Below are 44,882 nucleotides of genomic sequence, written 5' to 3'. Positions count from 1 at the left end.
CCGCCGGCACACACGTGCAGGTGGCGAGCGGTCAGAACACCGACGCGTAGTCGCCCAGCTCGACCTGCACCGACTTGATGCGGGTGTATTGCGCCAGGGAGCTGATGCCGTTCTCGCGGCCCACGCCCGACTGCTTGTAGCCGCCGACCGGCATTTCCGCCGCCGACTCGCCCCAGGCGTTGATCCAGCAGATGCCGGCTTCGAGCTGGTGGATGATGCGGTGCGCGCGGGTCAGGTCGTTGGTGCACACGCCTGCGGCCAGGCCGTAGTCGGTGTCGTTGGCGCGGCGGATCGCTTCTTCTTCGGTTTCGTAGCTGAGGATGCTCATGACCGGGCCGAAGATTTCTTCCTGGACGATGGTCATGTCGTCTCGGCAGTCGGTGAACACGGTCGGTGCCACAAAGGCGCCCTTGGCCAGGTCGCCGTCCTGCAGCCGCTCGCCGCCGCACAGCAGGCGTGCGCCTTGCTCTTTGCCCTTGGCGATGTAGCCCAGCACGCTTTCCATGTGGGCGAAGCTGACCAGCGGGCCGAAGTTGGTGTTCTCGTCTTCGGGGTTGCCGACGCGGATGCGCGCCACGCGCTCGAGGATCTTGGCTTCGAAGGCCTGCTTGAGCGAGGCCGGCACGAACACGCGGGTGCCGTTGGTGCACACCTGACCGGAGCTGTAGAAGTTGGCCATCATGGCGATGTCGGCGGCGCGGTCCAGGTCCGCGTCTTCGCAAACGATCAGCGGCGACTTGCCGCCCAGCTCCATGGTGACTTCCTTGAGCGAGGAGCTCGAGGCGCTGGCCATGACTTTCTTGCCGGTGGTGGTGCCGCCGGTGAAGGAGATCTTCTCGATGCCGGGGTGCTCGGTGAGCAGGCCGCCGACGTCGCGGCCGCTGCCGGTCAGCACGTTGAACACGCCAGCCGGCACGCCGGCTTCGGTGTAGATTTCGGCCAGTTTGAGGGTGGTCAGCGAGGTGACTTCGCTCGGCTTGAAGATCATCGCGTTGCCGGCTGCCAGTGCAGGTGCGGACTTCCACAGGGCGATCTGGATCGGGTAGTTCCACGCGCCGATGCCGGCGGTGACGCCCAGCGGCTCGCGGCGGGTATAGACGAAGGAGCTGTCGCGCAGCGGGATCTGCTCGCCTTCGATGGCCGGCACCAGGCCTGCGTAGTACTCGAGCACGTCGGCGCCGGTGACGATGTCGACGTAGCGGGTTTCGGAGTACGACTTGCCGGTGTCGAGGGTTTCCAGCATGGCCAGCTCGTCGTTGCGCTCGCGCAGGATGTCCACGGCGCGGCGCAGGATGCGCGAACGCTGCATGGCGGTCATCGCTGCCCAGACCTTCTGGCCGCGCGCGGCGCTTTCCACGGCTTTCTCGACGTCGGCTGCGTTGGCGCGCTGCACGTGGGCGATCACTTCGCCGTTCGCCGGGTTGACGGCTTCGAAGGTTTCACCGGAGCTGGCGTCCACGTAACCGCCGTCGATGTAGAGTTTTTGCGTTCCGAAACGGGCCATAGTGTCCTCGCAAGTGCAGTGTGAATGTGGCTATGCGCGTCGCACCTGTGCCGGTTGGGCAGTGGTCGTGCGCGCTTGTTCAGAAACTCGGGCGTCGTTGCCCGTGGGTCGCTGCTTAGCCAGTTGTAGATCCATGTATTCGTAGGCGATGCGTACCGCCTGGTCGGTGTCGAAGGCGTCGCCCGACAGCGCACCGCGCAACCACAAACCGTCGATCAACGCTGCCAGGCCGCGGGCGGCGCTGCGCGCCTGGTCGGCCGGCAGCGCGCGGCGGAACTGGTAGCACAGGTTGGAATACAGGCGGTGGTCGTTGATCCGCTGCAACCTGTGCAAAGACGGCTGGTGCATGCTGGAGGCCCAGAAGGCCAACCAGGTTTTCATTGCCGGGCCGGTGACCTGGCTGGCGTCGAAGTTGCCTTCGATGATCACCTGTAGCTGGGCACGGGGACTGGTGTCGGTCAGTGCCTGGCGCCGGGCGATCACGCCGTCGTTGAGCATGTTCATGATGTGTCGCATGGTCGCTGCGATCAGGCCGTTCTTGTCCCGAAAGTAGTGACTGATGATGCCGTTCGACACGCCGGCCAGGCGGGCAATCAGCGCAATGCTGGCATCTCCCAGGCCTACTTGATCGACCGCTTGCAGCGTGGCGTCGATCAACTGCTGACGGCGAATGGGTTGCATACCGACCTTGGGCATCGTGCGTTCTCCTCAGGCCTGGCGAGCGGACGAACAGCGTCCGACTCGGCGAAGGCCAGTCTATTTTGTTTTGATTGAACGTTCAATCAATAAAGAATAAGCTCTGCGACAATTTGTGCCATTGACAGCGTTTCAGCGGCTCTTGGCGGCGCAGATTGAATACCTCAGAAAATCGTGTGACCCCCGAAATACAAGGCGTTGACGGGTGAGAGCGATTGCAGGGACAGATTCCGCCCAGGGCTGCGACAGCCGTGCGGCAAGCCTTCGCAGTAGAGGCCGAACCTGTGTTTTTGCAACGATTCAAGCCGGGAACGCGATTTCCAAGGTGCTTTTATAACACCTGAAGCAGTAGGGCTATTGCACCAATTGCTCGGGAAAAGACTGATTAGCCTCCACTGCCGCACCCCCTGGAGCCTTCGTGCAATGAGTTCTGCTTCCCTTACCCAAGCCCCCGCCGAGAGGGTCCGGGTCAACCGCGTGGTGTTCTGCACCTCGGCGCTGTTGATTCTTGTCCTGACTGCCCTGCTGATCGCCGCGCCCGATGCCGCCGGCCACGTGTTGGGCGTCGCCCAGTCATGGCTGACCCGCACCTTCGGCTGGTACTACATGCTGGTCATCTGCAGTTACCTGGTGTTCGTCATCTACCTGGCGTTTTCCGATTTCGGCAAGCTCAAGCTCGGTGGCAAGGACGACACGCCCGATTTCAGCTACGGCGCCTGGGCCGGCATGCTGTTTTCCTCCGGCATCGGCATCTCGCTGCTGTACTTCGGTGCCTCCGAGCCGCTGGACCACTACTTCAACCCGCCCGAAGGCACCTCGGCCAGCCTGGCCGCCGCGCGCGAGGGCCTGCAACTGACCTTCCTGCACTGGGGCCTGCACGGCTGGGCGATCTACGCTCTGGTGGGCCTGGCCGTAGGTTACTTCGCCTATCGCCACAACCAGCCGCTGGCACTGCGCTCGGCGCTGTACCCGTTGGTCGGCGAGCGCTGGGTCAAGGGCGCCGGCGGCAACGCCGTGGACATCTTCGGCATGTTCGTCACCCTGCTCGGCCTGGTGACCAACCTGGGCATCGGTTCGATGCAGGTGGCCTCGGGCCTGGAATACCTGTTCGGCATGGACCACAGCAAGACCAACCTGCTGGTGGTCATCCTGACCATGGCCTCGGTCGCCACGGTGGCGGCCGTCTCGGGTGTGGAAAACGGCATCCGCCGCCTGTCCAACCTGAACATCTGCCTGTTCAGCGGCCTGCTGATCTTCGTCCTGCTGGGCGGCGAGACCCTGCACCTGCTCAACGGCTTCGTGCAGAACGTGGGCGACTACCTCAACGGTTTCGTGCTCAAGACCTTCGACCTCTACGTCTATGAAGGCGCCGGCGACAAATCCGAGCGCTGGCTGGGCCTGTGGACCGTGTTCTATTGGGCCTGGTGGATTTCCTGGGGACCGTTCGTGGGCATGTTCATCGCCCGCATCTCCAAGGGCCGCACCGTGCGCCAGCTGGTCTGCGGCGTGCTGCTGATCCCGCTGGGCTTCACCCTGGCGTGGCTGTCGATCTTCGGCAACACCGCGCTGGACCTGGTGATGAACCATGGCGCGGTGGAGCTGGGCAAGACCGCGGTCGAGCAACCGTCGATGGCGATCTACCAGCTGCTGGAATACTTCCCGGCGTCGAAGATCGTCATCGGTGTGGCCATCTTCGTCGGCTTCGTGCTGTTCCTCACCCCGGCCGACTCCGGCGCGGTGATGATGGCCAACCTGTCGTGCAAGGGCGGCAAGGTCGACGAGGACGCGCCGCACTGGATGGTGGTGTTCTGGTCGGCGGTGATCACCCTGGTGACCATCGGCCTGCTGCTGGCGGGCAACTTCGAAGCCATGCAGACCATGGTGGTGCTGGCCGGGCTGCCGTTCTCGGTGGTGCTGGTGCTGTTCATGTTCGGTCTGCACAAGGCCATGAAACAGGACATGGCCACTGAGCTAGAGCGTGCCGAACTGGCCGCCCGTGGCCGGCGCGGCTTCAGCGAACGGCTCACCCAGCTGGATCTGGAGCCGACCCAGGCCGTGGTGCAACGCTTCATGGACAGGAAGGTCAGCCCGGCGCTGCGCGAGGCGGCCGAGCTGCTGCGCGGGCAGGGCTTCGAGGTGGAAAGCCGTCTGGGCCAGTCGCGCGACATGATGGGCCTGCGTGTGCTGATGGAGGAGGGCAATCCCTTCGTCTACGAAGTGAGCCTGGACGGCTACTTGGCTGCGCCCAACGAAGCGCCGGTGGAGGGTGAGACCGACGTGCGCCAGCGTTTCTACCGCGCCGAGGTGTACCTGCACGACGGCAGCCAGGAATACGACCTGATGGGCTTCACGCCCGAGCAGATCGTGCGCGATGTGCTCGACCAGTTCGAAAGCCACCGCCAGGTATTGGCGCGCGTGTACAGCTGACAGTCGCCATGGCCCGCTCGTTCGAGCGGGCCATGGCGCGTGGGCCCGTCGATTCGCGCGTCTGATGGCGCGTGTCTTATGTACCGCTGACTGACCCAATGCGTTTCGTAGCCTGTGTCGCTTCTTTCGACGGAGCCGTACACATGCCCCTCCCAACGAACGCTGCATTCGATTACCGAAGCGCCGTGGCTGCCGAGTTCGCCGCCCGCCCCACCTTGCGCCGACTGCTGGCCCGCCAGACACTGAGCGTGCTCAGCCAAGCCCATGAAACCGTGGCGGCCGCCGCGATGCCTGACGCTGAGTCACTCATCCTGGTGATTCCCCAGCACCAGCACTGGGTACAGCGGCCTCTCGTCGAGTCGTTGTTCGAGGCGATGCGGCAAGGCACTTCCTTGCAGGCCCTGGGTATCGAGGGTGGTGAGTTCCTGGTTGCGGCGACGGCCGATTATCCGTTCAAGGACCCTCACGGCAATATGCTGGAAGAAGCCGTCGCCATCGGCCCGCAATTGCCGGCGATCGACGCCGTGCTGCAAGCGCTCATCGAAACTTTCGTCCAGGCGCAACTCGATTATTGGGCGGCACCCAGCAGCCTGGGCGAGAGCCGCGATCGCTGGTTGCAGCTGATGGTCAAGTCGGCGCTGCTGCAGAACCTGCCGCTGCAAGTGCTCGACGCTCAGCAGACGGCCTGCGTTCACAGCATGCTCAAGGGCGGCGCAAGGCGACCCAGCGTTTTTGCGGTCGAGGTCGAGCTTATGTGCGAGGGCGAAAGGCAGCGCGTACTTTCTCCCAAGCTGTTGCTCGAAGCCGAGTACGACGAACGCCTGATTCTGTTGTGGTGTGCTCCGTCCAGCCGGGTGCGTGCGTTCGATGGCTACGATGCCTTCGCGCAAGGGGTGCGTGACGAATTGGCCGAACGGTACCGTTTTGATGCACTGACCTTGCATCGCTATGAGCTCGAAGGCGATCCCTTCGCGCACCAGAGCGCGTTCGTGCTCGAAGGCCTCGTGCAGGCCATTCACTGTACGCAGGATTGGCGAACCGCCGATGCTGTGACCATTGACGCACTGTTCGCGCAACTGAGCGACCCTGCGGCCTTGTTCATCGAGGGGTACGCCGTCGCACCCGTTTCCACACTGGTCGTGCCGCCTGGTTTGCGCGCCGTCAAAGGAGCGGACGGCTTCGCGTGCCAGGAGGCCTTGTTCGCGCTGGCGCTGGCGCAGGCCGAGTCTGCGGGGCTCTCCTCACGCGATTCGGTCGAAAGCCTGCAGGACTATGCCCGTCAACGACTGCGCCAGGCATTGCTGGACGACCATCCGGACGATGCCAATTATTTCTCGGACGATCTTTTGTTGACCCTGCGACTCGTCCATGGGGTCCCGGGAGGGGGAGGCATAGGGCCGGGCGATGGTGTCATCGAGACGACTGAAATGACGTTGACCGAGTACGCCATCGGGCGCCTGGGCGCGTTTCAGCAGGCCTCGCTCAGCGCCATTCGCCATCGCGACGACCAGCTGATCATGCCGTGGTTGACGCTGGAGTATGTGCAGGATCTGGTCGAGCGGGTCGACATCGGCGGGCGATACCCGGCCCATGTGGCGCACGTCATGGAGGCACCCCACGGGAGGACCGAGCGCATTGCCTGCTTTGCACGCGAGTGGCGCAGTGCCTTGCTGTTCAGTGCGATCGAGGCGAGGTTGGCAGGCACCCTTGAGGCATCGGCCTTGCAATGTGTCATCGATTACTGCCGTGGCCAGGTCGATTCCGACGACCCGGCGATAACGCTCATGCCCCTGGCCTTCAAACCCGATCCGGAAAACGATGAGGTCGATGAGGTGCATGGCATGTACGTGCTGCTCTCGTCCGAGCCTGCCAGCGTGCTGTTGTATCGGCCTCTTTATGCGAAGGCGCCGTTGATGGCATTCGCCAGTCTGGAAGCGTTGAGGCTGGCAATCAGCGTGCCTGGTCCTTTGCAAACGAGCGTCTTGGATTGGCTTCCAGATCGGACACGACGCATCTACGACCATGGAGGCTTTCTCGAGCCGCATCGGTTGTCCCCAGTCTTAGATGATGCCGGGTTCCTCTTGCCCGTCAAACCGGTTGAGCTGCACGCCTCACCCTGGACGAGCGATGTGGACGGCCGGCTGTATACGGCCAATCGCGACCTGATATTGGCGCTGGCGAGCAGAGCGTCGGTTTCGACCGCACAAAGGCGCTGGTCCTCCTTGGTGCAAGGGGCCTGGTTGCTATTCGATGTGGTCAGCCTGACGCTGCGGGGGCCGGTTGCGACGATTGCCTGGCTGGTGCAGGGCATTGCAGCGTTGGACAGGGACCTGCCTGTTCTGACGCAAGGTACCGCTTTCGAGCGCTCGGCCGCAGTCGTTGATGTGCTCATCAACCTGAGCATGGGCATCGCCCACGCCAAGTTGCCTTCCGGTGCGCACGCCGAGCTGCCTGCCTTCGCGTCGTCGGCCCGTAGCGAACCTCTGGCCAGGCCGACGTTTGCATGGCCGTATAGTGAGGCGGTGCCAACGTCGGTGCCGGTCGAACCCTTGCAGGCGCTGGCGACAAGGCCGCAAACGTGTCTTGTATTCTCCTGGCGCGGCGCTCAGGGCTATAACGTGCTGACGGCCGCGCAGCGTGCTCAACTGGCGCGCCTGCGGGCCACCGTCGATCTACAGGGCGCAATTGGGCAGGGAGGTCTGTACCTGATCGAAGAGCGGTACTACGTGTCGATGCAGGGCCATAGCTACCTGGTGGAGGTGTCGGAGGAAGGCGTACGTATGGTCGGTGCGCAGGGTGAGAAGGGCCCCTGGCTGGAAAGGCGTTTCGGTGCCTGGCACCTCGACACTGCACTGCGCCTGCGTGGCGGCATGCCCAAAAGCCGGATCGAACTCAGACGCGAGGAGAATCGGGCGCGCCTGAGTGCGCTCAAGGAGCAGGAAGAGCGCCTCACCAGGCAGCACAACGAGCAGTCCCTGACGTTCGACAGGCGCCGTAAGTTCATGGCGGACAAGGAAGCCCAAATCATCGAGCTTGAGGCGCTCGAGCGTCCCGATGAACTGCAGCTGAGCGAGCTGAGCATGCTCAAGGCTCTGTGCAAGCGTATCAAGCAGACGCTCGTCTACGACTTGAAGGGACTGATCGATACAGGGCTGGCGCACGATCGGTTGATAACCCAGATACTCGACCTTCGACATGCCAATGCCAACATGGACGAAGCGCTCAAGATCCAGCGCCAGGCGCTTCGGCAAGATCTGATCGAATACTGCAGAACGTTCTATAACGAGATGGCGGCACTGATCAACGAGGAAAGCGCGCAGGAGCTGAGCGAAATGGTCGCTGTCCTGCCGGAGAGCGAGCAAGAGATCGAACAGTACAAGCGTCTGCGCGAGGCGCTGGAAAACGTCGTGAAATGGGAGGCCGATCTCATCGAAATAGCCCTGCACTTCGATCGGCTCCTGGAGTCCACGCTCGACGACCCGACCATCACCTTCCATGAGCCTGGCACCGGGGCCGTGATGGACAAAGTTGCCTACCTGAAGGAGATCGTCGAGAAGCGCAGGATCAATGCCGTCGATCTCGAGGCCCGTATGCTGCTGGACTTGGGCGAGCTGAGCATAGATCGCTTGGCGGGCGGCGACGAAGATACCCTCAAAACGATACGCTCTTATCTGGCCGGCGAGGCGCTGCAAAGCGCGGGGGTGGCCCACGGTGATCTGGCCGGCAGCGAGTTGAGCACGGACGAACGGATCAGCGTGTTGACCGGTGTACTGGAGGCCTATGAAGAAACGGCGGCGTCCGTGGACTACCTGATCAGCACGGCGCCGGTGAGCGTCCGACTCGACAAGCTGCAACAGTACGGCAAGGTGTTGGGCAGGCTCAAGTCACTGGCCGAGCAGACGTTGGAGCAGACGGTGCGCGAGCAAGAGCTGTCCGCGCCGCCTGCGCGCGCGCCCGTCGTCTATGCCAGCCGAGGCGGCAAGCGCCGAGTGGTCAAGACCCAGCGCGGGCGCAGCGTGGTCGGCACCGAAGTCGAGATCGACGGCGTGCCGGTGCTCCAGCAGCGCGACAGCCGCAACGACCAGGTGATCAAGACGTTCAAGCGACAAGGTTCGCAGTGGCTGGAGGACGTGAAAGGCAGTGAGCAGCCTGCGGAGCCTGTACAGAAGCCCGAAGCCTTGCGCCGAAGCGGACAGAAATTGCTCGACGAAGTCGAGTCGGTAGTCCGGCTGGCCCGTCAGTACGTGAGGTCGGACGAGCCTCAGGGGTTGTCTTCGATCATCGACCTGCATGTCGAAAAGCTCGTGGACGTTCAAGCCAAATTGCCTCGCACCGATCAGGACCAGGCGCTACATACAGCGCTGGCCGATGGCATCGAACGCCTGCAGGCCACCTGTCAGGATCTGCTGGTCGGCCTTTACCTGGCCACCAGTCATCCCACGGCGGCCAGCCTCAAGTTTCTGGTCGAGCATAACGCTGTGCGTGTCGAGCGTGCCGGGCCGCGAAAGCGGCTATCGGAGCATGACTACCTGGAGGTCTACGAGATTCGACGCGCACCCATTGCCGGCCAAGCGAAGGGCATCGGCTTGTGGGAGGCGCACTTCCATTATCCGGATGCGACGACGCCTGGTGCGGCCTTCAGCAAAGGGCATCTGAAACTGTGGTCTCAGCGCAAGCTGGGGCGTGAAGCGCAGTTGCGTGCGGCTGCCACGGGCCGTGACCTGCTGGCGATCTACAGAGGGGACGTGAAACCTGACGATGTCGCAGGTTTGATCCCATTCGAGTAAAGCGGTACCGCCAAGTCATCGACCTGGATAGACGCCATGCCGACCATGGGCCGGCATGGCCAGGTTGCTGCGCTGTCCGATCATCTGGTGGATATCGATCCACTCCACACCCTGGCGCTTGAGCAAGGGCAACGCACGCTCGAGCACTTCGAGGGTTTGCGGGTAGGGGTGGCCGATGACCACCACCGAGCCTTGCTTGCGCGCCAGTTCGACGGCTATTTGCAGTTGCCCGGCGATGGCCTCCGGGGTGCGCACATCGTCCAGGAACACATCGCGCGACACGTTGGCCAAGCCGATTTCCTGGGCCTTGGCCGCCGCCACCGTCGCCGCGCTGGTACGGCTATCGACGAAGAACAGGCCGCGCTGTTGCAGCTCGCCCATCAGCCAGGCCATGGGCGCGGGTTGGGCGGTCATGCGGCTGCCCATGTGGTTGTTCACCCCGGCGGCGAACGGCACTTTCAGCAGCGCGGCGTTCAGACGCTCGGCCAGGGTGGCGATGGGCAGTTCCGGATGCCAGGCGTAGGGGCCGGTGGCCGGGTCCATCGGCATGTGCAGGATCACGGTCTTGCCGGCTTTGTGCGCCTGGCGGGCGAAGTCGCTGGCATGGGGCGTGTCGGGCATGATCGCCAGGGTCACCGGGCCGGGCAGGGCCAGGGTGCGACTGTCGCGCTCGGTGTTCTGGCCGAGGTCGTCGATGATCAGGCTCAGGTAGGCTTTGGGCGGCTGGGCCGACGCCGTGGAAGCGACGCCGGCCAGCAGGCAGAACAGGGCGGTGGGCAGAAAACGCATGGGGCCGTCAGTTGCGCTTGGTGACGTTCAGCCCCTTGAGCAAGCTCAAGGCCTGGCTCAGTTGGAAGTCGCCGTCCTGCGGGCGCTCCTTGCTGGCCGTGCGCGGCGTGGCCACGGTCGGCCGGTCGGCGCCGCCGTTGCCGTTGCCCAGATGGCCCTTGAGGTCGGCTTCCTTGAGGCTCTCGCTGTCGTCGTCGGCGGTCAGCTTGCCCGAGCGCACCTCGATGTCCGGCACGATGCCCTGGGCCTGGATCGAACGGCCGTTGGGGGTGTAGTACAGCGCGGTGGTGAGCTTCAGCGCGCGGTCGTTGTTCAGCGGCAGCACGGTCTGCACCGAGCCCTTGCCGAAGCTGTCGGTGCCCATCAGCACACCGCGTTTCTGGTCTTGCAGGGCGCCGGCGACGATCTCCGAGGCCGAGGCGCTGCCGCCGTTGATCAGCACCACCAGCGGTACGCCTTCGCTGGCATCGGCCGGGTCGGCCGAGAAGCGCAGCTCGGAGTTGGCGATACGGCCCTTGGTGTAGACGATCAGGCCCTTGGTCAGGAAGTGGTCGGCCACTTCCACGGCCGATTGCAACACCCCGCCTGGGTTGTTGCGCAGGTCCAGCACCAGGCCCTGGAGTTTCTTGCCGTTGTCCTTGCGCAGCTTGGCCAGGGCCTTGGCGACCTCTTCGCCGGTCTTGACCTGGAACTGGGTGATGCGGATGTAGCCATAGCCGCTTTCCAGCAGTTGGCTCTTGACGCTTTTGACCTGGATCACGGCGCGCGCAAGGGTCACGTCGAAGGGATTGCTGCCGTCGCGGATCAGCGACAGCGTGATCTTCTGGCCGATCTTGCCGCGCATCTTGTCCACGGCTTCGGACATGCTCTGGCCGCGGGTCGGCGCACCGTTGATCTTGACGATCAGATCGCCCGCCTGGATGCCCGCCCGCGAGGCCGGGGTTTCGTCGATGGGCGACACCACCTTGAGGAAGCCGTCGTCCATGCCCACTTCGATGCCCAAGCCGCCGAACTCGCCGCTGGTGCTTTCCTGCAACTCCTGGAAGTCTTCCGGGCCCAGGTAGGCCGAGTGCGGATCGAGGTTGCTGAGCATGCCTTTGATGGCGTTTTCCAGCAGGGTCTTGTCATCCACAGGTTCGACGTAGGCGGCCTTGATGCGGTCCATCACCTCGGCGAACGTGCGCAGTTCGTCCAGCGGCAGCGGCGCGTTGGCGGTCACCTCCGTGGCCGGCACCGCAGTGCCTGGGGCAGGCTGCGCGGCCGAGGCCAAAGGGGCGCCGACGACCAAGGCGATGGTCAGGGCCAACTGGGTGAGGCGGGGCGAGTGCAGCATGTCGAACGAACTCCTGATCCTGGTCCTTGTGACGCTCCGCTGGGAGCCTCTGGGGCAGCCTGTGCAAGCGCCACGTCGTATAGACGCAAACGAGCTTAACCGCGACACCACTGCGACGGATCGGCAGGGCGACCTTGCTGGCGGATGGCGAAATACAGACCGGCGCTTTCCTGGCCGCCGCTGTCGCCAACCGTGGAAACGGCCTCACCGGCCTTGACGATGTCTCCGGCATGCTTCAACAGGCTCTGGTTATGGCCGTACAGGCTCAGGTAACCGTTGCCGTGGTCGAGAATGACCAGTAGCCCGGCACCGCGCAACCAGTCGGCGAACACCACGCGGCCACCATGCACCGCCCGCACCTGGGTACCGGGCGAGGCACCGATCAGCACTCCGTCCCACTTGGCGCGCGCATCGTTGCCGCGCGCGTCGCCGAAGCGTGCCAGTAGTCGACCATTGACCGGCCAAGGAAGTTTTCCGCGGGCCGCAGAAAAAGCCCCGCCATAACTGGCGCCGTCGCTCGACACCACCGGCCCCAGGGGTTGCCGTGGTCGGGCGGGAGCTTCTTCGACCGGCGCCGGTTCGCTGCGGGCAGCACCGCGGGCCTTCTCGGCCTCGGCCCGGGCCAGGGCTTCCTGCTGGCGGCGCTTCTGCGCCTCCTGCTCGGCCAGCAGCGCCCGCTGCCGCGCTTCTTCGGCCTCGCGGGCCTGACGGGCGAGGGTTTCCTCGATGGTCTTGAGCACCTGGTTGAGGTCGGCCTGATCCTGCTGGCGCGCCTGCAAGGCCTGGTTGCGCTGCTTGAGGTCGCCGTTGAGCTTGGCCAGCACTTGCTGGCGCTCGCTGCGCACCGCTTCGAGGTCGTGCTTGCGGCTGTCGAGGTTGCCGCGTTCGGCCAGCAACTGCGCCTGCTGGCGCGAGATGTCCTGCTCGACGCCGGCCAGCTGGCTCAAGGTCTGGTTGAAGGCGCGCAACTGCTCCAGGCGCGCCTTGCTCAGGTAGTCGTAGTAGGTGAGGGTGCGGGCGAACTTCTCGGGGTTCTGCTGGTTGAGCAGCAGCTTGAGGTATTCCTCGCGACCGCTCTGGTAGGCGGCACGGGCCTGGATGGCGATCAGCCGTTGCTGTTCAACGCGGGCGCTCTGGAGTTTTTTTTTCTCTTTATCGAGGCGCTCCAGCTCGCCTTCGGTCTTTTTTAGTTGCTGTTGCAGGGCCTCCACCTGCTTCTCCAGCGTACCGATTTGGGTTTCGGTGGTTTGCAGGTCTTTCTGCACACCGGCCTTTTCCGCCTGGACCTTGCCGAGCGCGTTCTGCAGCTCGGCGATGTCCTTGCGGGTGGCTTCCAGTTGTTGCTGGGTCTGCGCGCGCTCGTCGGCAAAGGCCGGACTGAGCAGGCACGACAAGGCGAGGGGAAGGAGTGCACGGAGCATGGGAGAGGCGTACCAGGTTGGAGAACGACCTAGTATGCCCGCCCATGCCAGCAAAAAAAACGCCCCGCCGAATCTACGGCGGGGCGTTGGTCTAGAAAGCCCGGCTTAGGGCTGCGCCAGGGTCAGGCGTCGATCAGGATCGAAGTGCCGGTCATTTCCGTGGGGATGTCCATGCCCAGCAAGGTCAGCATGGTCGGGGCCACGTCGGCCAGCACACCGCCCTCGCGCACCTTGAACGGCCGTTTGCCGATGTAGATGAACGGCACAGGCTCGGTGGTGTGCGCCGTGTGCGCCTGGCCGGTGGATTCGTCTTCCATCTGCTCGACGTTGCCGTGGTCGGCGGTCAGCAACGCTTCGCCGCCCACCTTCTCCAGCGCCTCGACCAGGCGGCCGACGCAGGTGTCCAGCGCTTCGACCGCTTTGACCGCCGCATCGAACACGCCGGTGTGGCCGACCATGTCGCCGTTGGCGTAGTTGACCACGATCACGTCGAAGCGCTGTTGCTCGATGGCTTCGACGATGCGGTCGGTCACTTCGGGCGCGTTCATCTCCGGCTGCAAGTCATAGGTGGCGACTTTGGGCGACGGGATGAGGATGCGCTCTTCGCCTTCGAACGGCTCTTCGCGCCCGCCGGAGAAGAAGAAGGTGACGTGCGCGTACTTTTCGGTCTCGGCGATGCGCAGCTGGGTCTTGCCGTGCTTGGCCAGGTACTCGCCCAGCACGTTGTTCAGGCTGGCGGGACCGAAGGCGGCGGGTGCCGGGATCTTCGCCGAGTATTGGGTCAGGCCGATGAAGGCCGCCACCTTGGGCATGCGGGCACGGGGGAATTCGTTGAAGTCCGGCTCGACGAACACCCGCGACAGCTCGCGGGCGCGGTCGGCGCGGAAGTTCATGAACACCACCGCGTCGCCGTCTTCGACCGTGACCGGCGCGCCGATGCGCGTGGCCTTGACGAATTCGTCGCTCTCGTCGCGGGCATAGGCTGCCTGCAAACCGGCCACGGCGCTGTCGGCGCTGTAGTCGGCGGTGCTGTCGACGATCAGGTTGTAGGCGGCGCTGACGCGGTCCCAGCGGTTGTCGCGGTCCATGGCGAAGTAGCGGCCGATGAGGCTGGCGATGCGGCCCTTGCCGAGTTTGGCGAAGGTGGCGTCGAGCAGTTCCAGGGAGGCCTGGGCGCTGCGCGGTGGGGTGTCGCGGCCGTCGAGGAAGGCGTGCAGGTAGATTTTCTCGGCGCCGCGCTGGGCGGCCAGCTCGGCCATGGCGACCAGGTGGTCCTGGTGGCTGTGCACGCCGCCGTCTGACAGCAAGCCGAGAATGTGCACGGCCTTGCCGGCGCCAACGGCCTTGTCCACCGCGCCGGTGAGCACCGGGTTGCTGAAGAACTCGCCGTCGCGAATGGCCTTGGTCACGCGGGTGAAGTCCTGGTACACCACGCGGCCGGCGCCGAGGTTCATGTGACCGACTTCGGAGTTGCCCATCTGCCCGTCGGGCAGGCCGACGTCCATGCCCGAACCTGAGATCAGGCCGTGCGGCTGGGTGGCGCGCAGGCGGTCGTAGACCGGCGTCTTGGCGGCGGCAATGGCGTTGTATTCAGGGCTTTCGCTATGACCGAAACCATCGAGGATGATCAGGACCAGGGGTTTGGGCGTGCTCGTCATCAATCCTACTCACGGTTGCTTGAAGGTGATAAAGACCCGCATTTTAGGGCAAATCTCCCACTGACTGCGAATAATCCTCCGGCTGGTCAGGCAGGCCGCCGACAGGCTGGTCGGCGAAGCGTGCCGCCGCCTGCCGGCCGGGCTGTGGCGGGTGCGGGGCGGTGTGTATACTGGCCGGCATTTTCACTCGCTTGGAACAGCCCTGATGGTTGAGAAACTGCTTCAATTTGCCTCAGAAAACCTTCTTTTGGTCACCGTCTTCGTTGTTCTGCTGGTGCTGCTGTTGCTCAACGAACTGCGCCGCGGCGGCAAGAGCCTGAGCACCGGCCAGCTGACCGCGCTGGTCAACGCCGACAAGGCCGTGGTGATCGACGTGCGCACCAACAAGGAATACGCCGGTGGCCACATCGTCGGCGCCGTGAACATCCCCCACGACAAACTGCTGGGCCGCACTGCGGAACTGGAGAAGCACAAGGGCAAGACCTTGATCCTGGTCGATGCCATGGGCCAGCAGGCCGGTACCCTGTGCCGCGAGCTGCTCAAGTCCGGCTTCGACGCCGCCCGCCTGAGCGGCGGTGTGTCCAGCTGGAAAGCCGACAACCTGCCATTGGTGAAATGACCATGAAGAGCGTCATCGTCTACTCCAGCGACTACTGCCCCTACTGCATGCGGGCCAAGCACCTGCTGCAAAGCAAGGGTGTGGCCTTCGAGGAGATCCGCGTCGACGGCAAACCGCAGCTGCGCGCCGAAATGAGCCAGAAGGCCGGCCGCACTTCGGTCCCGCAGATCTGGATCGGCGCCACGCACGTGGGCGGTTGCGATGAGCTGCATGCCCTGGAACGCGCCGGCAAGCTCGACGCCTTGCTGCAATCCTGACTTCACGTCTCGTTCAATTTCACTGGAAAAAAGGACCCGTCATGACCGAACAACAGAACACCGGCGCTGCCGCCGAAGACACCTCCCCGCAGTTCTCCATGCAGCGCATCTACGTGCGTGACCTGTCGTTCGAGGCCCCGAAAAGCCCGGCGATCTTCCGTCAGCAGTGGGAGCCGAGCGTCGGCCTGGACTTGAACACCAAGCAGAAAGCCCTGGACGGCGACTTCCATGAAGTCGTGCTGACCCTGTCGGTCACCGTCAAGAACGGCGAAGAAGTGGCGTTCATCGCCGAAGTGCAGCAGGCCGGTATCTTCCTGATCAAGAACCTCGACGCCGCTTCCATGAGCCACACCTTGGGTGCGTTCTGCCCGAACATCCTGTTCCCGTACGCCCGCGAAACCCTGGACAGCCTGGTCACCCGTGGCTCGTTCCCGGCCCTGATGCTCTCGCCGGTGAACTTCGACGCGCTGTACGCGCAAGAAATGCAGCGCATGCAGGAAGCTGGCGAAGCGCCTTCGCTGCAATAAGCGACAGCGGGTCCGCCCGAGTAGGAGCGCCGTTCCGGCTGCTCCTACCTCCCTTCCTCAGGCAAAACCCTGTTGCCGCCACGCCTCGTAGACCGTCACCGCCACCGTATTGGACAGGTTCAAGCTGCGACAGCCCGGACGCATGGGCAGGCGCAAGCGCTGTTCGGGCGGCAGGCTGTCCAGTACCTCGGCCGGCAGCCCACGGCTTTCCGGGCCGAATACGAAGGCATCGCCCGGCTGGTACGCCACCTCGTGGAACGGCCGCGACGCCTTGGTGGTGAACGCGAACAGCCGTGGTTGTCCAAGACTTTCCAGGCACGCCTGAAGGCTGGCATGGCGCTGCAAGGTCGCGTATTCGTGGTAGTCCAGCCCGGCTCGGCGCAGGCGCTTGTCGTCCAGCTCGAAACCCAGCGGCTCGATCAGGTGCAGGTGGCAGCCGCTGTTGGCGCACAGGCGGATGATGTTGCCCGTGTTCGGCGGGATCTCAGGTTGAAAGAGGATGACGTGAAACATGCACGGCTCCAGGCAGGCACAGGAAAATGACGCGCATTCTACCCTCGAACCGGACCCGCGTCCGAAGGCGCGGCGGCGCATGCTGCTGGCACTGGTGCTGTTCGGGACCCTGGTGGGGCTGATGATCGGCCGTCTCACCACGCCAACCCCCAGCACGCTGGAGCGCATCGAAGTGGTCGAGGGTGGCCTGGACCTGTGGTTCGACCACGAACCCAAGCTGCATGGGGAAAACGTTCAGGGCACGGTGGCGCTGCTGTTCGATGCGCAAGGCAAGCCCGCGCGTGGCCAGCTGCGTTTGGCTGGAAAGCCGGTCGGTTGGCGTGTGCAGCACAGTGACAAGGGCTTGTTGCTGACGGTGGTGGCCGCGCGCCCTCTGCGCGGTGACTGGACTGGCGCAGAGGGCGCGGGACGCTGGCGAGTGCAGGTGAAACTGCACGAATAAAAGAGGGGATATCTCGGCCTGCCTGTACCAAGGTCCCCGAAACTGGAGGTACCAAGGTTATTGCAGGTGTCGTGCCAAGTTGCGATACGCCGTGTAAACAGGGTGTTGACCGGGTTTCGCGCGCTTTCAGTCACCTATCAGGCTTCCCTATGGTGCAGCCGGCACAGGATCGGTGCACGCAGCCGCCGGTTAACCCTTTGCATACAGATTTCGGCGCAGGTCATCGAGGTAGGGATAGGCCGCCCGGCCTTGCAGTAGTTGTTCGCGGTCGATGTCGGCCAGCAATTGGCAGGGCGCCCGCCCGCCCATGGCCAGCAAGCTACCGTCGGGGCCGACGACGCTGCTCTGCCCGCAATAGGCGATGTCGTCTTCCTGACCGCAGTAGTTGGCATAGACCAGATAGCACTGGTTTTCCTGGGCCCTGGCCCGCACGGTGACCTGGCAGATGAAGTCGTAGGGCGCCATGTTGGCCGTGGGCACCAGGATCAGCTCGGCCCCGGTCAGCGCCAGGTGCCGGGCATTCTCCGGGAACTCGATGTCGTAGCAGATCAGCAGGCCGAGTTTCCAGCCGTGCAGCTCGACGATCGGGCAGGGCGCGTCACCGGCGCTGAACTGGGCGCGGTCCAGCTCGCCGAACAGATGGGTCTTGCGGTAATTGACCAGGCGCTGGCCTGTGGCATCGATCAGCTGCACGCTGTTGTACACGCGGCCATCGGCGCCGCGCTCGGCGTAGCCGTAGACCACGGCGAGGGCATGGGCCTGGCAGAGCCGGGCTATGGCCTGGGCCGAGGGGCCGTCGGCGGCCTCGGCCAAACGCTCCACCGCCGTACGGCCAATGGCGTAGCCGCTCAGAAACATTTCCGGACCCACCAGCAATTGCGCGCCGCAGGCTGCGGCGCGCTGCATCTGCTCGCCCAGGCGTTGCAGGTTGCCGGAGACGTCCAGAGGCAGCGGGGTGGTTTGTAGGACGGCGATACGCATGTTGGCTCCTGAGTCAGTCTGGCAGGGCAATCGGACCGATTTCGTGGAACACGTCGCCCGGCCCCGGGTTTTCGCTATGGGTGTGCCCGCCGTAATGGGCAAGGATGCCCCACACCGCGTTCAACGACGTCTGCACCGCGCCTTCGACCCAGGCCGGTGTCCACGACACGTCGTCCCCGGCAAGGAAGATGCCGCGCTGCTCGCTGGGCAGGTCGGCCTGCATGAAGTGCGCGTACATGCGCTGGTTGTAGCGGTAGTGCCCGGGCAGCGCGCCTTTGAAGGCGCCGAGGAAGTACGGATCGGCTTCCCAGGAAATGCTGATCGGGTCACCGATGATGTGGCCGGCGATGTCGGTGCGCGGGTAGATCTTCTTCAGGGCTTCCAGCGCCAGTTGCACGCGTTTTTCGGTGGGGTGCGGCAGCATCTTCAGCGCATCGCTCATCCAGGCGTAGGACAGGCAGATCACCCCCGGCTTGTCGTCGCCGTTGTCGAACAGATAGGTGCCGCGGGTCAGGCGGTCGGTAAGGGTCATGCTCATCAGGTCGCGGCCGGTGTCCGGGTCTTTGTCTTTCCAGAACGGCCGGTCGACCATGACGAAGGTTTTCGAAGCCTGCATGTAGCGGGTGCGGTCCAGGGCCATCCACAGCTTTTGCGAGAACAGCGCTTCTTCGCAATCGATCTGCGTGGTCAGCAGCCAGCTCTGGCAGGTGACCAGCACCGCCGCGTAGTGCCGGGCATTGCCCCAACTGTCGGTCACCGCCAGCAGGCCGTCGGCCGCCCGGGCGATGCGCTTGACCCCACTGCGCGGCGCGCCACCATGCAGGGCGCTGAGGCTGGTGCCGGTGGGCCAGTGCGCGCACCGCTCCGGCACGTGCCGCCAGAGCCCCTGCGGCACCTGCTCGACGCCACCGACCACCAGGTGCTGGTGGTCGTCGCAGTTGGTCATCACCACACGGAAGATTTCCAGCATCGAATTGGGAAAGTCCGAGTCCCAGCCACCGGTGCCGAAGCCGACCTGGCCGAACACCTCGCGGTGCAGGAAGCTCAGCTTGGCGAAGGATTTCGAGGTGGCGACGAAGTCGTAGAAGGTGCGGTCGTCCCACAGCGGCACGAGCTGGTCCCACAGCTGCTTGAGCCGCGGTACGTCACGGTCGCGGATGGCCTGCTGGATGTCGCCGAAGCTGGCACGCTCCTCCAGCGCATCGGCCCAGGCCTCGGCCACTTCGTTGAACAGGGCGGGCAGGTCGGCGGCGTTCTGCGCGTAGTAGGTCTGCCCTTCCAGGTCGATCACCGTGCTGCCGGAGGCCGGCGTCAGCGGGTTGGGGAACGGGCGCGTCTCCAGCCCCAGCTTGTCGACGTAGTGGTAGAAGGCCGTGGACGAGACCGGAAAGCGCATCCCGCCCAGCTCGGCGACGATGCCGTCGGTGCCGTTGAAGGCTTGCGAACGCAAGCGCCCGCCCAGTTTGGAGGCCTCGTAGACCACGGGTTTCAAACCCAGCTTCATCAATTCGTAGGCCGCGACCAGGCCAGCGATACCCGCGCCGACGATCGCCACCTCCTCGCCGTGCCGTTCGGCCGGAATGCTGCCCAACCCTGCCGGGTGCTCCAACCAATCGTCGAACGCGAACGGGAAGTCCGGGCCGAAGATGGTGATGGGGGCCTTGCCGTCAGCGGGGTGGCGGTTGTGCTTGTTCATGACCTGACCTTACCGGTGGGGCTGCGCGGGACGGAGCCTGAGTATAGGAAGTGCATCCAGCCTGGCCAGGTGTCGTGGTTCGTTTCCATGTGTAGGAAGCGTTGCCTCTGGACCCCCTGCCTGGAAGATGCCTGAGGGTCAGTGTAGAGAGCGCGCCGCTCGTAGATAAGACGCAATTCGTCAGCGTTTCGCCCACTGTTCGAACAAAACGACGAAGCCTACAAGGCTTCCGGCGAAATCAGCGTCGCTCGCTGCGATCGAGCTTGTTGCTGAGGATGATCGAGGTAGTGGTCTTTTCGACCCCTTCCACCCCACCGATCTGGTCCAGCGACTGGTCGAGCTGCTCGGGCGAGTCGGTGCGTAGCCAGGCCACGTAATCGAACTCCCCGCTCACTGCGCACAGCTGCTGCACTTGGCCCATGGCGCTCAAGCGCTTGACCACGTCCTTGCCCGAACGTGGCCGCACCTTGATGCCGACGTAGGCCTGCAAACCGCCTTCGAGCAAACCTTGCCCGAGGCGCACGCCATAACCGGTGATGAACTGGGCCTTTTCCAGGCGGGCCAGGCGCGAATTCACCGTGGTGCGCGCGATGCCCAACGCTCGCGCCAACGTGGCGACGCTGGCGCGGGCGTTGATTTGCAGCAGCGAGATCAACTGACGGTCGGTGTCATCCAAGGTCACGGGGCGTGTAGGCGACATGGCGAGTCTCTGTAGGCGGAGGCGGCAGACTAGCCAGGGCAGGTGGGGTAGGCAATAGCAGACGAAGGGGCGTGCGAATGCCATGGCGCCCGAACGAGCGCAGCATCCGGCGTCGCCATTCGAAGCCGCCCGTGCCGGCAGCCCGACGGGCGCTAGCGCGCGCCCATCGGGCTGGACATCGTCACTGGCTCGAACGGCTGTTCCTCTGCTCGGGCGTCGAGGTGGCAGGCTGGTGCAAGTGGCCACCGGTCGGGTCTTCGATCTGGTACGCCTTGCCGTGTCGCCCGCCGTCGGCAGCGGGATCGGGACGGGGAATGGCGATGTCCGCGCGTTGCCGTTTGGTCTTCGCAGTGTCGATGCCCAGCCGCGCATTGCGCTGCTCGACCATCGCCGCGTCCGCCTGGCCATCGGCGGTGAAGCCCATCATCAGTTGCGGCACGCCCACCGGCAGGTTCTTGTCCTGGTCGGTATGCCAGGTGTGCCAGGTCTTGCCGTAGGTGTGCGCCAGACGCTCCATCAACGCATGCTCCGCAGGCGCCGGAATGCCCGGCGCGACCAACTGGCCCGACGACACTTCGTAGCCGTGGCTGTGCCACAAGGCTTTCTCCTTGGGCGGCAGGCCGGCGAACAGCTTCTCGTCGATGATGTACTCCACGCCCATGATCTTGGCGTCTTCGCGGTTGCCGTCGAAGATCACGCACTGGATCACGTCCTCGTTGAGGATCGAGCAGTAGTGGTGCGCTTCCATCTGCACGTGCGGATGGCCGTTGTAGAAATGGAAGCCGTCGAGGTAGGCGTTTATCTTGGAAATCGGCGTCTTGGCCTGCAAGGTGGCGGCGCCGGCTTCGAGCAGTTGGGTCTTGGCGGATTCGGGACGGCCCGGCGCGTCGACCGCCGATTCGGTTTTCGGCGCGGCGCAGCCTCCGATCAGGGCGCAGGCGAGGGGAAGGGCGGCAAGCAGATGAGGCGGGCGCATGGCGGTGGTCTCTTGGCGTGTGTGCTGCAGAGGACCACCTCGCCAGGGTGCCTGTTCAGCGTGTGTGGGCAGGAGAGGGACATCGATGTGCCAAACCCGTCACAGTCTTCGAACGAATCGATTCGAATGGGCTCACCCTTCGCGCCCGAGTTCGAGCAGTACGCTGTCGAATGCCGCTGTCCAAGGTGCTGACACCTGCCGCTCACGAAGCACATCCAGCCCTTGCCGGGTGAAGGTGCCAGGCGTGGCGATGGCATTGCCCATCGTTTCAAGGTCCGTATCCGGATTGTGCCGAGCGCTGGCCAGACAATCCTGCAGGTTGCTCAACACCAGTTGCCTGGCCTGCGCGTGCGGCAGGCCCTGGTCGACGAACCAGCGCTGCAGGTCGTGCAGCCAGAAATAAAACCAGCCGTTCATGCAGGCCGCGACGGTCGCGACTTCGAAGGCGCTTTCGTCTTGCAGCGCAATGAACGTGCCCAACGGCGCCCACAGCTTGCGGGCAGCCCCATTGTCAGGATAGGTGACGACGGTCGTGGCATTGATCTCGGCCGCGTAGGAAAGCATGGCCCTGACCACGGTCGCTTCGGGGAAGCGTTGGGCCAGCGCACTCGAATCCATGCCCGCCACCAGCGAGATCAGTATCTTGTCGGCGCCTAGCGACACTTCGCTCGCCAGTTGCGCGACAACGTCCGGGCGCACGCCCAGTATGACCACGCTCGACCGCTCGACCAGCGCCTGGTTGTCAGGCATCACCTGGCAGTCGAACTGATCGCGCAACGCCGATGCGCGCTGCCGATTGCGCGGGGAAAGAAAGATGGCGCCGGTATGACCGCCATGACGCAGACCGCGCACGAGTTTTTCCGCCAGTTCGCCTACGCCGAGTATGCCGATACTGTGCATGTCCGCTCCAAGCTTGGGTAGAAGGTGGGCAGTGTGGCATGGCTACCCTTGTCAAAGCTGCCGATCGGACACTGCGATTTGCCTCGATGAGGGAAGCGATACCGGCCATTCCATCCCGCGCCGCGATTGCAAATCGCCCAGCACTTGCCCACAATGCGACCAATTATCATTTACGCAGCGCTCGGACGCGCCCTATGCCTTCCCATCACCCGAGCTTGACCACCCTCTATGTCGACCACCACCGCTGGCTGCAGGCCTGGTTGCACAGCAAACTGGACAACGCCGCCGACGCGGCCGACCTCGTCCAGGACACCTTCATCCGCCTGCTCAACCGTCGCGAGCGGCTGGAGCTGAAAACGCCTCGCGCCTTCCTGCGCACCGTCGCCAAGGGCTTGGTGATCGACCATTGGCGGCGTGGGGAAATCGAGCGTGCCTACCTGGAAGCGCTGGCCCTGCGGCCGGAACTGGAATCGCCTTCGCCCGAATCCCGCGAGCTCATCTTCGAGTTGCTGGAAAGCATCGCGCGCATGCTCGACGGCTTGAAACCCAAGGTGCGGCAGGCGTTTCTTCTGGCGCAATGCGAAGGCTTGTCACACCCGCAGATCGCCGCGCGAATGGGCGTTTCGCTGCGTTCGGTGGAGCGCTACGTCGCCGACGCGCTGTACCACTGCTACTTGCTGCGATACGGCGCGTGAACCGCGCTCCGAGGGCCGAGCCGCCTTGCGAGACGGTGGTCAGGCAGGCCATCCAGTGGTCGTTGCGCTTGCAGGTCCACCCGCGCGATTCTCGGCTTTATCAGCAATGCCAGCATTGGCGGGCGCAGACGAACGAGCATGAGCAGGCCTGGCAGCGGGTGCAGGCGCTCAACGGCGAGCTGAGTGCACAATTCGGGGCGCTGCCTGCGCCCGGTGTGGCGGTCGAAGCGCTGGAGCAGAGCCGGCAGCGGCTGGACCGGCGCCAGGCCCTGAAGCTGTTGTCGGGCGTGGCGGTACTCGGGTCGGCCGCTTGGCTCGCCCGCGACCTGTCGCCCGTGCACACATGGCGCGCCGATTACGCCACAGGTGTCGGCCAGCGCAGCAGCGTTCGCCTGGCCGATGGCACACGCCTGCAACTCAACACCGACAGCGCGGTGGACCAGCATTTCACCGCTCGCCACCGCTCGATCAGCCTCACGCGCGGGGAGATTCTGCTGGAGACCGAGCCCCTGCCATCCACCGACAACCGGTTGCCGTTGCAGGTGCGTAGCAAGCACGGCGTGTTCGAAACCTTGGGCGGGCGGTTCGTGCTGCGCCAAGGCAAGGACCAGACCCGGCTGGGCGTGACCGCTGGACAAGTGCTGATCCGCCCGTTCAACGCCAGCCCGGTCGAGGTCCACCCCGGCCAGGATTACCGAGTCAGCACCACGCAAGCGCTGCGCGTGGCGCAGCCGGACATGGACGCGGCAGCGTGGGTCGACGGCCTGATCGTCACCCGCGGCATGCGCCTGCACGACTTCCTGGCCGAGGTGGCGCGCTACCGCAAAGGGCATCTGGCCTGCACCGACGACATCGCCGACCTGCGCCTGTCCGGGGTGTTTCGGTTGGAGGACACGGACAAGCTGCTGGCCGTCCTGGCCCAGACCCTGCCCGTGCGCGTGGAGTACCGCACGCGCTGGTGGGTCACCCTGCGGCGTCAGGCCTGATCTTTTTTGGCGGGTTTTGCGCAGTCGTCCGGCTAAGAGGGAATCACCCCCTCGACTCCACCCTTTACGGAACTCCCGATGACCCGGCAACTGACCTCTTCCCAAGCGCGCCCGCCAGTCGACCGCGCCGGCGCACGACGCAACCGTCTGAGCAGTGCGGTTCGGCTCGCGACCCTGACCACGGCGCTGGGCGTCGGCGTCCTGTCTGCGCAGAGCCAGGCCCAGGAAACCACGGCCGTCGCCGCCAGCACGCGGGCGTACGCCATTGCACCCGCACCGCTGGGCGAGGCGCTGAACCAGTTCGCACGCCAGGCGGGGATCACCCTGTCGGTCACCCCACAGCAGACGACCGGCGCGCAGTCCCCCGGTTTGCAGGGCCAGTACTCGGTCGAACAGGCCCTGGCGCTGTTGCTGAGCGGCAGCGGTCTGCAGGCCGTGGCCACCGACACGGGCAGTTACGTGCTGCGCCCTGCGCAGGAGGGCGACGTCTTGTCCCTGTCGGCGACCGACGTACGCGGCTTCACCCTGGGCAATGCTCTGGGCAGCGTCGACGGCTACACCGCGACCCACAGCCAGGTGGCGACCAAGACCAGCACCGCGCTGGTGGAAACCTCGCAATCGGTCTCGGTCGTGACCCGTCAGCAGATGGACGACCAAGGCGCGCAGACTGTCGCCCAGACCATGCGCTATACCCCCGGCGTGCTGACCAACCCCTACGGCGCCACCCACCGCTACGACTACGTGGCCATGCGCGGCTTCAACGACGGCGCGGTGGACAACATCTACCTCGACGGCCTGAAGTCGATGGGCGACAGCGGCACCTTCAGCACCATGCAGGTCGATCCATACTTCCTCGAGCGCGTCGACATCCTCAAAGGCCCGTCGTCGGTGCTCTACGGGCGCAGCTCCCCCGGCGGCCTGGTGGCGCTGACCAGCAAGAAGCCGCTGTACACGCCGTACCACCAGATCCAGGCCACCGTAGGCACCCAGGGCCAACGCGGCATGGGCTTCGACTTCAGCGGGCCGGTCGATGACGACAAGCGCATCGCCTATCGTTTGATTGGCCTGGCCGACAAATCCGACACGCAGTTCGACCATGTCGAGGAAAAGCGCTACGCCCTCTCGCCCACCCTCAGCATCGACTTTTCCGAGGACACCTCGCTGACGTTGCAGGCCTACCTCCAGCACGACCCGGAGGGTGGCTACCATGGCGGCGTACCGGCCGACGGCAGCCTGCACCAGCGCAACGGCCGGCGCATTTCCGAGCACTTCTTCGATGGCGAGCCGAACGTCGATGGCTACAGCCGGGACCAGCAGTCCTTCAGCTACCAGTTCGAGCACCGCTTCAACGATGTCTTCACGGCTCGTCAGAACTTTCGCTATCAAGACTCGAAAGTCGAGCTCGACCAGATCTACGGCTATGGCTGGACCACACCGACCAGCAACGAGCTGAACCGCTACTACTCGGGCGGCAAAGAGCGTCTGCATGCCTTCATCATCGACAACATGCTGCAAGCCGACTTCTTCACCGGCAGCGCCAAGCACACGCTGCTGCTGGGTGCCGACTACCAGCGGCGCAAGACGGTGGTGGACTGGAGCAGCGGCGCGGTCGCCTCGCTCGATGCCTTCGATCCGGTCTACGGCAACGACGCGATCGACTACTACAGCCCCACCAGCTACCTGCGCCGCCTGGAGCAGACTGGGGTCTATGCTCAGGATCTGATCGAATGGGACCAATGGCGCTTCTCCCTGGGCCTGCGCAACGACTGGGTCACCACCTCGGACGAAAACCGCATCGCCGAGTTCGGGCGTCCGGAAGGCACCGAAATCGAGGACAAACGCACCAAGACCACGGGCCGCGCCGGTGTGCTCTACCTGTTCGAAAACGGCATCGCGCCCTACCTGAGCTATTCGGAGTCCTTCAACCCCAATTCCTACTCCGATAATACCGGCAGCCCGCTGGCGCCTACCGACGGCACGCAGTGGGAAGCCGGGATCAAGTACCAGCCGCCGGGCACGGACGATCTGTTCACCGCTTCGGTGTTCCACATCGAACAGGAAAACCTGGCCTCCAAACTGCCGCAAGAGAACTTCTACCGTCCCGTCGGCGCCGTGCGTTCGCAGGGGTTGGAGCTCGAAGCGCACATGCAGTTGACCGACAACTTCAAGTTGTTGGGTAGCTATACCCTGACCGACATCGAGTATTCGAAGTCGATGCCCAGCACCTTCAGTACGGCGGGCAACGTCATCGACAACAAGGGCAACTCGCCGACCCAGGCGCCGAAGCATATGGCTTCGCTGTGGGGCGACTACGCGTTTAACAGCGGTGCGCTGGATGGCCTGCGGGTCGGCGGTGGGGTGCGGTATGTCGGGTACAGCTGGGCCGACGCCGAGAACACCATGAAGGTGCCGTCGTACACGTTGTTCGACGCGTCGGTGGGCTATGACCTGGGCAAGGTGGGGCTCAAGGGGGTGGATGTGCGGGTTAATGCCAACAACCTGACGAACGAGTCCTACGTCGCCTCGTGCGCGAGCCTGAGCTATTGCTACCTGGGCGAAGAGCGGAATGTGAATGCGACGGTGAGTTACCAGTTCTGAGTGGGTTAGGGTTGCGTCTTCTGGAATCGGGTTCGTGCGCCTAGCGCATCGAGCTGTTCTTGCAGAGGCCGCAGCCATTTGCGCACGCCGCTCGCTGCTTTCAGCGGTGGCGTGTCGGCGAGCGCCAGGGTTTCTTTTAGCGGTATGCCGAGGTGTTTGCTGACCAGCTGAACGACGCGCAGCTTCTGTGGGCCGAGGTCGGTGACGATCAGGTCGCCTGCTTCGAAGTCGGTGGGGTCATAGTCAGCGTCGTCCGACGAGGACGCTTCCTCCACGTCCGCAGGTTGCATGCGTGCGTCGATGACTTCCTGCCAGAACGCATTCGCGGGACCGGTTTCGGCTTCGATCAAGGCCTGCCATTGGCCGGCGTCTTGCGTGTCTGCCAGTGCCTGCAACAGCCGGGCAAAAGTCTCCAGATTCGGCGCGATCTCCAGCGCATCCCAACGTCCGGCGCCGTGCGGGGCGTAGTAGACCGGGTAACCTTGGTCAGCCTGGTCTATGGCAATGAAGATGGGATCGTCGAGCCCGGTTTGGGCGATGGCGTACCAAGCGGGATGCCATGCGCCGTCTGCTTCGCTTACCAGGCTTTCGCCGGTGCGGCCGTGGGTGCGGATGCCTGTCTGAAAGGTTTCCAAGGTGTCGAAGTGCGCATAGTGCGTGGGCAGGAGCGGGTCGCCTACGACGATGGGGTGGGCCAGGAAGGTTTGCAGTAGGTGGTTGGAGCGGGGCATGGCGTTCTCCTGCAAGGTACGACGCGAATACCATCGATCGATCTTCTGTTGATCGCCCGTTATTTCCTATGGGTTCGGTTCAAAAACCTCATCCAATGACTATGTCAGGACTTCAATCCTCCTCCGTGAACCTCCGCCGTGTCGAGAAAAGCGTCATACCCAGCGGCACGGCCAACACCGTTAGCAATCCCAGGTCAAAGCCCAGCAAATGCTGCTCACCCCCCTTGAAAATGCCGATCACACCGATTGCCAGCAGCGCCAAACCCAGCCATTTTCGTAGCGAATAGGGTTTTAGAAACTGAATGAGGATCGCGCCTAACACCAACAAGACGACTGTTTGCGTGATATAGGACATATGCAGTTCCTTAGACCTTGATGACCAGCGTCCTGCCAGAACGCTGCGGGCCAATTCCGCCATTGACCTCTCCCTCGACGCTGACCAGTACGTCGCCTGCATGCAGGTTCGGCAGGACCCCCTTAAGGTACCAGGCGACACCCGCCGTCACGCCTGCCCCTGAAGCCCAGCCAATGAGCGGACCGCCCAGCGCACCTATACTCCTGGCTGCACCTCCTGAGGCCGCAGCAACCCCCTTTGCAACGTTGCCGCGCGTAGTGTTGATAGCATCGGCCTGCTGTCGAGTCAGTGGGCTGGAGATACGGATTGTCAGCAGGCATGGCAGGTGTCGAGCCTGCATTCGGTCGTACATATCGACGACCATTCTATTGACCTCATAATGGGCGCGTTTCGCTTCGCCAAAGTGCAACTCGCGCAGACGACCTCGGTCGCTTTCCATGAGGGTGATTTGAGTCAGCGTGAAGACGATCCCTTCCTCGGACCTGTATTGCGTAGTCTGCTCGAGTTTCATGCGCGTATCCCTGCGTGCCGAAGACCGACGATTTTCTAAAATCGGCAATCGGAAAACAAGACGGCTATGTAGAGTTGTACCGACCTGCTCCGTATAGCCATTGCCTTGTTGGCTTCCATACACGCCTTTAAAATGGCCGGCCCTCACAAGGTAGGAAGCACCATGTGGTTCATGAAGAAAAAAACGCTCAGTGACGAGCAGGCGACTGCGCTCCATGAGCAGGCCTGGACAGCGTTTCGCGCGCAGGATCTGGACACCGCGCAGAAGTGCTTCCAGGACCTTGCCAAGGCGTGTTCCGCCGACGCTCGCTGGATGAATGGCATCGGTGCGGTGAATTTGGCGCGTGAGGAGCGCGCCGATGCCCGTCGACACTTCCAGATGGCCGCCGATCGTGACTACCCTGGCAGCCACTACAACCTCGGCATCATGGCCTACCAGGACGGTAACAACGACGTCGCCCGCCGACACTTTCAGAGGGCTGCCGAGCATGATTATCCGGGCAGCCACTACAACCTCGGCAGCATGGCCTTCCAGGAGGGCGATCACGACACCGCCCGCCACCACTTCCAGAAAGCCGCCGAGTCGGATTGCCCGCGCAGCCACTTCTATCTGGGCAGCATGGCCTACCAGGATGGCGATCACGATGCCGCCGTCGAGCACCTCGACAACGCCGTGCGCCACGATCATCCGGAGGCGCTGAACCTGCTCGGCGATGTCCATCTGGATGCCGAGCGCTACCCGCAGGCCGAGCAGGCCTACCGGCGCGCGGCCGAGTTGGGCAATGTCGACGGCTACAACAATCTTGGCCTTCTGTACTTGCAGCTCGAAGACTATCAGCAGGCCAAGGAGGCGTTGTTGCAGGCCTTGGAATCCGACCACGTCTACGCCCAGCACAACCTGGCTGTGGCCTATCACCGCCTGGGCGAGCTCGAGGCGGCCGAGCGCTGGTATCTGATCTCCTTCTCTCTGCACGGCAACTTGCAGTCGCTGGAGAACCTTGGGCATGTGTATGGCGACAGTGGGCGTGAGGTCGAGGGCCAGGCGCTGGTCACGGCCTCCAACAAGCTCTGCGAGGAGCAGCCTCTCAACGATTACGAGCAGGCGTTGATCGAACGGTTGCTGGCGTGAGCCACGATGACCTTGCAGCGTCCTCAATGACTCTTGAGAGAGGCGCTGGGGTGCTGCAGCCATATAAGGCGATCTGCCGCCCGATCTGCAGATCAGCGGGATTGCCGTGCTACCGCACTTTATCCGAGAGGGTGTCGCCAGAAACGCGAAAGCCGCGCAATGCGCGGCTTTCGACAAGATGGTGGGCCCACACGGACTCGAACCGTGGACCAAAGGATTATGAGTCCTCTGCTCTAACCAACTGAGCTATAGGCCCTCAGAAGGAAGCCGGATTATAACGAGGGATCACCCTCGCTGCCATCCGAAAGATCCGAAAGTGCTATACGAAGAAACACTCCCTCGAATTCCCGTGCCGGCAACGGCAGGCTGACGATGTACCCCTGGATCTGCTCGCACCCCTCGGCCGCCAAGAACTGCTGTTGGGCCTGGGTCTCCACGCCCTCGGCGATGATGGTCAACTGCATGCTGCGCCCCAGGGCGATGATGGCGCGGGCGATGGCGGCGTCGTGGGCGTCTTCGGGCAGGCCGCGGATGAAGGATTGGTCGATCTTGAGGATGTCCAACGGCAGGCGCTTGAGGTAGCTCAGCGAAGAGTAACCTGTGCCGAAATCGTCGATGGCCAGTTGCACGCCCAGCTGCTTGAGCTGGTCGAGCACGGCCAGGGCCTCTTCGGCCTGACTCATGATGAAGTTTTCGGTGATCTCCAGTTGCAGGTCGCCGGCATCGAGCTGGTAGGTGTGCAGCAATTGCTCGATGCGCTTGGCCAGGTTGGGTTGGCGCAGCTGGGCGCCGGCCAGGTTGACGGACAGCGGCCCGAATGCCTGGTACTGGCTTTTCCACTGCTGCATCTGCTTGCACGCTTGCTCAAGCACCCAGTCGCCGATTTGCAGGATGCTACCGTTGTCTTCGGCCAGGTTGATGAAGTGCTCGGGCGGCACTTCGCCGAAGGTCGGGTGGTTCCAGCGTACCAATGCTTCGGCGCCGACCAGGGCTTGAGTCTTGAGGCTGAGCTTGGGTTGATAGCACAGGCTCAGCTCGTTGCGTTCGATGGCGCGGCGCAGCTCGTGCTCCAAAGCGATGCGCTCGTTCGCCTGGGCGGTCAGGTCGCTGGTATAGGCTTCGACACGGTTGCGGCCCTTGGCCTTGGAGCGGTACATGGCCGCGTCGGCGTTGCGGATCAGGCTCGCGACATCGGTACCGTCCTGTGGATATAGGCTAATGCCGATGCTGGCACTGGTGAAGAACTCGTGTTCGCCCGCCTGGAAGGGTGCGACGAAACACGCCAACAGCTTGCTGGCGATGGTGCTGGCGTCGCTGGGGCGGTGCAGGCCCGGCAGCAGGATGATGAACTCGTCGCCACCCAGTCGGGCCACGGTGTCGACGTCGCGCACCTGCTCCTTGAGCCGATGGGCGATGCCTTTGAGCAACAGGTCGCCTACGGGATGGCCGAGGCTGTCGTTGATGTGCTTGAAACGGTCGAGGTCGAGGAACAGCACCGCACCTTGGTGGCTGGTGCCATTGGCGTCGGCGAGGGCGATTTGCAGGCGGTTTTCGAACAGCGCGCGGTTGGGCAGGCCGGTGAGCGGGTCGTGGTGTGCTTGGTAGTCGAGCTTGGCCTGGGCGTGCTTGAGGCTGGAGATGTCGGCGAACACCGACACGAAATGGGTGATCTCGCGCTCGTGGTTGCGCACCACGCTGATGGTGACCCAGCCGGGGTACATCTCGCCGTTCTTGCGCCGGTTGTAGATTTCGCCCTGCCAGTGGCCTTCCGCGGTGAGCTGATGCCACATGGCGGCATAGAAGGCGCTGTCGTGATGCCCGGAGGCCAGCATTCGCGGCGTTTGGCCCAGTGCCTCGATTTCGCTGTAACCGGTGATCTCGCTGAACGCCCGGTTGACCGCGCTGATGTGCTGGTCGGTGTCGGTGATCAGCACGGCTTCGGCCGTGTTCTCGAACACGGTGGCGGCCAGTTGCAGCTTTTCCTGCATCAGGTGGCGTTCGGTGATGTCGCGGGCGATGGTCAGCATGCAGTCGACGCCGGCAATCGGCAACGGCCTGACCGACAGCTCGCACAAGCGCATCTGACCGTCGCTACGGCGGATCAGGCAGCTGAAGTCGCGTACGTAACCATCGCGCTTGAGCAGCTCGACGAGCCGCTGGCGCTCTTCCAGGTCGGCCCAGATGTTCAGGTCCACGGCTGTCTGGCCGCGCTGTTTGGGGTTGAGGTTGTAGCCTGTCAGGCGGCAGAAGCCTTCGTTCGCCTCGATCATCAGGCCATCGCTCTGGCGTGACAGCAGCAGGCCGTCAGGCGAGGCATGGAACGCCTTGGCGAACTTTTCCTCGGAGGTTTGCAACTGTTGCTGGGTTTGCTTCAACTGGCTGATGTCGCGTACGGCCACGACCAAGGCCAGGACGCCGTCGAGGTCGAAGGTTTCCGCAGAAGTCAGGCCGGTGAAGCGCTGCCCACCGCTGCGCAGGAAGGTCATTTCCAGATTGCGGATGCCGCCATGGTGCAGGCGCTCCAGCAGCCCCGGGGCGTTGTCTTCGAGCTCCCACAAGCCCAGCTCGGTGGCGGTGTGGCCAAGGACTTCGCTGCGCTTCAGCCCGGTTTGGGCTTCGAAGGCCTCGTTGACCTCCAGCAGCCGGCCATCGCTGTGGCGGGCGATGACCAGAATGTCGGGGCATTGCTCGAACACCGAGGCGAACTTCTGTTCCGAGAGCCGCAGGGCATGCTCGGTGCGCTTGGTCTCGCTGATGTCGATCATCAGGCCGCGCATCAGCGGCGCATGACCCTGCCTGATCATGCTGACGATGTTGCGCACCCATAGCGTGTGGCCATCGGCGCAGATCACCCGGTAGTCGAGGCTGTGGTGGCGGCTGGCTGCGGTCTCGCGCTCGCAATAGGACTGGGCGCGTAGCGCGTCGTCGGGATGCAGGATGCTGCGCCAGAACCCAGGTTTGAGCCAGTCCTTGAGCGGATAGCCCAGCAGCCCTTCGGCATGGGGCGAAACGTAGCTGAACGTGAAGTCCTTGGCATTGGCTTCCCAGGCCACCGCCGACAGGCTTTCGACCAAGCTGCGGTAGTGGTACTCGCTGCTGCGCAGCTCCTGCTCCAGTGCCATGCGCCGGGCTATTTCCGAACTCAGCCGGCGGTTGATGCGCATGACCATGGCCAGCCCGGCGATGAGCAACAGCAGCGCCGGCAGGCCGTAGACCAGTACGTCGTGCCACAGGCTGCGCTGGTCGAGCACATCGGCCACCCAGCGACGTTGAATCTCGCTCACTTCGGTTGCGGAGAGGTCGGCCAGCACCTTGTCCAGGATCGTCACCAGGATCGCATTTTCCCGTGGCACCGCCATCGCCAGTTGGTAGCGGTAGGGCGTTTGGCCGCTGACGTGCAGGCCATCGAGCTTGGTCTCGCGCAAGCTCCAGATGCTCGACGCCAGATCGCTTACCACTGCATCCACCTGCCCGGTGGCCAAGGCCTGCAAGACCGAATTGACGTTGGGCAGGGTCACCAGATTGAGGTCCGGATGGTGGGTGCGCAGCAGTTCGTGGGGCGCATAGTCTTCCACCACGGCGATCTTCAAGCCATACAGGTCATGCAGCGTGCGCGGCTGCGGGCCGCCTTTGCGCGCCAGGATGACGATGGGAAAGTCCAGGTAGGGACGGGTGAACGACAAGTACTCCTGACGCTCGGGTGTGGACATGATGGCTGCGAGCAGGTCGACGCGTTGAGTACGCGCCTGGTCGAGCATGTGCGTCCAGTCGCCCGGCGCGACTGGCTGCATGGCGACGCGCAGGCGCCGTTGGATCAGCTCGACGTAGTCGGCCGACAGGCCTTGGAACGGGCCTTCGCCGTTGCGGAACTCGAAAGGCGGCCAGGCTCCGTCGCCACCCAGGCGCAACTGTGGATGAGCCCTGAGCCAGGCGTTTTCTTCTTTGGTGAGGGTGAGGGCGCCGGCGGTTGCCGTCCAGGTGGCAAGAAACAGTGTGAGCAGGGCCAGCGACAAACGCATGAAGGGGTCTCGATCCAGGAACATGTCAAACGAGTGTAGACCGGCATTGCGAGTGCGCTCGGCTGCGCGAGGTTTTGCTTGGCAGGAAGTGTTGCTGGCGCTGAAAGCTGCGGTTTAGACGTGCTCTTGCACAGAGGCCACAAAGAAAAACCCCGGCCTGGGCCGGGGTTGATCGTCACTCGTCGAGGAAGGAGCGCAGATGCTCACTCCGCGTCGGGTGGCGCAGCTTGCGCAGCGCTTTGGCTTCTATCTGACGGATACGCTCACGGGTCACATCGAACTGTTTGCCGACCTCCTCGAGGGTGTGGTCGGTGTTCATGTCGATGCCGAAGCGCATGCGCAGCACCTTGGCCTCGCGTGCGGTCAGCCCGGACAGTACGTCGCGGGTAGCCTCTTTCAAGCTCTCGACCGTGGCGACATCGATCGGGGACTGCATGGTCGAGTCCTCGATGAAGTCACCCAGGTGGGAGTCTTCGTCGTCGCCGATCGGCGTTTCCATGGAGATCGGCTCTTTGGCGATCTTCAAGACCTTGCGGATCTTGTCCTCAGGCATCTCCATGCGCTCGCCCAGTTCTTCCGGCGTCGGCTCGCGACCCATTTCCTGCAGCATCTGCCGGGAAATACGGTTGAGCTTGTTGATCGTTTCGATCATGTGCACCGGAATACGGATGGTGCGCGCCTGGTCGGCGATGGAGCGGGTGATCGCCTGACGAATCCACCAGGTGGCGTAGGTCGAGAACTTGTAGCCGCGGCGGTATTCGAACTTGTCCACCGCTTTCATCAAACCGATGTTGCCTTCCTGGATCAGGTCGAGGAATTGCAGGCCACGGTTGGTGTATTTCTTGGCGATGGAGATGACCAGACGCAGGTTCGCCTCGACCATTTCCTTCTTGGCGCGGCGTGCCTTGGCTTCGCCGATGGACATGCGGCGGTTGATGTCCTTGATTTCGGCAACGCTCAGACCGGTCTCTTGTTCGAGGTCGATCAGCTTTTGCTGGCAAGCCACGATGGCTGCGTTCTTCTCACCCAGGGCCGCGGCCCACTTGGTGCTGCGCTTGGAGAGGTCACCGCTCCAGGTCTGGTCGGTTTCATTGCTGGGGAACAGACGCAGGAAGTCGGCGCGCGGCATGCGGGCATCACGCACGCACAACTGCATGATGGCGCGCTCTTGTGCGCGCAGACGCTCCAGGGCACCACGGACGCGCTCGACCAGGGCTTCGAACTGCTTGGGCACCAGCTTGATCGGCATGAACAGCTCGGCCAGCGCGGCCATGGCGGCCAAGCTGTCCTTGTGCGCACGGCCGTGCTTCTTCAGCACCTTGAGCGTGGCGTCGCGCTGTTCGGCGACCGCGCCGAAGCGCTGACGGGCCAGCTCTGGATCGGGACCGCTTTCGACTTCGTCTTCGCTGTCGTCGCTGCTATCGTCGCCGTCTTCTTCCTCGTCGCCTTCCTGCTTGGCCGCAGCCGGCTTGGCGCCTGGAATCGGCACTTCGTCGTTGGGCGAGGCGATGTTGTCGTCGGGGTCGATGTAGCCGCTAAAGACGTCGGACAAACGGCCCGCGTCGGTGGTGACACGCTCGTATTCGCTGAGGATGTGGTCGACGGTACCCGGGAAGTGGGCGATGGCGCCCATGACTTCACGGATGCCTTCCTCGATGCGCTTGGCGATTTCGATTTCGCCTTCGCGGGTCAGCAGTTCGACGGTGCCCATTTCACGCATGTACATGCGCACCGGGTCGGTCGTACGGCCAATATCGGTCTCAACGGCCGCCAACGCTGCCGCAGCTTCTTCGGCCGCGGCTTCGTCGGTGTCGGCTTCGGCCAACAAAAGGGCATCCGCATCCGGAGCACTCTCGAATACGTTGATCCCCATGTCGTTGATCATGCGGATGATGTCTTCCACCTGTTCCGGATCTGAAATATCCTCCGGCAGGTGGTCGTTGACCTCCGCGTAAGTCAGGTAGCCCTGCTCACGACCGCGGGTGATCAACTCTTTGATACGAGACTGCTGTTGCGCTTTTCCGGACATAACACCCTATCCACTGAAGGTCTTGGCGGGCAAAAAACAAGCCGGGGATTATACCCGAGCAAGGACCTCACGCGCCAGTTGAGGTCGGGGTTTGTGCTGGAACATGACGGATGAGCAGGGCGACCAGTTCGGTTTTTTCCTCGCTCGACAGCGCAGGCCCATGGCCGCTATCGCTTAGACGCGCCTTTTTCATCAGATGTTCAAGCCTTCGCTCGCGCTGACGAGCGGACAAGCTGGTTATGGTGTCGATGAACTGTTGTTCAAGGTTTTCGCCGTCAATCAACCACTCCTTTTCGGCCAGGGCCCGCAGCAACCGGCCCTGATCGGTGCCGTGCCAGCGTGCGATGAGTTGCATCGAGCTTAGTCGAGGATTCTTCTGCGCCGCTTCGATCAAGGCTACGAGCAACTGGCTGTAGACATGCTCCTCGTCGGCGAAGTGGCTGGCGTTCTCGACCTTGCCGGCCAGCAACGGATGGTGCAGCAGGGTGCGCAGCGCCGACAGGGTGGGCGGTTCCACGGGTGCCGGCACCCGTGGCGGTGGCTCGCGACGGTCGTCGCGCTGCCAGGGCTTGCCGCCCTTTTTCCAGGGTTTGTCCTGCCACTGTTTCTTGCCTTGGCTTTTGTGTGCGCCCCACGCGGGTTGTTCCTGATGGCCGGCGTAATGCTCGACGTGCGGCATGTCGCCGTAGTCGGGAGTAAAGGTGGCCATCGCGTCGTAGTCGTAGCCAGGGTCGTAATCGGGCGCGCTCGCGGGCGGTGCGCTCTGCGCCAGCTGCTCGACTTGCTGCGGGTCGAGACCGGTGATCTCACGAAGCCGGTTGCGCATCAACTGGCGCAGGTTGGCGCCCGGCACCTGCTCGATCAGCGGCGCTGCCAGGGTAGCCAAATGTGCCTTGCCTTCCAGCGAACGCGGATCGGCTTCGTTGCTCAGTTGCTCGAAGAAATAGTCGGCGAGCGGCTGCGCGTGCTGGTTGATGCGGGCGTGGAAGGCATCGGTGCCTTCGGCGCGCACCAAGGTATCGGGGTCTTCGCCTTCGGGCAGGAACAGGAAGCGCGCCCGGCGGCCGTCCTGCAGGCTCGGCAGGGCCGATTCCAACGCCCGCCAGGCCGCCTTGCGCCCGGCTTGGTCGCCGTCGAAGCAGAACAGCACGCTGGGCACCACTCGGTACAGGCGCTTCAAGTGCTCTTCGCTGGTCGCGGTGCCGAGGGTGGCCACCGCGTTGCGCAGGCCTTGCTGGGCCAGGGCGATGACGTCCATGTAGCCTTCGACGACGATGATTTCGTCGAGGTTGCGGTTGTGCTTGCGCGCCTCGTACAGCCCGTACAGCTCCTGGCCCTTGTGGAATACCGGGGTTTCCGGCGAGTTCAGGTATTTGGGCTTGTCGTCGCCCAGCACCCGGCCACCGAACGCGATGACGCGCCCGCGGCTGTCGCGGATCGGGAAGATCACCCGGTCGCGGAAGCGGTCGTAGCGCTTGCCGCTCTCGGCGTTCTCGATCAGCAGGCCGGCATCGATCATCACCTTTTGTTGCAAGGTGTCGGCGCCCAGGTGCTTGAGCAGGTTGTCCCAGCCAGGTGGCGCGAACCCCAGGCCGAAGTCGCGGGCGATCTCGCCGGACAGGCCGCGGCCTTTGAGGTATTCGACCGCAGACTTGCGCGTCGGATGGTTGCGCAGCGCCTGGCGGAAGAACTCGGCGGCCGCTTCGAGCAGCGGGTACAGCGGCGAGTCGGTTGGTTGGCGCGGCTTCTGGTTGCGCCGGCCTTCCTCGCGCGGAATCTCCATGCCGGCCGCGCGGGCCAGTTCCTCGACCGCCTGGGGGAAGTCCAGGTTGTCGTGGTCCATGATGAAGCCGAGCGCGTTGCCGCCGGCGCCGCAGCCGAAGCAGTAGTAGAACTGCTTGTCGGGGCTGACGGTGAAGGAGGGGCTTTTCTCCTTGTGGAACGGGCAGCAGGCGGACAGGTTCTTGCCGGTTTTCTTCAACTGCACGCGCGAGCTCACCACATCGACGATGTCGGTGCGGTTGAGGAGGTCATCGATGAAGCTCTGCGGAATCAGCCCGGCCATGGCGGTCTCGTCATCTGGCGACTGGCAAGTTTAGACGCTCGCGCGCAAACGCAACGTAGCGGCCAGTGATGAAAAAGAAGGAATGCGGGGTGGAGCGTGCGCGTGGGTAGCCTCGAAAGGCTCGTCAGTAAAACGTGCACCACTGGTCGAGGACCAGGTCTGACGAATGTCGCGAAGTGCCCATGGCTTGTGCCGGGGCGCCCGGAGCGCATGGCTCAGGGATTGAAACTACAACTGCCATTAGCCCGGCACGATGGCCGGGCTTTGGCAGAAGCTTTGCGACGTGCGGCTGTATTAGTACAGACGAACGGCGCGGCGCTGTTCGCGCTGAACCTTCTTGGCGTGACGCTTTACAGCGGCGGCAGCTTTACGCTTACGCTCCGAAGTCGGCTTCTCATAGAACTCGCGGCTGCGAACTTCAGCCAATACACCGGCTTTTTCGCAGGAGCGCTTGAAGCGACGCAGAGCTACGTCGAAGGGTTCGTTCTCTTTAACTTTGACGGCTGGCATCCAGGGCTACCTTATTCATTACCGGGGTAGACGGACTCCTGGCAAAACAAAGGTGTGCTGGAGAACGTCGGTTTTCAAGGGTTGCGGATGTTACCCCGTCGCCAGCAGGAATGCAAAGCCTCTGATCGAAAACCGCTGGTCGGTACCTGGCGCGGCGACTATCATGCGCCGCTTCGAATTCAGCCTCCACAAGGCACGCACCCATGTTAGTACTGGGCTTGGAAACATCCTGCGACGAGACTGGCGTCGCATTATATGACAGCGAGCGCGGTCTGTTGGCCGATGCCCTGTTCAGCCAGATCGACCTGCACCGCGTCTACGGCGGCGTGGTGCCGGAATTGGCCTCGCGCGACCACGTCAAGCGCATGCTGCCGCTGATCCGCGAAGTTCTGGCCAGTGCCGGGCGCGCGCCTGGCGACATCGACGCCATCGCCTACACCGCCGGCCCGGGCCTGGTCGGTGCCCTGCTGGTGGGGGCCTCCTGCGCGCAGGCGCTGGCCTTCGCCTGGGACATTCCGGCCCTGGGCGTGCACCACATGGAAGGCCATCTGCTGGCGCCCATGCTCGAAGCGCAGCCGCCGGCGTTTCCGTTCGTCGCTTTGTTGGTGTCGGGGGGCCATACCCAGCTGGTTCGGGTCGATGGCATCGGCCAATACCAGCTGCTGGGCGAGAGCCTGGACGACGCCGCGGGCGAGGCGTTCGACAAGACCGCCAAGCTCATCGGCCTCAACTACCCGGGCGGGCCGGAAATCGCTCGTCTGGCCGAGCGGGGCACACCGGGGCGCTTCAAGTTCCCGCGGCCCATGACCGACCGGCCCGGGCTGGAATTCAGCTTCAGTGGCTTGAAAACCTCGACCCTCACCGCCTGGCAGCAGTGCTGCGCCGCGGGCGACGACACCGAGCAGACCCGCTGCGACATTTCCCTGGCGTTCCAGCAGGCCGTGGTCGACACCTTGACCATCAAATGCAAGCGCGCCCTGCAACAGACCGGTCTCAAGCGTCTGGTCATCGCTGGCGGCGTGAGCGCCAACAAGGCGCTGCGGGCATCGCTCGAAGACATGCTGGCGAGCATCAAGGGCAACGTCTATTACGCGCGTCCGCAGTTCTGTACCGACAACGGCGCGATGATCGCCTATGCCGGTTGCCAGCGTTTGCTCGCCGGGCAGCGCCAGGACCTGGCGATCAGTGTGCAGGCCCGTTGGCCGATGGAGCAGTTGCCGGCGATTTGAGCCTGCATGAGCGCTGGGCGACACCTGGGATTCAGAAGTGCCGCTCGCGCCCGGCCCACAGGTCGCGCAGGTTGTTGCGGTGGCTCCAGACGATCAGCAGGGTAAGCAGCGTGACCGGCAGCAGGGCGTCGGCCTGGCGCCAGGCCAGCAGCGGCAAGGTCAGCGGAGTGGCGATCAGGGCGGCTAGGGAGCTGGTGCGGCTCAGATGCAAAGTGAGCGACCAGATCCCGATCGCCAGCAAGGCGGCCGGCGGGTACACCACCATCAACATGCCGGCGGCAGTGGCCACACCCTTTCCGCCGTGGAAGCGGAAATACACCGGGAATACGTGCCCGACCACGGCACACAGGCCGATCCAGGCCTGCGCTTGCAGGTCGAGGCCGGCCAGCTTGGCCAGCAGCACCGGTACGCTGCCCTTGCACAGGTCGCCCAACAGGGTCAGGATCGCCATGCGGCGACCCGCCAGGCGCAGCATGTTGGTGGCGCCCGCATTGCCGGAGCCGCTCGAGCGCGGGTCGGGGCTGCCTGCCAGTCGGCTGAGGACGATGGCGAAGGACAGTGAGCCGAGCAGGTAGGCAAACAGTGCCAATGACCAAAACATGCTAACTATTCCGGGCGAGAACGCCCCGATTCTAACGGCGCCAGTCGCCCTTGTCGTGCTGTGGAGAGAAGTGCTTGGACAGAGTGTTCATCGAAGGGCTGGAAGTCGATACCGTCATCGGCGCCTATGACTGGGAGCGCGACATTCGGCAATGCCTGCGTCTGGACCTGCGCTTCGCCTGGGACAACCGCCCTGCCGCAGCCGACGACGACCTGAGCCTGACGCTCGACTACGCCACCGTCACGGCGCGTATCCAGGCATTCGCCGAACAGGCGCGTTTCGAACTGGTGGAAACCTTCGCCGAGCGCCTGGCTGCGGCCTTGATGCAGGAGTTCGGCATCACCTGGATGAGCCTGAAGGTGACCAAACCGGGCGCCATACCGGCTGCACGTGGTGGCGTTGGCGTGGAGATCGAGCGCGGATGTCTCTGAGCACGGTATACCTGGGGCTTGGCAGCAACATCGAGCGCGAGCGCCATCTGTGCGCAGGGCTCGACGCGCTGGCCGAGCTGCTGAGCGACATGCGCTGTTCGGCCGCTTTCGAAAGCGATCCTGTGGGCATCAAGAGCGGCCCGTTCATCAACCTGGTGGTCACTGGCCAAACGACGCTGCCGCTGCTCGAACTCGACCGGCGCCTGAAATTCATCGAGGCCGACAACGGTCGCTATGCCGCCGATCGCAAGGGCCTACCGCTAGACATCGACGTGTTGATGTTCCGCGACTGGCACGGCACCTTCGACGGCCTGGTGCTGCCTCGGGCCGAGATCCTCAAGAACGCCTTCGTGCTCTGGCCCTTGGCACTGCTCGCGCCCGACCTGCAACACCCGCTGGCCGGCAAGAGCATGGCGCAGCTGTGGCAAGAGGCCGATATTCGACAAGTGCTCGCCCCAGTGCCGTTCGAGTGGCGCGGTAAGCAACTCACTGCCCTGTGACGAGCGGCGGGCCGGCCCGACATGGGGGCCGAGCGCCGGGCATCAGCCGTTCGACGCCATGCGCGCCGCTTTGAACGCCTTCAATGCATTGAGCCGCTCGCGCTTGATCGCATCGCCCAAAGCCTTGCCGGCCAGCCCCTGGTCGATCAGGTGCTGCGCGCTGGCAGCACGGGCCACCTTGGCCGCTTCGCGCAGGTACTCGGCCTGTGGATAAGACCGATTTTCCAGACCCAAACGGCCGCGAGCATCCATTTCGCATGCGGCGATGAAGTCTTCGAAGCGCTGTGGACGTCGGTACACATCGAATTTCTGCAGCAGCTCCAGCAGCGTGTCCGGCCGCAGTTCCAGCGCGCGATGGCCATGGGTGTGGTATTCGCCGACCAGCAGCGCCAGTTCCTGGCACTCCTTCGGCGCCTTGAAGCGCTGGTTGACCGCCTTGATCAGCTTCACGCCCCGGTGTTCGTGGGCGATGTGCCGTGGCCATTGCTCTTGAGGCGTGGTGCCCTTGCCCAGGTCGTGCAGCAGGCAAGCCCAGCGCACGCTCAGCGACTGGCCGTGCAGCGCGGCCTGTTGCAACACCGCCAGGGTATGCACGCCGCTGTCGATTTCCGGATGATGGGCTTCGGGTTGCGGCACGCCGAACAGCGCATCGACTTCCGGCATCAACTGCGCGAGCGCGCCGCAATCGCGCAACACCTGGATGAACATCTGCGGCTGCGCCTCCATCAGGGCGCGTTCGATCTCTTTCCAACTGCGCTCGGCGGTCAGCGCTTGTAGCTCGCCCGACTCACTGATCTGGCGCATCAGCTCCAGCGTTTCTTCGGCCACGCGAAAGCCCAGTGGAGCATATCGGGCGGCGAATCGCGCCACGCGCAGCACGCGCAAAGGGTCTTCGGCGAAGGCCGGGGACACGTGGCGCAGGAGCTTGGCTTGCAGGTCGCGTTGCCCGTGGTAGGGGTCGTAGAGGTTGCCCTGTGGGTCTTCGGCCATGGCGTTGATGGTCAGGTCACGGCGGATCAGGTCCTGCTCCAGCGTCACGTCGGGGCTGGCGTGAAAGGTGAATCCGCCATAGCCGCGTCCGCTCTTGCGCTCGGTGCGAGCCAGGGCGTACTCCTCGTTGGTCTTGGGGTGCAGGAATACCGGGAAATCGGCGCCTACGGGGCGGTAGCCTTGCTCGTGCATCTGTTCGACGGTGGCGCCCACCACCACCCAATCGACATCGCTTACGGCGAGGCCGAGCAAACGGTCGCGTACCGCGCCGCCAACTTTGTAAATGTGCATAAACGTCTCCAGTGCAGGCTCACAGCATACCCTGTGGGCCTGCGCCGGCGAACGTCGCCTCAGGGGTGGCGGGCGGCCATGTCCAGGCGCCCGTAGTCGTGGGCTTCGCCGTGTTCGCTGCGCGGTGGCATGTGATGGGTTTTCATCACCTGTTCGCCTTGCACGGTTTCCAAGTGCACGTCGAAGCCCCACAACCTGTGCAGATGGCGCATGACCTCTTCGGTGGAATCGCCCAGAGGCTTGCGGTTGTGCTGTTGGTGGCGCAGGGTCAGCGAGCGGTCGCCGCGGCGGTCGATGCTCCAGATCTGCACGTTCGGCTCGCGGTTGCCCAGGTTGTACTGGGCCGCCAATTGCTCGCGGATGGTCCGATAACCCGACTCGTCGTGGATGGCCGGCACCAGCAGGTCGTCGCGCTGGTCGTCGTCGAGGATGCTGAACAGCTTCAGGTCGCGCATCACCTTGGGCGACAGGTACTGCAGAATGAAGCTCTCGTCCTTGAAGCTGCTCATGGCGAACTTCAGGGTGGACAGCCAATCGCTGCCGGCGATTTCCGGGAACCAGTGGCGGTCCTCGTCGGTGGGGTGCTCGCACATGCGGCGGATGTCGGTGTACATGGCAAAACCCAGTGCGTAAGGGTTGATGCCGCTGTAATAGGGGCTATCGAAGCCGGGCTGGAACACTACGCTGGTGTGCGACTGCAAGAACTCCATCATGAAGCCGTCGGTCACCAGGCCTTCGTCGTAGAGATCGTTCATCAACGTGTAGTGCCAGAAGGTGGCCCACCCTTCGTTCATCACTTGCGTTTGGCGCTGTGGGTAGAAGTACTGCGCGATCTTGCGCACGATGCGCACCACCTCGCGCTGCCAGGGCTCGAGCAGAGGCGCGTGTTTTTCGATGAAGTAGAGAATGTTTTCCTGCGGCTCTGCGGGGAAACGTGCGAAGTCTCTGTCGTCGCCTTTGCCCGCACTTTTCGGAATGGTGCGCCACAGGTCGTTGATCTGCCGTTGCAGGTATTCTTCGCGCTCGGTCTGGCGCCGGCGTTCCTCCTCGGCCGAGATGGGGTAGGGCCGTTTGTAGCGGTCGACGCCATAGTTCATCAAGGCATGGCACGAGTCGATGAGGTCTTCCACGGCATCGATGCCGTGACGTTCCTCGCACTGGCTGATGTACTGCTTGGCGAACACCAGGTAATCGATGATCGAGGTGGCGTCGGTCCAGGTGCGGAACAGGTAGTTGCCTTTGAAGAAGCTGTTGTGCCCGTAGCAGGCATGGGCGATCACCAAGGCCTGCATGCACATGGTGTTCTCTTCCATCAGGTAGGCGATGCACGGATCGGAGTTGATCACGATCTCGTACGCCAGCCCCATCTGGCCGCGTGTATAGGACTTCTCGGTGCTGAGGAACTGCTTGCCATAGGACCAGTGGTGATAACCCAAGGGCATGCCCACCGAGGCATAGGCGTCCATCATCTGCTCGGCGGTGATCACCTCGATCTGGTTGGGGTAGGTATCCAGGGCATAGCGCGCGGCCAGACGGCTGATTTCCCTGTCGTAGGTCTGGATCAGCTCGAACGTCCACTCGGAACCGGTGGAAATGGGTTGGCGTCGCTGGGCTCTGGCGGTCATGTGGCTAACCTGCGCTGGAAGAGTTCACGGAAGACCGGGTAGATGTCACCGGCCGAGACCAGTTGCTGTTGCGCGAACGTGTCGGGGAAAGCCTCGCCCATGCGCTCGTACTCGTACCACAGCGCCTGGTGTTCGCGCGGAGTGATCTCGACATAGGTGTAGTACTGCACGTGGGGCATGATCTGCTTGGCCAGGATGTCCCGGCAGATGGGCGAATCGTCGTTCCAGTTGTCGCCGTCCGAGGCTTGGGCGGCGTAGATGTTCCAGTCGTTGGTGGGGTAGCGCTCGGCCATGATCTCCTGCATCAGTTTAAGCGCGCTCGACACGATGGTGCCGCCGGTTTCCCGCGAGTAGAAGAACTCTTCTTCGTCCACCTCGCGGGCGCTGGTGTGGTGGCGGATGAACACCACGTCGATGCGGTCGTAGTTACGCTTGAGGAACAGGTACAGGAGGATGAAGAAGCGCTTGGCGATGTCCTTGGTGGCCTGGGTCATGGAGCCGGACACGTCCATCAGGCAAAACATCACCGCTTTGGAGCTGGGGTTGGGCTGCTTGACCAGCAGGTTGTACTTGAGGTCGAAGGTGTCGAGGAAGGGCAGACGGTTGATACGCGCCCGCAGCCGCTCGATCTCGGCCTCGACCGCTTGGATGTCGGTGAAGTTGGCCGGCTCCTCCACCTTGAGACGGGCAAGCTCGGCTTCGGCCTTGCGCAACGCCGCACGGCTGCTGCCGGTCAGCGCGATGCGCCGGGAATGGGCCGAGCGCAAGGTGCGCACGATGTTGATGCGTGACGGATTGCCTTCGCTGCTGACTCCTGCACGTACGGTCTTGAAGGTATCGGTGCCATTGAGGTGACGCTTGACCAGATTGGGCAGTTCCAGGTCTTCGAACATGAATTCGAGAAACTCTTCCTGGGTGATCTGGAAGACGAACTCGTCCATGCCTTCGCCGGAATTGCCCGCCTTGCCAGGGCCGCTGCCACCGCCGCCTCCACCCTTGGGCCGAGCGATCTGCTCACCGGCCGTGAACTCCTTGTTGCCCGGATGCACGACGGTCTGCTTGCCACCACGGCCGTGGTGCAGCACCGGCTCGTCGATGTCGCGACCCGGAATGCTGATCTGTTCGCCGTGCTCCATGTCGGTGATGGAACGGCGGCCGACGGCCTCTTCGACCGCCTTCTTGATGTGGTCACGGTAACGCCGCAAGAAGCGCTGGCGATTGACCGTGCTCTTGTTCTTGCCGTTCAGGCGTCGGTCGATTACATAGCTCATGGTTCCTCCGGTCGCTGGGAGCAGCTGCAAGCCATAAGCCTCGCGCTGCAAGCAAGGGCATTTAGCAGTGTGCCAAGCCATGGAGCACCGG

Annotated in this window: 36 protein-coding genes and 1 tRNA gene; 13 read left to right on the top strand and 24 right to left on the bottom strand. The window is 63.7% G+C overall.

Annotated elements, in window-relative coordinates; translation table 11 throughout:
- Nucleotides 1–31 precede the first annotated feature (31 nt).
- A complete protein-coding gene (betB, locus tag B4M43_RS19425) occupies nucleotides 32–1,504 on the bottom strand; it encodes a betaine-aldehyde dehydrogenase (RefSeq protein WP_296269106.1) in 1,473 nt (490 codons plus the stop codon).
- Between the two features lie 30 nt (nucleotides 1,505–1,534).
- Nucleotides 1,535–2,200, bottom strand: a complete 666-nt coding sequence (gene betI, locus B4M43_RS19420; protein WP_296269105.1) for a transcriptional regulator BetI — start codon at nucleotides 2,198–2,200, stop codon at nucleotides 1,535–1,537.
- A gap of 423 nt (nucleotides 2,201–2,623) precedes the next feature.
- On the opposite strand from betI, the gene B4M43_RS19415 reads away from it, so the two are divergent.
- Both B4M43_RS19415 and B4M43_RS19410 read left to right on the top strand, forming a co-directional pair.
- The gene (locus tag B4M43_RS19415; protein ID WP_296269104.1) at nucleotides 2,624–4,627 is read left to right on the top strand and encodes a BCCT family transporter; all 2,004 of its coding nucleotides are present in this window, start codon (nucleotides 2,624–2,626) and stop codon (nucleotides 4,625–4,627) included.
- A gap of 143 nt (nucleotides 4,628–4,770) precedes the next feature.
- A complete protein-coding gene (locus tag B4M43_RS19410; RefSeq protein ID WP_296269103.1) occupies nucleotides 4,771–9,414 on the top strand; it encodes a dermonecrotic toxin domain-containing protein in 4,644 nt (1,547 codons plus the stop codon).
- Nucleotides 9,415–9,429: 15 nt separating this feature from the next.
- Here B4M43_RS19410 and B4M43_RS19405 read toward each other — a convergent pair whose 3' ends face one another.
- From B4M43_RS19405 to gpmI, 4 genes are all read right to left on the bottom strand, one after another.
- Nucleotides 9,430–10,203, bottom strand: coding sequence for a divergent polysaccharide deacetylase family protein (locus B4M43_RS19405; protein WP_296269102.1), 774 nt, complete (start codon nucleotides 10,201–10,203; stop codon nucleotides 9,430–9,432).
- A 7-nt stretch (nucleotides 10,204–10,210) separates the two neighbouring features.
- A complete protein-coding gene (locus B4M43_RS19400) occupies nucleotides 10,211–11,536 on the bottom strand; it encodes a S41 family peptidase (protein ID WP_296269101.1) in 1,326 nt (441 codons plus the stop codon).
- 95 nt (nucleotides 11,537–11,631) lie between these two features.
- On the bottom strand, nucleotides 11,632–12,957 hold the full coding sequence (locus tag B4M43_RS19395; protein ID WP_296269100.1) for a murein hydrolase activator EnvC family protein: 1,326 nt from the start codon (nucleotides 12,955–12,957) through the stop codon (nucleotides 11,632–11,634).
- Nucleotides 12,958–13,079: 122 nt separating this feature from the next.
- Nucleotides 13,080–14,615 carry a 2,3-bisphosphoglycerate-independent phosphoglycerate mutase gene (gpmI, locus tag B4M43_RS19390; RefSeq protein ID WP_296269099.1) on the bottom strand — a complete coding sequence of 512 codons (1,536 nt, stop codon included), beginning with the start codon at nucleotides 14,613–14,615 and terminating at the stop codon, nucleotides 13,080–13,082.
- Between the two features lie 205 nt (nucleotides 14,616–14,820).
- On the opposite strand from gpmI, the gene B4M43_RS19385 reads away from it, so the two are divergent.
- Genes B4M43_RS19385 through secB form a run of 3 tightly spaced genes read left to right on the top strand, consistent with a single transcriptional unit; the run spans nucleotide 14,821 to nucleotide 16,018 of the window.
- Nucleotides 14,821–15,234, top strand: a complete 414-nt coding sequence (locus tag B4M43_RS19385; protein ID WP_296269098.1) for a rhodanese-like domain-containing protein — start codon at nucleotides 14,821–14,823, stop codon at nucleotides 15,232–15,234.
- Between the two features lie 2 nt (nucleotides 15,235–15,236).
- On the top strand, nucleotides 15,237–15,491 hold the full coding sequence (gene grxC / locus B4M43_RS19380; protein ID WP_296269097.1) for a glutaredoxin 3: 255 nt from the start codon (nucleotides 15,237–15,239) through the stop codon (nucleotides 15,489–15,491).
- A gap of 41 nt (nucleotides 15,492–15,532) precedes the next feature.
- A complete protein-coding gene (gene secB / locus B4M43_RS19375; protein WP_296269096.1) occupies nucleotides 15,533–16,018 on the top strand; it encodes a protein-export chaperone SecB in 486 nt (161 codons plus the stop codon).
- Between the two features lie 57 nt (nucleotides 16,019–16,075).
- Here the strand turns inward: secB and trmL are convergent, their stop codons facing one another.
- Nucleotides 16,076–16,531, bottom strand: coding sequence for a tRNA (uridine(34)/cytosine(34)/5-carboxymethylaminomethyluridine(34)-2'-O)-methyltransferase TrmL (gene trmL, locus B4M43_RS19370; protein ID WP_296269095.1), 456 nt, complete (start codon nucleotides 16,529–16,531; stop codon nucleotides 16,076–16,078).
- On the opposite strand from trmL, the gene B4M43_RS19365 reads away from it, so the two are divergent.
- A complete protein-coding gene (locus tag B4M43_RS19365) occupies nucleotides 16,530–16,973 on the top strand; it encodes a hypothetical protein (RefSeq protein ID WP_296269094.1) in 444 nt (147 codons plus the stop codon). The genes trmL and B4M43_RS19365 overlap by 2 nt on opposite strands.
- A gap of 189 nt (nucleotides 16,974–17,162) precedes the next feature.
- On the opposite strand, the gene B4M43_RS19360 is transcribed toward B4M43_RS19365, so the two are convergent.
- From B4M43_RS19360 to B4M43_RS19340, 5 genes are all read right to left on the bottom strand, one after another.
- Nucleotides 17,163–17,954, bottom strand: coding sequence for a carbon-nitrogen hydrolase family protein (locus B4M43_RS19360; protein WP_296269093.1), 792 nt, complete (start codon nucleotides 17,952–17,954; stop codon nucleotides 17,163–17,165).
- Between the two features lie 13 nt (nucleotides 17,955–17,967).
- On the bottom strand, nucleotides 17,968–19,650 hold the full coding sequence (locus B4M43_RS19355) for a flavin monoamine oxidase family protein (protein ID WP_296269092.1): 1,683 nt from the start codon (nucleotides 19,648–19,650) through the stop codon (nucleotides 17,968–17,970).
- Nucleotides 19,651–19,888: 238 nt separating this feature from the next.
- Nucleotides 19,889–20,350, bottom strand: coding sequence for an Lrp/AsnC family transcriptional regulator (locus B4M43_RS19350; protein ID WP_296269091.1), 462 nt, complete (start codon nucleotides 20,348–20,350; stop codon nucleotides 19,889–19,891).
- A gap of 181 nt (nucleotides 20,351–20,531) precedes the next feature.
- Nucleotides 20,532–21,326, bottom strand: a complete 795-nt coding sequence (locus tag B4M43_RS19345; protein ID WP_296269090.1) for an OBAP family protein — start codon at nucleotides 21,324–21,326, stop codon at nucleotides 20,532–20,534.
- Between the two features lie 132 nt (nucleotides 21,327–21,458).
- The gene (locus B4M43_RS19340) at nucleotides 21,459–22,226 is read right to left on the bottom strand and encodes an NAD(P)-binding domain-containing protein (RefSeq protein WP_296269089.1); all 768 of its coding nucleotides are present in this window, start codon (nucleotides 22,224–22,226) and stop codon (nucleotides 21,459–21,461) included.
- Between the two features lie 194 nt (nucleotides 22,227–22,420).
- Between B4M43_RS19340 and B4M43_RS19335 the strand changes: the two genes are divergently transcribed.
- The 3 genes from B4M43_RS19335 to B4M43_RS19325 all read left to right on the top strand — a co-directional run bounded on the left by B4M43_RS19335 (nucleotide 22,421) and on the right by B4M43_RS19325 (nucleotide 26,505).
- Nucleotides 22,421–22,921: a sigma-70 family RNA polymerase sigma factor gene (locus B4M43_RS19335; RefSeq protein WP_296269088.1), complete on the top strand. Its 501-nt coding sequence runs from the start codon at nucleotides 22,421–22,423 to the stop codon at nucleotides 22,919–22,921.
- Nucleotides 22,918–23,907 carry a FecR family protein gene (locus tag B4M43_RS19330; protein ID WP_296269087.1) on the top strand — a complete coding sequence of 330 codons (990 nt, stop codon included), beginning with the start codon at nucleotides 22,918–22,920 and terminating at the stop codon, nucleotides 23,905–23,907. The genes B4M43_RS19335 and B4M43_RS19330 overlap by 4 nt, the downstream gene beginning before the upstream one ends.
- A 78-nt stretch (nucleotides 23,908–23,985) precedes the next feature.
- Nucleotides 23,986–26,505, top strand: coding sequence for a TonB-dependent siderophore receptor (locus B4M43_RS19325; RefSeq protein ID WP_296269086.1), 2,520 nt, complete (start codon nucleotides 23,986–23,988; stop codon nucleotides 26,503–26,505).
- 5 nt (nucleotides 26,506–26,510) lie between these two features.
- On the opposite strand, the gene B4M43_RS19320 is transcribed toward B4M43_RS19325, so the two are convergent.
- From B4M43_RS19320 to B4M43_RS19310, 3 genes are all read right to left on the bottom strand, one after another.
- Entirely contained in the window at nucleotides 26,511–27,236 is a 726-nt protein-coding gene (locus B4M43_RS19320; RefSeq protein WP_296269085.1) for a hypothetical protein, read from the bottom strand.
- Between the two features lie 112 nt (nucleotides 27,237–27,348).
- Nucleotides 27,349–27,591 (bottom strand): hypothetical protein, encoded by a 243-nt coding sequence (locus tag B4M43_RS19315; RefSeq protein ID WP_296269084.1) that lies wholly within the window; start codon nucleotides 27,589–27,591, stop codon nucleotides 27,349–27,351.
- A gap of 10 nt (nucleotides 27,592–27,601) precedes the next feature.
- Complete coding sequence (locus B4M43_RS19310; RefSeq protein WP_296269083.1) at nucleotides 27,602–28,102, bottom strand: hypothetical protein; 501 nt, start codon at nucleotides 28,100–28,102, stop codon at nucleotides 27,602–27,604.
- 171 nt (nucleotides 28,103–28,273) lie between these two features.
- Here B4M43_RS19310 and B4M43_RS19305 point away from each other — a divergent pair, with 171 nt between their 5' ends.
- Nucleotides 28,274–29,230, top strand: coding sequence for a tetratricopeptide repeat protein (locus B4M43_RS19305; protein ID WP_296269082.1), 957 nt, complete (start codon nucleotides 28,274–28,276; stop codon nucleotides 29,228–29,230).
- Between the two features lie 179 nt (nucleotides 29,231–29,409).
- Here the strand turns inward: B4M43_RS19305 and B4M43_RS19300 are convergent.
- The 5 genes from B4M43_RS19300 to rpsU form a co-directional block, all read right to left on the bottom strand.
- Nucleotides 29,410–29,486 (bottom strand) — tRNA-Ile (locus tag B4M43_RS19300).
- A gap of 16 nt (nucleotides 29,487–29,502) precedes the next feature.
- Nucleotides 29,503–33,249 carry a bifunctional diguanylate cyclase/phosphodiesterase gene (locus B4M43_RS19295; protein WP_296269081.1) on the bottom strand — a complete coding sequence of 1,249 codons (3,747 nt, stop codon included), beginning with the start codon at nucleotides 33,247–33,249 and terminating at the stop codon, nucleotides 29,503–29,505.
- A 175-nt stretch (nucleotides 33,250–33,424) separates the two neighbouring features.
- Nucleotides 33,425–35,278, bottom strand: coding sequence for an RNA polymerase sigma factor RpoD (rpoD, locus tag B4M43_RS19290; RefSeq protein ID WP_296269080.1), 1,854 nt, complete (start codon nucleotides 35,276–35,278; stop codon nucleotides 33,425–33,427).
- A 67-nt stretch (nucleotides 35,279–35,345) separates the two neighbouring features.
- A complete protein-coding gene (gene dnaG, locus B4M43_RS19285; protein ID WP_296269079.1) occupies nucleotides 35,346–37,343 on the bottom strand; it encodes a DNA primase in 1,998 nt (665 codons plus the stop codon).
- 294 nt (nucleotides 37,344–37,637) lie between these two features.
- On the bottom strand, nucleotides 37,638–37,853 hold the full coding sequence (gene rpsU / locus B4M43_RS19280) for a 30S ribosomal protein S21 (protein ID WP_002551877.1): 216 nt from the start codon (nucleotides 37,851–37,853) through the stop codon (nucleotides 37,638–37,640).
- 203 nt (nucleotides 37,854–38,056) lie between these two features.
- Between rpsU and tsaD the strand changes: the two genes are divergently transcribed.
- A complete protein-coding gene (gene tsaD / locus B4M43_RS19275) occupies nucleotides 38,057–39,082 on the top strand; it encodes a tRNA (adenosine(37)-N6)-threonylcarbamoyltransferase complex transferase subunit TsaD (RefSeq protein WP_296269078.1) in 1,026 nt (341 codons plus the stop codon).
- A 31-nt stretch (nucleotides 39,083–39,113) separates the two neighbouring features.
- On the opposite strand, the gene plsY is transcribed toward tsaD, so the two are convergent.
- On the bottom strand, nucleotides 39,114–39,683 hold the full coding sequence (gene plsY / locus B4M43_RS19270) for a glycerol-3-phosphate 1-O-acyltransferase PlsY (RefSeq protein WP_296269077.1): 570 nt from the start codon (nucleotides 39,681–39,683) through the stop codon (nucleotides 39,114–39,116).
- Between the two features lie 74 nt (nucleotides 39,684–39,757).
- Between plsY and folB the strand changes: the two genes are divergently transcribed.
- Nucleotides 39,758–40,114, top strand: a complete 357-nt coding sequence (gene folB / locus B4M43_RS19265) for a dihydroneopterin aldolase (RefSeq protein WP_296269076.1) — start codon at nucleotides 39,758–39,760, stop codon at nucleotides 40,112–40,114.
- Nucleotides 40,105–40,614 carry a 2-amino-4-hydroxy-6-hydroxymethyldihydropteridine diphosphokinase gene (folK, locus tag B4M43_RS19260; RefSeq protein ID WP_296269075.1) on the top strand — a complete coding sequence of 170 codons (510 nt, stop codon included), beginning with the start codon at nucleotides 40,105–40,107 and terminating at the stop codon, nucleotides 40,612–40,614. Before folB ends, folK begins: the two co-directional genes overlap by 10 nt.
- A gap of 42 nt (nucleotides 40,615–40,656) precedes the next feature.
- On the opposite strand, the gene B4M43_RS19255 is transcribed toward folK, so the two are convergent.
- From B4M43_RS19255 to B4M43_RS19245, 3 genes are read right to left on the bottom strand one after another with little or no spacing between them, the layout of a single operon-like run.
- Nucleotides 40,657–41,895 carry a multifunctional CCA addition/repair protein gene (locus tag B4M43_RS19255; protein ID WP_296269074.1) on the bottom strand — a complete coding sequence of 413 codons (1,239 nt, stop codon included), beginning with the start codon at nucleotides 41,893–41,895 and terminating at the stop codon, nucleotides 40,657–40,659.
- Nucleotides 41,896–41,954: 59 nt separating this feature from the next.
- Entirely contained in the window at nucleotides 41,955–43,520 is a 1,566-nt protein-coding gene (locus tag B4M43_RS19250; protein WP_296269073.1) for a SpoVR family protein, read from the bottom strand.
- Nucleotides 43,517–44,791 (bottom strand): YeaH/YhbH family protein, encoded by a 1,275-nt coding sequence (locus tag B4M43_RS19245; protein ID WP_296269072.1) that lies wholly within the window; start codon nucleotides 44,789–44,791, stop codon nucleotides 43,517–43,519. Before B4M43_RS19245 ends, B4M43_RS19250 begins: the two co-directional genes overlap by 4 nt.
- Nucleotides 44,792–44,882 lie beyond the last annotated feature (91 nt).

It is taken from the genome of Pseudomonas sp. UBA6562 (genome assembly GCF_002434265.1).
Lineage (GTDB): Bacteria > Pseudomonadota > Gammaproteobacteria > Pseudomonadales > Pseudomonadaceae > Aquipseudomonas.
The sequence above is the reverse complement of the archived record's forward strand: the minus strand, read 5'-3'. Positions and strand labels throughout refer to the sequence as shown.

Bases quoted from the DNA above. Each gene is read 5' to 3' on its own strand.
- betB (WP_296269106.1), bottom strand. From the start codon at position 1,504: ATGGCCCGTTTCGGAACGCAAAAACTCTACATCGACGGCGGTTACGTG.
- betI (WP_296269105.1), bottom strand. From the start codon at position 2,200: ATGCCCAAGGTCGGTATGCAACCCATTCGCCGTCAGCAGTTGATCGAC.
- B4M43_RS19415 (WP_296269104.1), top strand. From the start codon at position 2,624: ATGAGTTCTGCTTCCCTTACCCAAGCCCCCGCCGAGAGGGTCCGGGTC.
- B4M43_RS19410 (WP_296269103.1), top strand. From the start codon at position 4,771: ATGCCCCTCCCAACGAACGCTGCATTCGATTACCGAAGCGCCGTGGCT.
- B4M43_RS19405 (WP_296269102.1), bottom strand. From the start codon at position 10,203: ATGCGTTTTCTGCCCACCGCCCTGTTCTGCCTGCTGGCCGGCGTCGCT.
- B4M43_RS19400 (WP_296269101.1), bottom strand. From the start codon at position 11,536: ATGCTGCACTCGCCCCGCCTCACCCAGTTGGCCCTGACCATCGCCTTG.
- B4M43_RS19395 (WP_296269100.1), bottom strand. From the start codon at position 12,957: ATGCTCCGTGCACTCCTTCCCCTCGCCTTGTCGTGCCTGCTCAGTCCG.
- gpmI (WP_296269099.1), bottom strand. From the start codon at position 14,615: ATGACGAGCACGCCCAAACCCCTGGTCCTGATCATCCTCGATGGTTTC.
- B4M43_RS19385 (WP_296269098.1), top strand. From the start codon at position 14,821: ATGGTTGAGAAACTGCTTCAATTTGCCTCAGAAAACCTTCTTTTGGTC.
- grxC (WP_296269097.1), top strand. From the start codon at position 15,237: ATGAAGAGCGTCATCGTCTACTCCAGCGACTACTGCCCCTACTGCATG.
- secB (WP_296269096.1), top strand. From the start codon at position 15,533: ATGACCGAACAACAGAACACCGGCGCTGCCGCCGAAGACACCTCCCCG.
- B4M43_RS19365 (WP_296269094.1), top strand. From the start codon at position 16,530: ATGCACGGCTCCAGGCAGGCACAGGAAAATGACGCGCATTCTACCCTC.
- trmL (WP_296269095.1), bottom strand. From the start codon at position 16,531: ATGTTTCACGTCATCCTCTTTCAACCTGAGATCCCGCCGAACACGGGC.
- B4M43_RS19360 (WP_296269093.1), bottom strand. From the start codon at position 17,954: ATGCGTATCGCCGTCCTACAAACCACCCCGCTGCCTCTGGACGTCTCC.
- B4M43_RS19355 (WP_296269092.1), bottom strand. From the start codon at position 19,650: ATGAACAAGCACAACCGCCACCCCGCTGACGGCAAGGCCCCCATCACC.
- B4M43_RS19350 (WP_296269091.1), bottom strand. From the start codon at position 20,350: ATGTCGCCTACACGCCCCGTGACCTTGGATGACACCGACCGTCAGTTG.
- B4M43_RS19345 (WP_296269090.1), bottom strand. From the start codon at position 21,326: ATGCGCCCGCCTCATCTGCTTGCCGCCCTTCCCCTCGCCTGCGCCCTG.
- B4M43_RS19340 (WP_296269089.1), bottom strand. From the start codon at position 22,226: ATGCACAGTATCGGCATACTCGGCGTAGGCGAACTGGCGGAAAAACTC.
- B4M43_RS19335 (WP_296269088.1), top strand. From the start codon at position 22,421: ATGCCTTCCCATCACCCGAGCTTGACCACCCTCTATGTCGACCACCAC.
- B4M43_RS19325 (WP_296269086.1), top strand. From the start codon at position 23,986: ATGACCCGGCAACTGACCTCTTCCCAAGCGCGCCCGCCAGTCGACCGC.
- B4M43_RS19320 (WP_296269085.1), bottom strand. From the start codon at position 27,236: ATGCCCCGCTCCAACCACCTACTGCAAACCTTCCTGGCCCACCCCATC.
- B4M43_RS19315 (WP_296269084.1), bottom strand. From the start codon at position 27,591: ATGTCCTATATCACGCAAACAGTCGTCTTGTTGGTGTTAGGCGCGATC.
- B4M43_RS19310 (WP_296269083.1), bottom strand. From the start codon at position 28,102: ATGAAACTCGAGCAGACTACGCAATACAGGTCCGAGGAAGGGATCGTC.
- B4M43_RS19305 (WP_296269082.1), top strand. From the start codon at position 28,274: ATGAAGAAAAAAACGCTCAGTGACGAGCAGGCGACTGCGCTCCATGAG.
- B4M43_RS19295 (WP_296269081.1), bottom strand. From the start codon at position 33,249: ATGCGTTTGTCGCTGGCCCTGCTCACACTGTTTCTTGCCACCTGGACG.
- rpoD (WP_296269080.1), bottom strand. From the start codon at position 35,278: ATGTCCGGAAAAGCGCAACAGCAGTCTCGTATCAAAGAGTTGATCACC.
- dnaG (WP_296269079.1), bottom strand. From the start codon at position 37,343: ATGGCCGGGCTGATTCCGCAGAGCTTCATCGATGACCTCCTCAACCGC.
- rpsU (WP_002551877.1), bottom strand. From the start codon at position 37,853: ATGCCAGCCGTCAAAGTTAAAGAGAACGAACCCTTCGACGTAGCTCTG.
- tsaD (WP_296269078.1), top strand. From the start codon at position 38,057: ATGTTAGTACTGGGCTTGGAAACATCCTGCGACGAGACTGGCGTCGCA.
- plsY (WP_296269077.1), bottom strand. From the start codon at position 39,683: ATGTTTTGGTCATTGGCACTGTTTGCCTACCTGCTCGGCTCACTGTCC.
- folK (WP_296269075.1), top strand. From the start codon at position 40,105: ATGTCTCTGAGCACGGTATACCTGGGGCTTGGCAGCAACATCGAGCGC.
- B4M43_RS19255 (WP_296269074.1), bottom strand. From the start codon at position 41,895: ATGCACATTTACAAAGTTGGCGGCGCGGTACGCGACCGTTTGCTCGGC.
- B4M43_RS19250 (WP_296269073.1), bottom strand. From the start codon at position 43,520: ATGACCGCCAGAGCCCAGCGACGCCAACCCATTTCCACCGGTTCCGAG.
- B4M43_RS19245 (WP_296269072.1), bottom strand. From the start codon at position 44,791: ATGAGCTATGTAATCGACCGACGCCTGAACGGCAAGAACAAGAGCACG.